The following is a 57,671-nucleotide window of genomic DNA, read 5'->3' as shown; positions in this document are numbered from 1 at the left end:
TAAGTCCGTCGTGAACAAGCGCCGCCGCAACGTCGTCCTGAGTTGAAAGCGGATTGCTGCCCGTTATATACATCCGGGCGCCGCCTGCCGCCAGAACCTTGCACAGATAAGCGGTCTTGGCTTCAAGATGGATCGACAGCGCGATTTTCAGTCCCTCAAAAGGCTTGGTCTGCAAAAATTCCTCCTCAACGCTTCTGAGCAGCGACATATTCTGCTTGACCCACTGTATTTTACGCTGTCCGCTTTCCCATAAATTTTCATTTCTTATCTCGCTCATAAAATTACCATGCATAAGGCATGGACTTCCTCCGTTTCCTCAGGATCCGTCCTTATAAGACTTACAGAACGCCGCAGGTAAATACCGCCAGACATACGCTTTGTATTCACAATGCGCGCGCAAAGCCTGTAAAGACCGATCCTCAATATTTTAGGTATTATTTTTCAGCTTCAAGCGCCTTTAACAGCTCCGCAAGCGCTTTTCCCCTGTGCGATACGGAATTTTTAAACTCCGCGTCAGCCTGAGCGAAGCTTTTTTCACCGTACATAAAAATCGGATCGTAGCCGAAGCCGTTTTCTCCCAAAGGACTGTAGCCTATTCTGCCCTCGCACCGTCCCTCGACTGATATTTCCCTTCCGTCCGGTCTGATAAAGTGTATCGCACAGATAAAGCTTGCTCCCCTTTTTTCTTCGCTTACGCCCTTAAGTTTTTCAAGTATAAGCCCGCACCTTTCCCCGTCAGACGAAAGACCGCCGTATCTTGCGGAGTAAACGCCGGGCTCGCCTCCCAGAGCGTCTACGGACAGACCGCTGTCGTCGGCAAGAACCGCGCATTTTTTCAGCTTATAGATAGCTCTTGCCTTTATAGCTGCATTTTCCGCAAAGGTTTCTCCGGTTTCCTCAGCCTCTGTATTTATTCCCGCTTCACTCTGAGAAACCGCCTCATATCCGAGAGGCTCAAGCAGCTCTTTGTATTCGCGTATTTTTCCTTTGTTATTGCTGGCAATGATAAGCTTCATTCTTCAAGTCCTTTCAGCAGACCTGAACGGCGGCATACGGCTTACCCGATGTTGTCCGTCAGATCTGATATGTAATCAATAGTGAAGAAAAGTCACCCTTGACTTTCTCATTTTTTCCCGGTATTTCATAGCCTTATTGCCGTTAATAGTTCCTATGCAGTTTTCATTGTAAATAACCCTTAGATCCAGATTCTCTATCGCGCTTACCGCGGTTGCTCCCACCGAAACTCCTCCGTCTACGCCTACAAGCTCGATCTCCTTGACGTTCCTTGCCCTCATCAGATCGGCAAGAGCGTCGTTTGAAAACGCGTCGGGCTTGCTCTTTTCAAAAATATTGCCGCTTCCCACTATTTTAAGCTTTTCGGCAAGCTTAGCTTCATGGGTGCCCTCCTTGGGCATTGAGCCTACGATCGAGCCCAGACCTTTTCCAATACTTTTGATATAAAAAACCTCTTCAGCCTTATATTCTGAGATACGCTTGTTGATCTCGTCAAAAAGCGTATCGTCTCTGTACGAGTACTTTTCCTTGCTGCGTCCGCGCCCGACATAGATTTCCTGCATATCAACCACAAACAATACCTTATCCATCATAATTACCCCCTGAATCCATTTTGCTGCAATTGCAGTAAACTAATTAAAGCCGGCGGATCCCCAAAACGGCTGAGCCGTATCCGCCGCTTAATTTTTAGATAACTGTGCTATTCAAACAGCGCGCTGACAAAATCCTTTGCCGAAAACGGCTGAATATCGTCAATCTTTTCGCCGACGGTAACAAGCTTTACAGGCACCTTCAAATCGTCGGCAATGCTTATTATTATTCCGCCCTTAGCGGTTCCGTCAAGCTTTGTCAGAATGATTCCCGTTATATCGGCAGCCTCGTTGAACTGCTTGGCTTGATTAACCGCGTTCTGACCGGTAGTCGCGTCCAGCGCGAGCAAAACCTCAAGCGCGCACCCCTCAGCCTGCTGATGGACTATCCTTGATATTTTGCGGAGCTCATCCATAAGATTTTTCTTATTGTGAAGCCGCCCCGCCGTATCGCAGATAACAACATCGGTATTTCTTGCCTTTGCCGCCGTCAGAGCGTCAAATACCACCGCCGCCGGGTCAGAGCCCTCGTTATGCTTGATTATATCCACTCCGGCGCGCTCGGTCCAGACCTCTAGCTGATCGATCGCCGCCGCTCTGAAAGTATCCGCCGCCGCGACCAGAACCTTTTTACCCTCGTTTTTAAGCTGATAGGCAAGCTTTCCTATCGTGGTGGTCTTTCCCACTCCGTTTACTCCTATAACAAGAATAACCGAAGGCGCCGTTGACATATCAAGAGGCGTATCCTCGCCCAGCATTTCGGCGATAACCTCTTTAAGCATATCCATTATCAAAGCAGGATCCTTTACGCCCTGACTTTTCACGCGTTCCCTGAGCTCACCGCATATCTTCATCGAGGTCGTCACGCCTATATCGCACATGATAAGCGTTTCCTCAAGCTCCTCAAACAAATCCTCGTCGATTTTGGTGAACGAATTAAGCAGACCCTCGATCCTGCTCATCATTGAGTCCTTTGTCTTTTTCAGTCCCGCTTTAAGCTTTTCAAAAAAACCCATAACATCTCTCCTGACTACTGAAGCTTCATTTTTTCGGTATCCGCCATGCTCATTTTCAGCAGCTTGGATATTCCGTCCTCCTGCATCGTAACTCCGTAAAGAACATCCGCCTCTTCCATCGTGCCCCGCCGGTGCGTAATGGCAATAAACTGAGTGGTATCGGTAAACCTGTGAAGATACTGCGCATATTTCGTTACGTTTACATCGTCCAGAGCCGCCTCGATTTCATCAAGCAGGCAGAACGGCGACGGACTTATTTTGAGAATAGAAAAATAAATGCATATCGCAACAAAGGCCTGCTCTCCGCCGGAAAGCAGCGAAAGATTCTTGATAAGCTTTCCGGGAGGCTCTACCCTGATGTCTATTCCGCATTCAAGAACATTTTCCGAATCGGTAAGAGAAAGCTCCGCCGAGCCGCCGCCGAACAGCTCTGTAAAAATCACCTTGAAGTTACGGTTTATCTTTTCAAACGTTTCGGAAAACATCGACTTCATATTTTCCGTCAGACTGTCAATAAGCTCCTCCAGCTCCAGCTTGGAGGTATTGACGTCGTCAAGCTGCCGCTTCATAAACTCATAGCGCTGGGAAACCTCGGCGTATTCCTCTATGGCTCCCAGATTAACGCTGCCGAGATTTTTTATTTTATTTCTCAGCTCCGAAAGCCTTTTATTGGCTTCAAAGACGTCCTCCAGCCTTTCCGACTGCTCCTCAGCCTCGGTTCTGGTAAGCTCGTATTCGTCCCACAGCTGGGAAACGAGCTTGTCGAAATCAGCAGTGCATGACGCTTTCCTCTCGGAAACCCTGTTGACCTCGTTCGACAGAGTTTCCTTTTCTTCCATTTTTATCTTCTGCTCGCTTCTGAGCTTGTTTGCTTTCAGATCATACTCATTATGCTCCCTCTGCGCCTTTTCTATACTGAGGCTTATCTCCGCTATCACGTCGCCGGAACCGTCTATCGCCGCTTTTACCGCTTCTATCTCGGAGCGCTTTCCGGCTATCGAACGCTTAAACCCGAGTATCTTCTCCTGAAGTCTGCCGCCGTCGCCGCTGTTAGTTTCAAGGCTTGTCTTAAGTCTTTCAATGGACAGTCTGCACGCCTCCTGATCCTTGCCGAGCTCAACGTCTTTCATTTTAAGCTCCGAAAGCTGTGAAACAAGCTGTTCCCTTTCAGCTTTGAGGCTGTCTATCCTGCTCTGCGACAACGCAAGCTTCCGCTCTCCGTCAAATATCCGCTTGTCGGTATCGGAAAACTGAGCGTTAGCCTCGTCTATTTCCTTCTGAGATACCGCAAGCCTGCCGCGAAGCGCCTCTATATTGCCTGCCGCGTTTTCAAGCCTTTCCTCATACTGCGCCGAATACTCCAGCACTCTTTTTATTTCCATATCAAGGCGAAGCTCATCCTTTGAGATAGCTTCAAGCCGCTCCTTAACGCCGTCTATATCGGCGTTAAGCTTTGCGGTTTCCTGGGAAAGCCTTTCCCTTTCCAGCTTAAGTCTGTCGTTTTCCGACTGAGCCTTTTCACGCTGTTTTTCCAGAGCGCTTATTTCATTTTTACGGGTAAGTATTCCGGTATTTTTAGAAACGCTTCCTCCCGTAAAGGAACCGCCGGAGTTTATGATCTGTCCGTCCAGCGTGACTATACGGAATTTATAGCCGTGCTTCTTCGCGATAACCGCGGCAAGGTCTATATTCTCCGCTACGCATACTCTGCCGAGAAGACTGTTGATAACTCCCGCGTACCGCTGATCAAACTCCGCCAGATCGCAGGCAAGCGCCACAAAGCCCTCCTCGTTTTCGGGAGGCGGCGCAAGCCGCTGTCCCTTTACCGAAGTCAGCGGCAGAAAGGTTGCCCTTCCGGCTCTTGATTCCTTTAACAGCCTTATTCCTCTCTTTGCGGCGTCCTCATTTTCAACTACTATATTCTGTAGCGCTCCTCCCAGAGCAGTTTCCAGCGCTACGGAATATTCCGGCTTTACGCTGATAAGCTGGGCTACCGAGCCGCAGACTCCTGAAATTCGCCCCTGCTTTGACGCCTGAAGGATATGCTTCACGCTGTAGGCAAAGCCCTCCATCGAATTTTCAAGATCGCGCAGCAGTCCAAGCTTTTGTACTATTTCTCTCAGCGCGATGTCGTTTTGCGAGAATTTTTCCTCCGCCGCTCTCAGCTTTTCCGTTTTGCTTTCCAACAGCTTTGAAAAGCCGGACAGCTTATTTTCATTCTCACCTTTCAGTTCCGCCGTCTTGTTCCTTGATTTCCTTAAATTTTCAAGCTCCGAAGCGGTAAATTTCGCCTTGCTCTCCGCCTCCGACATTTCTGCGGCGGCGGCGTTTATGCTTTCCTGCGTTTCAGACAGATTATTCTTTGCGTTTTCCAGTTTAAAGCTCAGCTCTGATTTTTTCAGATACAGCAGATTAAGCTCGCTGTTTGAGTCTGAAAGCTCCCTGTCAAACTCCTCGGAGCGTGATTGCAGACCCGAAAGCTTTTCCTCGGCGCTGCTGATTTCATTTTCAAGCCTTTCTTTCCGTACTGCCGTTTCTTTCAGATCGTTTTCACGCTTTTCAAGCTCGGCGGTAAGAAAATATTCGGAGCTTCTTGACTGCTCTATCTGCTCCTCCGCCTGCCTTACCGACTCGTTCAGATGCTCTATATCGTTTTCAAGCACCGCGATTTTCGCGCCTGCCTGTGAATTTTCAAGCTCCGTCTGATGTATCCTGTCCCTCAGCTCATCGACCTCGGCTGACTTTCCGGCGCTCATTGCAAACGCGTCCTCTATGCTGTCTTCAAGCTGTTCAAGCTCCCGGGCAACGGCATTATACTGAACGTTCAGAGCTTCCAGCTTCTGATCGTAGCCCTTTGCAGAACCGGACAGCTCCTCCAGCCTGTGCACCCAGACCGAAATTTCCAGTCTGCGCTTTTCATCGTCCAGCAAGCGGAACCTTTTTGCCTTTTCGCATTGCCTTTCAAGCGGACCTATCCTGTCCTCCAGCTCATTCATTATATCGTTAAGACGGGATATATTATCCTCCGCGGCGGAAAGCTTACGCTCCGCCTCTTCCTTTTTATACCTGAATTTTGAAATACCCGCGGCCTCTTCAAAAATCTCACGCCGCTCGGTAGACTTGCTGCTGACGATATCCGCAATTTTTCCCTGTCCTATTATAGAATATCCGTCTCTGCCAAGACCGGTATCCATAAAAAGCTCTACTATATCCCTGAGCCTTGAGGGAGCGCCGTTTATCATATACTCGCTGTCGCCGTTTCTGTACAGTTTTCTGGACACCGAAACAATATCGGTATCAGCCTCCAGCGCCCTGTCCTCATTGTCAATAGTAAGGGTGACCTGAGCAAATCCGGCTTTCGGACGTGATTTCGAGCCGTTGAATATAACGTCCTCCATTCTTCCTCCGCGAAGGGTCTTGGAGGACTGCTCTCCCATTACCCATCTCATCGCGTCGCCGATGTTGGATTTTCCCGAACCGTTAGGCCCTACGACAGCGGAAATGCCCTTATTAAATTCAAGCTTTACCTTATCGGGAAAGGACTTAAAGCCGTGCAGTACAAGCGATTTAAGATACATAACTAACCCCTAAGCTCACATTCATATTTTGACAGCTTTTCATCTGCCACAAATCTCACAGAATTTCCGAAATATTCAGAATTACATTTTTTATGCCCCACAGCCTTACTTATGCTTAGCGGATTTACCGCGATCACATAAGGCTTGAATCTTGATTTTACGCACTCCCACACAGTTTTGTTTAAATTGCTTTTTAAAATCTCTGTTTCAATTTTTCTGCGGAAGATCTCACTTTCACACAATTCCTTAAAAGCGGGATGATAAAATCCTCCAACCTTGCTGCCTTTAATATTATCAGATGAATGAAGTCCGCAGCGAATAACCCTGATATTGTTAGCGTCAAACTCTTCAAGCATTCTTGCGCAAAGCTCTATCATTCTCTCAAATGAAATCGGTTTATAGAGCCCCTCGTCATACAATTCAGCAAGCTTAGTGCCTTTCAGTATTACAGTCGGATAAATCCTCACAGTAGACGGGGCAATTTTTATAACCCTGTACATAGTTTTCAGATCGTCAGCATATTTACTGCGATATAGACCCGTCATTATTTGCAGACCCAATTCAAAACCGCGCTTTTTTATAAGTTCAGAGGCTCTGTATACATCTTCTGCAGTATGTCCCCGTTCGTTCGCCTTAAGAACATGGTTGCGCATTGACTGCGCGCCAAGCTCTATTGCCGTAACCCCGTAATGCCGCAGAATATCAAGTATTTCCCCGTCTATATAATCGGGACGGGTCGATATCCGTATCCCTTTGAATTTTCCGGCGCCTACAAATTCATGCGCGGCTTCGAGCAGTTCGAGCATATACTCACGCTCTATCGCCGTAAAGCTTCCTCCGAAAAATGCGATTTCCGAGTTGTTTAAATCGCTGACCTCATTCAACGCCTGAGAGCATATTCTGATAACGTCTTCCGCCCGGGGTATATCCTGTTCTCCTGAAATAGTCCTCTGATTGCAGAACGCGCACATATGCGGACATCCCACATGAGGAATAAATATCGAAATGTTGCTGTGCGGCATTACAGGTCTATCCCCATAAGCGACAGCGCTTCCTTTGCCGCAGCCTGCTCCGCGTTCTTTTTTGACCGGCCCGTTCCTTCTCCTATTACGTTGTGATTGAGCAGCACCTGGACGGTAAACTGCTTGTCATGGTCGGGACCGGATTCGGATTTAAGATAATACTCTATTTTCTCTTCCGGATTTTTCTGGATTATTTCCTGAAGACTTGTTTTATAGTCGTGGAAAGACGACGCCCCCTTCGGCGTAATATCCTCAGGTATAAAAGACAGTATATACGGAGCGGCGGCGTCCATTCCGCCGTCAAGATATATAGCGGCGATTACCGCCTCAAACGCGTCGGAAATAATAGAGGGACGTTCTCTTCCTCCCGTCATCTCTTCTCCCTTGCCGAGAAAAATATGACTTCCCAGATCGATTTTCTTGGCAAACTCAAACAGCGAGTTTTCACAAACCAGCGAGGCTCTCAGCTTTGTCAGCTCTCCCTCGGGGATATGAGTAAAATGCTTGAATATATAATCGGACACAACTATCGACAGCACCGAATCGCCCAGAAACTCCAGTCTTTCGTTGCTGTTTCTCGATTTTTTGTTTTCATTTGCAAAGGACGAATGTGAAAGCGCCTCGTAAAGCAGTTTTTCATTTTTAAATTTATAGCCTATTTTTTCCTGAAGCTTTTCAAGGCTTTCCTGTTCATTCATAAACATAAAAACGTCCTCCCTGATTTTTATGTACAATCACTGACGCTGGCTGTTTTTCATACTTTCAACAGCCGCCGCGATCTCGTCTATTACCTTAGTTTCGGTAAACTGCTTGGCCTGTCTTATAGCATTGTAAAACGCCTTTGCGTTTGAAGAGCCGTGAGCCTTTATAACCGGCTTGGCTGTGCCGAGCAGCGGGGCTCCGCCGTACTCGGAATAATCGACCTTTTTCTTGAATTCCCTGACGTTGCCCATAACCATCAGAGCCGCCAGCTTGGATTTGAAATCCTTCGTCAGCAATGTCTTCAGCTCGCCGGAAAAGAATTTAGCCATTCCCTCATACAGCTTCAGCAGCAGATTTCCGCTGAAACCGTCGGTCACAACCACGTCGCAGTCGCCCATCGGTATCTGCCTTGCCTCTATGTTTCCGGTAAAATTTACGGGAGCCGCCTTCAGCTGCTTATAGGCTTCAAGCTCAAGCTCCCTGCCCTTTGATTCCTCCGAGCCGATATTTGCAAGCCCTACCTTGGGCGAATCAACTCCGAGTATCTTGTTCATATATGCCGAGCCCATTATTCCGAACTGCACCAGCATTTCGGGACGGCAGTCCGCGTTAGCTCCGCTGTCAAGCAGCATTGCCGGAGCGCCCGCCGTAGGAAGTATGGTGGCAAGGGCGGGACGCTTTATTCCCTTTAATCTCTTTACTATAAAAGTTGCTCCTACAACTAAAGCTCCTGTTGAGCCTGCGGAAACAAAAGCGTCGCCCTCTCCGTCGGCAAGAAGCTGCATTCCGACTGCCATGGAGCAGTCCTTTTTGCCTTTTATGACGCTTGTAGGCTCCTCGCATACGTCTATGACCGTATCGGCGTGCTTTATCATCAGCCGGGAAATATCCAGATTATTTTCCTCGGCGCACGCTTTTATTTTGTTTTCATCGCCTACAAGAGTAACGTCTATGTCAAAATCCCTCTGAGCGTCAACCGCGCCCTTTATTACCTCAAGCGGCGCGTTGTCGCCGCCGAAAGCGTCTATTACTATATTCATAAAAATCTTACCTTTCAGACATAACCATAACCTTTGACTGTACTGCTGCCGATCACTTTGATCCGCGCATTTTTATTATAATACATATTTAATAAAAAAGCAACAAAAAACACGGTAAAAATATGATATTACATAAATTTTGAAAACCTATGCCGCCGCTTTCCGACTGAAACACAACCGTCATCTCAAAAAACTTTTTGCCGTAGTGCCGGTCATCTGGACAATTCACACTAGTTTTACTGCTTTACGGAATAAAGATCATAATATAGCGATAACTCTATCCAGAGCCTCCAGACCCCTTTCGGCAAGCTTTTCATACCTAAGCCTTTTGTCCCTTATCCTTTCCTCAGGCTGGGGCAGAATACCCATATTGCAGCCCATAGGCTGGAAGCTTTCTACTGTCGGATCGCTGATATATTTTGACAAAGCCCCGAGCATTGTGGTTTCAGGCAGCGATACATAGTCCTTACCGCTTAGCCGTCTTGCCATATTCAGGCCCGCTAAAATACCGCTCGCCGCGGATTCGATATAGCCCTCCACTCCGGTGATCTGGCCTGCAAAAAACAGATTTTCACGCTCTCTCATATTAAACTGCTCGTTCAGAAGCTTCGGGGAATTTATAAAGGTATTGCGGTGCATAACGCCGTACCGCATAAACTCAGCGTTTTCCAGACCGGGTATCATAGAAAAAACTCTTTTCTGCTCTCCGAATTTGAGATTTGTCTGAAAACCTACCAGATTATAAAGCGTGCCCTGTGAATTTTCAGCTCTGAGCTGAACTACCGCGTAAGGTCTTTTGCCTGTTCTTGGATCGGTAAGTCCTACCGGCTTCATGGGACCGAAACGCATTGTATCCTCGCCCCGCTTCGCAAGCGCCTCTATCGGCATACAGCCCTCGTAAACCTTGAAGCCGTCTTTACCTGAACCCTCCCTGTCAAACGAGTGAAGCGGCGCGGATTCAGCGTTTGTAAGCTCACGGTAAAAGCGCAGATATTCGTCCTTATCCATGGGACAGTTGATATAATCAGCGTCTCCGCGGTCATATCTTGCGGCAAAAAAGATCTTATCCCTGTCAAGGCTGTCAAAGGTAACTATAGGCGCCGCGGCGTCGTGAAAATAAAGACAATCTCCGCAAAGCTTCCTTATGCTTTCAGCCAAAGCGTCCGAGGTGAGCGGGCCAGTCGCGATAATAACGTCGCCCTCGGGAATTTCCGCAGCCTCTTTTCCGATAACCTTTATCAGCGGATTTGAACGGATCATTGCGGTTACCGAGTCCGAAAACCTCTCCCTGTCCACCGCCAGAGCGCCGCCCGCCGAAACCCTTGTTTTTTCAGCGCATTCCATTATAAGCGAACCAAGTCTGCGCATTTCCTCCTTTAACATTCCTGCCGCCGAGCCTGTACGCTCGGCTTTAAGAGAATTTGAACAGACTAACTCTGCAAAGCCGGCATATTTATGGGCGGGAGTATATTTTTCAGGCTTCATTTCGTAAAGCTCCGTTTCAATCCCCGCCTTTGCAAGCTGCCACGCCGCCTCGCAGCCGGCAAGTCCCGCGCCTATAACCTTAACCGCCATTGCTCAGCTCCCTTTCATAGCCGCAGCCCTCTTTATGGCATATCAGCTTTCCGTTTTTCCCGCCCTTCTGGAACAAAGTGGAGCCGCACTTAGGACATTTTTCCTCGGTAGGCATATCCCACGTCATAAAAGAACAATTGGGATTGTCCTCGCAGCCGTAATATTTCTTGCCTTTTTTCGACTTTTTAAGCAGTACCTTTTTTCCGCAGAAAGGACATAAGCCACCGGTTTCCTGCACGATCTTCCTGGTATTGGTGCACTCCGGAAAGCCTGAGCAAGCCATGAACTTCCCGTATCTGCCTATTTTTATCACCATAGGCTTTCCGCAGACCTCGCAGACCTGATCGGTTTCCTCGTCCGGAACCTTTATGCGCTTTCCGTCCATTGCAGTTTCGGCTTCCTTAAGCTCTCCGTCAAAATCCCCGTAAAACTCCTCAAGAGTTTTTACCCAGCTTTTTCTGCCGTTTTCAACTTCGTCAAGACTGGTTTCCATATTCGCGGTAAACTTAACGTCAACTATCTTTCCGAAATGCTCCTTCATCAGCTCGTTGGTAACCTCTCCCAGAGCCGTGGGCTTGAGCTGCTTTCCGTCGCGCTCAACATAATTTCTCGCAAGTATCGTCGTGATTGTGGGAACATATGTCGACGGACGTCCTATGCCGGTCTCCTCAAAGGCCTTGATCAAAGTAGCTTCGGTATATCTCGGAGGCGGCTGGGTGAAATGCTGATTGCCCTCCAGCGACTTTACTTTAAGAACGTCTCCCTTTTTTATCGGAGGCAAAACGTTTTTCTTTTCACCCTCGTCGTCCTTCGATTCCTCGTAAAGCGCTGTAAATCCGTCAAATTTGACAGAATAGCCGGTTGCCTTGAAGCCGCAGCCGTTCGCGTCTATATCAACCGAAACCGTATCCATCAGACAATTGGACATCTGGCTCGCGATAAATCTCTCCCATATCAGCTTATAAAGCTTATACTGGTCGCTCGTCACTCCGCTTTCCTTTATCATATCGGGCGTAAGCTCGGGATGTGAAGGACGTATCGCTTCATGAGCGTCCTGAGCGTTGCTTTTCGACTTGTATTTTTTCGGGGTATCGGGTATATACTTTTCCCCGTATTTTTCTTTTATAAATTCATACGCCGCAGCTCTCGCCTCATCGGAGATCCTCAGGCTGTCGGTACGCATATAGGTGATCAGACCCGTCGCGCCCATACCCTTTATTTCCACACCCTCGTAAAGCTCCTGAGCGGTTTTCATTGTCCTTCTCGCCTGAAAGGAAAGCCTTCTTGACGCCTCCTGCTGAAGCGTTGAAGTAGTAAACGGCGCCGCGGGAGATTTCCTGTGCACGCTTTTCTTCACGTTCGTAACGTTAAACTGAGCGTTTTCAAGCCGTGCAAGTATTTCATCGGTCTGCTCCTTGGTATTCAGCTCAGGCTTTTTCCCGTCAACCGACGCGAGCTTTGCCGCAAACGCCTTTCTGCTCGACTCCGCAAGAAGCTTCGCGTCTATCGACCAGTATTCCTGAGAAACGAAGGAGCGTATCTCCTCCTCCCTGTCGCAGATCATTCTTACGGCTACCGACTGAACCCTGCCTGCCGAAAGACCGCGTCTTACCTTGCGCCACAGAAAGGGAGATATTTTGTATCCGACGATCCTGTCAAGGATACGCCTTGCCTGCTGAGCGTTGACAAGATTCAGGTCTATTGATCTCGGATGGCTCATTCCCGCCTTTATTCCCGTTTCAGTAAGCTCGTTAAAGGTGACTCTGTTTTTATCGCTGAGATCAAGCCCGAGTATCTGCGCAAGATGCCATGAAATAGCTTCTCCCTCACGGTCAGGGTCTCCCGCAAGATAAACGCTGTCGCTTTTCTTTGCAAGCTTTTTTATATCCTTTATAACGCCTTCCTTATCCTTGATATTAACATACTGCGGTTCAAAATCATGCTCTATATCAACGCCCAGCTTCGACTTGGGAAGATCGCGTATATGCCCCTTGGAAGCAACGACCTCGTAATCACCGCTTAAATATCTCTTTATTGTTTTGATTTTGGTAGGCGACTCTACGATTATAAGATTTGACAAACCAATTTCTCCATTCTTTCACGGCTTTAAAAGCCGCCGATTTTCAAAAACCCGCCCGTTCAGACTTAAATCTTTTCCTAACGGATCTTTAAGCCGATGTTTGACGCTTTACGCGGAAAGCCTGCTTTGCATGACCGTACCGCATTTCTGTCCGATATTATTCCGGCAGCTTCAGCAGCCTGCCATTACCCATAAACCCGCGGTCGGGAGCGGCTGCGGAATTAATGTCAGGCAATACCGAACATTTTCCCGGGCAGGGAGCTGACGTATCCGTCAAGCTCAAGAACAGTCAGCTCCGACAGTACCTCCGATATGTCAGCGCCAAGCCGCTCGGCAACATTGTCGGCAAGCATAGGACCGCTTTCTATCGTCCGGCAGATATCCGCCTGAAACGAGGTAAGAGCCGAATAATCTCGTTTTACCTCGTGTCTTTCTGTTTTTTCGTCATCAGCTTTTCTGCCTGCGGCAGAGCGTTTTTTCGCCGGCTTAGGCTTAAGCTCTGAATCTCCGGAATTTTTAAATACGGCGGAATCCTCGGTACTGCTGTATTTTCCTCCGATCACGTCGAAAGAAAAGTCCTCTATCCTCGAAGCCGAAACATAGTATACAAAATCCTCTCCGCCGAATATAGGCTTACATCCCTTTCTCAGCAGATCACGCTGTCCGAAATACCTCCCGTCGGCTATATCATGCGGAGGCACCGCAAAAATCTGCTTTCCCTGTGAAACAGCGTGCCGCACGTTATCAAGCCCTCTGCTGTTTTCGGAACATTCTATAAAAACAAGCGCGTCCGAAATCCCCACAAGTATGCGGTTACGCTTTGTAAAGCTGACCGGGGGACTGTTCATATACGAGCAGGTCTCGCTTATTATCGCTCCTTTTTCACAGATACGCGCTTTAAGCTCTCCGCTTCCTTTAGGATAGTCGGCGTCGATATCTCTGCCGCACACTCCGCAGACATACGCCTCTGATTCCAGAGCGGCTTGAGCGGCAAGCTGATCGATCCCCTCGGCAAGACCTGTGATCACCGAACAGCCGCAGGCGCACAGTTCGCCGCATATCGTTCTTACAGCCGCCTTTGAATACTCGGAAGGAGTTCTCGAGCCTGCAATCGTCGCGGCCGGCTTATTGTTCAAAAAGTCAGGATTTCCTTTGCAAAACAGCACAGCCGGAGGATCTGCGATTTTTTTCAGATGTCCGGGATAACCCTCACTTTCATAACAATAAACAGTTATATTGTCCTTGCTGCATTTTTCGATTATTTCCTCAGCCTTTTCAGGCGCAAAGCTCTTTATCCTTCGGATCTCCCCGTCTGAAAGCCGTCCGCACTCGTTTGCTCTGAGCGCGTACGCAAATTCCTCTGCCGTTTCATATTTATCTCCCAGCCTCCAAAGCCTGGGACTTGCCGCTCCGAATACAACGGTAAGCCAGAGCCAGTAAGCGCGCTTATCCATAAAACTCACCCGTCTGTATGAAAAGTTTTTCCCTGCAAAAAACGTAGCCGTATCCTCAAATAAACACCGCCGACAGAAAAAGCGCCGTTTTTAAGGCAGTTATTCCCTTCCCCTTCCGGTCATTTCCCAGAGAATTATTCCCGCCGCCATAGCCGCGTTAAGAGAATTTGCGTTTCCGCGCATTCTTATGGTGATCCTCTCGCGGCACAGCCTGACGTGTTCCTTTGGTATCCCGCTGCCCTCGTTTCCGATAATTACCGCGCAGCCGCCGGAATAATCCGCGCTTTCCACCGGAACCGCGCCGCTGTCTACAACCGCCGCCATAGTCTTTATACCTAGCCTGTCAAGCATAGCGCAAAGTCCTGCAAAATCCTCGTGCAGATAAATGTTCAGCCTGAACAGGCTTCCCATCGTCGCTCTGACCGCCTTTGGGTTATACGGATCGCAGCAGCCGTTTGAAAGAACGACCCCGTCCGCCCCGACAGCGTCCGCCGTCCGCAGAACAGTTCCCAGATTTCCAGGATCCTGTACGTTGTCCAGAACAAGATATCTTCCGTTAGATTTTATGCTGCTCTCATTGAATATATTATCCGACATTTTCGCGATTATAAATATTCCCTGCGAAGCCTTGGTGTCGCATATCCTTCCGGCAAGCGCTTCGTCAAGAAGGTAAAACCTATCGCCGTCCTCAAACAGCTTCGGGTCAATATAATCCGCATATTTTTCAACAGCGGACGGAGCAGCGAAAGCGGCATATATATCCAGCTTTCCTTTTTTGTATTCGGCTATAGCGTCGGCGCACAGCCTTGCGCCCTCTACAACGTACATACCTTCGCTCTGCCTTGCTTTTTTACTCGAAAGAAGCCTGAGATAAAGCTTTATCTTGGGATTATCCCTGCTCGCTATAAGCAAATTCTTCACGCTCCGTTTCCTTTACATTTACAGATCGGCTATTTATCAAGCGGCGGCGCAAGTTGCGGTCATATACAACAAAACACGCAAGTCTTTAAAACGTGCGTGTTAAAATCGTATTAAAGAGCAGCCTTAGCCTTCTCAACGATTGCTGTAAAGCCGGCAGGATCGTTGATTGCGATCTCGGAAAGCATCTTTCTGTTAAGAGTAATGCCCGCCTTGTTTACTCCGTTCATAAATGTGGAGTAGTTCATACCGTTAAGCTTTGCGGCAGCGGAGATTCTTGTGATCCAGAGCTTTCTGAAATCTCTCTTCTTCTGCTTTCTTCCGATGTAAGCGTACTGACCGGATTTCATTACGGCCTGCTTAGCCATCTTAAAATGCTTGCTCTTCGCGCCGAAATAGCCCTTTGCAAGCTTCAGAGTTTTATTTCTTCTCTTACGAGTCATCATTGCTCCCTTTATACGAGCCATAGTTATTACCTCCTGAAATTTAGATTAATGTCTTATCCCTACAACCCGTATTATTTGTAAGGTACGAGCGCCTTGATGTTCTTGATGTTTGAATCGTCTGCATATGCGGCGCCGCGGAGAATCCTCTTGCGCTTATGAGCCTTCTGCGTAAGTCTATGTCTTTTGTTTGTGTGCTGGAACTTAACCTTTCCGCTGCCTGTTACAGAAAAACGCTTTTTAGCGCCTGAATGTGTTTTGATCTTTGGCATAAAAATTTATCCTCCTTAAATATTTTACTTGCTGTTTTTGGGAGAAACGAACATAACCAAGCTGCGTCCCTCCATTTTAGACGGCTTGTCAACAACGCCAACCTCTGCAACGGCATCCTTGAATTTAGTAAGCAGCTCTTCGCCGAACTGAGGATGAGCAACGGTTCTTTTTCTGAAACGAACCGACACCTTCAGCTTGTCGCCGCCCTTTAAAAACTTGACTGCCTGATTGACCTTTGTATTGAAGTCATGAGTATCGATGGTAGAGGACATTCTTACTTCCTTTATATCAATAACCTTCTGATTCTTCTTTGCTTCCTTTTCACGCTTCGACTTCTCAAAGCAGAATTTTCCGTAGTCCATAATACGGCATACGGGCGGCGTGGCCTGAGGAGCGATCTTTACAAGGTCCAGATCCTTCTTGAAAGCGATTTCAAGAGCTTCCTTTGCAGATAATATGCCCAGCTGGGCACCGTCAACGTCGATCACGCGAAGCTCTTTGTCGCGGATCTCTTCGTTGATCTGATGTTCTTTGTTGTTGCTAATGACACAGCACCTCCAAAATAAAATAAAACATAAAAACGGGCACAGAAATAATCCGTACCCGCATAACTGTTACGTAAACGCAAAAATCATGTTGACCTCTTCACTTAAAAGACGCTTGAGGTGAGAACGGATCAGGTTCTGCTTTGTTTCCAATATAGTATACACTACTTTTTCAGCTTTGTCAAGTGTTTTTTTCAGATTTTTTATTTTTGCTCCCTTACCCGTTATTTTACATCTGAGGCGGATTGGGATCAAGCGCAAGCTTTTCTATCTGACTGTAATCAGCTCCGCTGACAGAACCGCCGCAGTAATCCTTGAAGCCGTATTTCTTCATAAACACTCTTGAATGATAGCTCTGCTTCAGCTCGTTGTAAAGCGTGACCATCTCCCTGCCTTTATCGTAAACAGCCTCTACAAAGGTAAAAGCGTTCTGCATTTTCTTTATAGCCCCGTCAGTGACGGCCTTCATTCTGTTCATAGACGCCGTAAATTCCTGAATAACGGTCTGGACCGCCCTCATATTGTCACGGCATTTCGTAGTCTTGTCCATATATATTCCCAGGCTGTAAATAATCCAGTGCATTACTCTTTTGTTAGCCGGAGAAATAACCTTCGCCCTTGTCAGCTTCTGAAGCTTCGACTGCTCGTCCATTATGTGATGGCTGAGTATTTCGCGGTTTGAAAAATTAGCGTTCAGCTTAACAATAGTATCCTGGAGAATAGGCTGGAGCTCTTTCAGCATCTTCTCCATTTCAAGACTTTCCTTCATGCTTCTTGAAACGCTTTCTATTATCATTCCGAACAGCAGACGCTTTTCGTCGCCCTGAGCGTCGTGGGCGGCGTTGATAATCTCTTCGGTAACGTTTCCCTCAAGGATATCGTCAACCATATATTTATTGTAGTACTCTACATAAAGCGTATAGTACTGCATAAAACGCTCTGTAATATCGTCGTCCTGTATATACTGCGCTACAAGGGTGCTGTCGACATCAATTCCGCCCTCCTCATACAAAAGGAGCATTTCGGAAAGATCCTCCCAGCCTCTGGCGGTAACGAAGCTCACTATCTCTCCCGATACCGCGCTGCCGACATGATAAAAATCCTCCTCGCGGCTTTCAAGATAACAAACTATGGCGGTATGGATATGCTGCTTATAGGCGTAATCCTTCCAGATCTTAAAGTCAGGCTCAACCTCTACTCTTTTAAGACGGTCGAGGGTAACAACGTCGAAATCGTTTACAGACTTATTATATTCCGGGGGGTTTCCCGCCGTGCATACAACCCAGCCGGCAGGTATCTGGTGCTTGCCGAAGGTTTTGTATTGCAAAAACTGAAGCATAGCGGGGGCAAGCGATTCAGCTACGCAGTTGATCTCGTCAAGGAACAGTATACCTTCCTTTATACCCGTTGCCTCTATGGTATCATAAAGCGAAGCAATAATCTCGCTCATTGTATATTCGGAAATCTGAAAATCAACTCCGGTATAATTTCTATGTACGATCTGAGGAAGTCCCAGCGCGGATTCACGGGTATGATGAGTCATTGAATAGGCTACAAGGCTTATTCCGGTTTCCTGAGCTATCTGCTCCATAATAGCGGTTTTTCCTATACCCGGCGCACCCATAAGAAGCACGGGGCGCTGCCTTTCGACCGGAATTCTGTATTCACCGAATTCGTCTTTCATAAGATAAGCAGTGATCGCGTTCTGTATCTGCTGCTTGGCTTCTTTTATATTCATATATTCTCCTCCGTTATAATTTTTTAACAGGCGCGGCGAAGTCACGGAAAGCTCTGCGCTGAAAAATACTTACCGCATGATTACCGAACAAAAACGCTCGGCATCATACCGCAAGTTTTATTATACACTATTTACAAAAGCGTTGTCAACATATTATGAATTTTTCAGCATTTTCAACAAATAAAAGGCTTTATATATGTCATTTTCGTAAAAATCAAAAAACTGTATACCATTTTTTAAAACTCACTGCGCAGACGCTAGGCTCTGCTGAAACGATCCGCGTCAGCTTCCCGTCGGCTCCTGATGCAGTTATTTATCTCCTGCATTTCGTTGTCCAGCTCCTGAATCGCCACCGCGCAGATCTTCAGACGATACCGAAGATCCTCGTCCACCTCGCTGTCCGCCTTGTATTTCAGCTTATGCTCAAGACTGGCCCAGAAATCCATCGCTATCGTTCTTATCTGTATCTCGACCGGAACAGGAACTCCCCCGTCCGAAAGAAACACGGGAATTTCCACCAGCAGGTGCAGACTCTGGTATCCCGACGCCTTGGGCTTCTTTATGTAGTCCCGCCTTCTAAGCAGCGTTACGTCGTTCTGCTTAAGCAAAAGCTCTTCTACTCTGTAAATATCGTCTATATAATTACATATCACTCTTATTCCGGCAATATCGGTTATGCTGTTCCTCATATTCGGGATCGTAAGAGAGATCCCTTTTTCTTTTGCCTTGGCAGCTATGCTTTTAAAGGACTTCAGCCGCGACTCGATATGATGAATCGGATTATAGGAAAACTTAGTCTGAAACTCCTCGTCAAGAATTTCAAGTTTTGTGCGTATTTCCTTTATACCGGCCTTGTAAGTCTGCATCTGATTCATATAGCAGCGTATATCTATCCCAAAGGAAGAATCCGCATACGCCTCAAACTCCTGTGCGCTGTAATCTACATTATCCATTTTAATTATCCTTATTAATTATCATCAGTATTATATAACCTGTCTTTACAATATATATGCATATTCTGCCGCGGGCAGGGCAATCGCACGCAGAAACGCTCGGCTTATTTCAATTAATTTTCAGCGCGTCATAAATAAAGCGCCGCAGAATACCGAACGTTTGAGCTTGTAAAGACAGCTTTCTCAGCTTGTTCCGAATAAGTGCCGCCTTGGACTAAAACAGCGGCGCTATCAGCCTAAGCAGAGAATCCAGAAGCGTCGAAAAAAATCCTTTCGAGCAGATATCCTCCGACACCTCCTCGCTGCGGGCAATAGTATCCAGCGAATCCTCCTTAAGCTGCATTACGGCAGACGATTTATAAAAGAACGCCGCGCACTCAAAATGCAGGTAAAGGCTGCGGAAATCCATATTTATAGTTCCCACAACTCCAGCGGTATCGTCGCACACGCAGCTTTTGGCGTGAATAAATCCCGGCGTATACTCATAAATCCTCACTCCGGCTTTAAGAAGAGGTCTGTAATAGGATCTGGTAAGCCTGTGCACCATTTTCTTATCGGCTATCTTAGGCGTAACGATCCTGACGTCAACGCCCCGTTTCGCCGCAAGGCGCATTGCCGTTTTCATTTCGTTGTCGGGAATAAGATAGGGAGTAAAAATATAAACGTAATCCTCCGCCTGATTGAGCATCTCAATATATACGTTTTCCCCGACGTTTTCATCGTCAAGAGGAGTATCGCTGAAGGGCTGAACAAAGCCGTCGTCCTTAAACCGCTCCTTGCGCCACCTGAACGGCTTGTAATCGTCAAAGCATATATCCTCGTGCCGGAAGCTTGTCCACATTTCAAGGAACATGAGCGTAAAGCTCCACACGGCCTCGCCCTTGAGCATTATTCCAGTATCCTTCCAATGCCCGTGAGGATGGATACGGTTGATATATTCGTCTGCCAGATTTATTCCTCCTGTAAATCCGGTATGTCCGTCAATCACAAGTATCTTTCTATGATCCCGGTTGTTCATTACAGCGGAAATAAACGGTACCAGCGGGTTGAACGCCATGCACTTTATGCCCAGCGATTCCATCTGCTCTGCAAAATCCTTGGGCAGAAGAAAGAGCGAGCCGAAATCATCGTACATAAGCCGGACATCAACTCCCTGCGCCGCCTTTCTTTTCAGAATATCCAGAGTCTTTCCCCACATCAGCCCGTCGTCAATTATAAAGTACTCAAGGAAAATAAAATGCTCCGCCCTTTCAAGCTCGGCAAGCATATCCTCAAACATCTCCTCGCCTATGGGGTAATACTTGGTTTTAGTGCCTGAATACACGGGAAACCCGCTGAATTTCTGAAGATAGCCGCTTATTTCTCCTATCCTCAGATTATCCCTTTTAATACCGTTCATTATCTTCTCGTCCTGAACATACTGAGAAAGATATTCGTTATGGGTCTTGTCCAGCTTTTTCCGCATTTTCTTAGACGGCTTTTTATTTCCGAAGCACAGATACAGCAGTCCTCCGAAAAGAGGAAGAATAGTTATAAGCACAATCCAGGATATTTTGTAATCCGAATTTTCGTCCTTCCCTATGATCCTTACAGCTATTATCAGGCTCAGCAGCGAGAAAAACGCCCCTGTCCAATGCGAGTACGCCGTAAGCTTCATAAAAAACAGCACAAACCATCCGGCCTGAATCAAAATCAGCAGCGCCGTTATAAAAACCCTGTTAAAGAACGCTTTTATATATCTCATCTTATCATTCCATCCCGCATACGAGTAAATATGAGCAATTCCGCGCATAAGCCCCATGGCAGCGCCTATAGATTATTATATCATAAAATTCCTCAAAAACAACCCCGAATACAATTTTTTAGACAATACATTGCATTCGCCGTACAAGGGATACTCAAACAGATTTTACGTCAAAGCCGTCTTTTAAAAAAGAAAGCGGAATGTGCAGTTACATTCCGCCAAAAAACGATCAGAACTTTCCGCCTCCGCCGCCGTGGCTCGCTCCGGAGGAACTCGTGTGAGTGCTGCTTCCGCCGGAGCCGGAGCTTCCCGAGGACTGCCTCACTGTTCTGTCCACATTTTTGTACAGAAAAACGTCTCTGCTTGACGTCAGCTTCATGCTTCCCTGACGTATATAATCCTTCGCCTGATTATTCGGCTTGACTGACTTAAGCTGTCCTTTAAGGCTGAGGGTAACGATAAGCGCGGCAACGATACCTATTCCGGCTGAAATAAGAACGATCTTGATTTTGTCACCCGCGGTTTTATACTTATTATTTGTATCATATGGTCTTCCGTCCTGAGCCTGCTTCATAAAATCGTCGGAAAGCTCGGCAAAGGTGCAGAAAGCCTCATAATAATTTCCGTCGCTCAGGTCAGGAAGCATTTCTCCGCCGATAAACTGAATACCGTAGTCGGTGAAAATATCTATGCCTTCCCCTGTGGTAGATATCCACCAGTCGCGGTCCTCCATGCTCAGCAAAAACAGAACGCCGTCGCGTCCGCTTCCGATTCCATAGTCGTTGTAGTCAAAATAATCGTCGGCATAAGCCATAGGAGTTTTTCCGTCTATAGTATCCGCGGTGACTATTACAACGTCGCAGTCGTATCTGTCGGCAAGCTCGCTGAGCTTATCCTCAAGCTCCTGTTCCTGTGAATCGGTAAGAAGCGAGGCATTATCGACAACCTTATCGCTGTTTTCGGCGGAAACCGAAAAAGCGCAGACCGCGCACGCTGAAAGCGCCATAATTACAGCAGCAATTTTTCTCATCTGTTCTCCCCCTTACATAAACAAAAGACCAAGTATTGAAGCCACAATGGACACGCCCGCAAAAACGCCGAGAAACCAGCGTGCGAACGCGCCTTTGTCAAGAGGAAGATTGCCGACCATCTTGCCAGTCTGACCGTTCATAGCGAATATGTAGCTGTTTTCTTTCCATGAAGTAGTCAGTACCCACACCGGATAAAGAGCGTACTTTACCGTATTTCCCGAAAGACGCACGCTGGAATTCTGCGTTATGACCGTACTGTAGCCCTTTACGGTATTCCTGAAAGCGTCCTCGGTGCTTTTTCTTATTCTCTGGTTTGCACGGTCCTTGCTCTGCTCCGCAGTAACGTCGTACTTATCCGCCAGATAGCCCGCAAGATAAGCTGTCTGAAAATCCGCCGCGTCATTGAAATTGAAAGGCTCTATCGACTCCATAAGCGTATCGTCCATTTTTGACGAGCCGTCTACAGGAACTCTTTCAAAGCCGATATTTCCGGCGCGCGACACAAGATAATGACTGGTTTCCTTGTAATTATATCTGCTGTCGCTCCAACGGCGCACTTTAGTCGCGTTATAAGTAACGTCGGCGTCCGCTTCGGCGTCGAACAGCCAGAACGGCACATAAACGCCTTTTATCTCGTCGATATGATTTTCGTCCTTGAACACCTTAGGAAGCAGCTTTTTTCCGCGGAAATGCTTGCTGAGCGCCTCCTTCGCCGCCTTTTTGTCAAGCTTGAAGGGAATAACGTAATCAGGGCGCAGATCCCCGGAAAACTGACATTTCATAACGACCGGATTACCGCAGAAAGGACAGCTTGAAGCGGCGGTATTCTCGTCTGCTACTATTTCTCCTCCGCAGGATTCACATATGTAAACGAGCATTCCCTCCTGCTCGCCTTCCTGCCACTGACCCCCTATATCATCGTCCCATTCCATGCTTTCGGGCTTGTCGGCTTTAAGCTCATCGTCGTAGGCTTTCAGCGTGTCCATATCAAATTCCGTATCGCAGTAGGGACATTTCATCTTCTGAACCGACGCGTTGAATTCTATAGCGCCTCCGCAGCAAGGACATTTATATTCCAGCAATGTGGACAATAGTATCACCTCGTATAATTTTTATTTTTTGATTTTAAGATTATTTAATGTCATTATCGTCAAAAGGATCTCCGCATTCAGGACAGAATTTCGGCGGATTCTTCGGATCCTCAGGCTTCCAGCCACACTTGTCGCACTGGTAAAGCGGTTCTCCGGCAGGCTTGGGCTTACCGCATTCAGGACAGAATTTTCCCTTATTCACCGCGCCGCAGGAGCAGGTCCATCCCTCGTCCGGCTTATTCTTGCCGCACTCCATACAGAATTTACCCTTATTTACCGTACCGCAGGAGCAGGTCCACGTGCCGGCGGCAGGCTTTGGCTCAGGCTTAGGCTTTCCGCAGCCGCTGCAGAACTTTCCGCTGTTTCCGCTTTGTCCGCACTCGCAGGTCCATCCTCCGTCTGCGGCAGTCTGCTGAGGAGAAGGCTGCGCGGCAGTCTGCTGAGGAGAAGGCTGCGCGGCCGCCTGCTGCTGTTGCTGCTGACCCATAGCATACAGATTCTGGGTGTTCATTCCTCCTGCCTGCTGAGCCATTCCCATGCCCATAAAGCCCATCATAGCTCCGTTGGGATTGGAAGCGGCAGACTTCATCGCCTCTGACTGAGCGCCTACCAGCGTAGCGGCTGCCATAGTAGGATCGCGCATAACGGCAACCCTCTGCGCTTCCTTGATCATCTGCTCGTCTTCCTTGGGTATGCTTATGGAATTAAACGAGATATTTACTATTTCCAGACCGCGGATCTCAGCCCAGTCGTGAGTAAGCTCGCTTTTGAGCGCGTCGCGTATTTCAATGTTCTTTGAAGGAATCTGATTAGGTCTTACCTCCAGCTCAGAGATCCTTGCAAACGCGGGAGCAAGATAGGTAAGCAGCTCGGATTTAAGCGTTTCAGCTATCTCCGCCTTTTCATATTCGCTCTGAACGTTTCCGCATACATTTGTATAGAACAGCAGAGGATCAGCGATCTTATATGTATAGATTCCGTTGCAGCGCACCGAAATATCGACGTCCAGACCTATTTTGCTGTCTACGACCCTGAACGGAATAGGGGTAGGAGTGCCGAATTTATTATCTATAATTTCCTTTGTGTTGAAGTAGTAAACACGCTGGTCCTTTCCTGTGTCGCCGCCGTAGGTAAAACGCTTTCCGATAGTCTTGAACGTATTTTTAATTCCCTGTCCAAGTCCGCCGGTAAAAATACTCGGCTCGGTTGAGGTATCATAGGTATATTCGCCAGGCTCCGCGCATACCTCGACAACCTTTCCCTGCTCCACGATTATCATGCACTGACCGTCCGCCACGGCAATTCCGCTTCCGTTGGAAATGATGTTGTCGTTGCCTTTGGTATTTGACGAACGCCCTGTCAGCATTTTCTGACCCTTTGTTACCAACACGTCCTTGCTGATGGCTTCGCAGTAGAAAAACTCCTTCCACTGATCTGCCAGAGCTCCTCCGGCCGCGCCTGTGATCGCTTTAATAAGACCCATTTTAAAATTTCTCCCTTCGTCGTTATAATTTTTATCATGGCTTACTGATCCTGAATCGTATCAGCGCCCTTAAAAGCCCATACGCATATGTATACATATAAAAGCTTTTATTTTCACTGATCATCCGGAATTCTTTTCTGAATACGGATTTTTGCCCGCAGAATAAGGATTCTTGTTTTCCCGCTTTTCCTCAGGCTCGCTTCCCGTTCCGGCGGCCCAGCTGATAATAAAGGTCATAGCGGCTATCGCCAGCAGCCATATTCCCATGCTCAGCCAGAATATCCACATCGGCAGTCCGAGCCAGAAGTGCAGTACAAGAAGTATTGCCGACGGAATAAGCCAGTGCAGATTTAATATAATATTAACAAAAAAGCACAAAAGCTTTCCTCCCGAAGATCCTGTCCGTCTCAAAAAATCACCCCTGAATCTTACATAGCTCAAAACCCATACCGCACAATGCTTACAGCGGTATTCCGAATAATTATATCATATCACAACCGCATAAAAAAATCAATGAAACTTTGAATGTTTTTTAACTGATCCCGAAAAATAATGAATTATGCATAATTTTGTTCATAAGTTTTTGTGACAAACACCAACGCTGCTTTTCCGGCAAACAGCTTCCCTTTTACATAAAAACAGCCTCAAAGCCTGTACGCTTTGAAGCTGTTCGGCATAAGCCGCATTTATTCATAACAATTTTAAGCTTCCGAGCCTATGTCCGGCAGCCGACGGAAAAGCTGCTGAAAACATATATCCAAAGCCGGAGAACCTGATATCAGACGTTCGCCTTTTTATGAAGCGACCTGAATTCGGCAGGAGACAGCATTTCATGACGTTTGAATACCGCGCAGAAATAGCTGCAATCATTGTATCCGACCAGCGTCGCGATTTCGTTGATATTTTTCTGGTCTTCAAGCAGCAGAAGCTTTGCCTGCTGTATCCTCTTTCTGGCAAGATACTCGAAAGGCCGCATATTCAGGCATTCCTTGAAAAGCCTGCAGAGATACTGAGGCGAAAGATCAATAAGATCCGACAGCTCCATAAGAGTAAGGTCCCTGCGGTAGTTTTTATCAATATAATCAATAACAGGCTGGAGCTGATTAAGCTTAGCTCCGTCCTTGGTTCCGTTCTGAAGATTAACGACTCTGTTAAGCTCAATGAAAAACTGATACAGATGAGCGGAGCACTGATGACCGCTGTAATAGTAATTAGTTTTCATAAGGTAGAGTATTTTCTTGAAAATAGCGTCCACAGCGTTTACATCGTGAATATGAAAAACCTTGGCTCTGTCCAGCTTTATATAATCCAACACCGCCTTTACCTCTCTGCCCTCGAAGGTAAGCCAGTGTGTTTCCCATATATCCTCTGTAGGATAATACTCATGGGATATATGCGGAGGAAGATAAAAAGCGTCTCCCGCGGCTATAGGATATTCCTGACCGTCCAGCTTCAGAACGCCGCCGCCGCGTATGCAGTAAACTATCTGATGATTCGGATAGCCCTCTTCACGGATAAAATGAAACTCCTTATCTCTCGCGCCAACTCCAAGCACATACATCGGCAGATTTACTTCGTCGCCCAATACGGGATAATAATAATCGGTCATAATATCACTCTTTTCTTTCCTTAAAAACAGGATTTTTATGATTTCATATTCTACTATTATATAATATCACGGCATACCTGCCTTGTCAAGCGATTATAAAATATTTAAAAAAACAGTTGTACAAAGTGTAAAAATATGATACAATATAATAAAACTGAAAAATCAACGGAAATGTCGTATGACGCGAATACCCGGCAGAAACAAATTCAACGGTTATCACACGCTAAGCAACATTAAACAAACAAGGTGAAAAATATGCTGAAAAAAATTTCATGTACCGCCGCCGCTTTTTTTGTATTCCTTTGTATGCAGTTCATTTGCTTTGCGGACGACGGATTTGAAGATGCGGAAACCAACGTTCCGCCGCAGATACTTTTTCTCGGCGACTCCATCGCCTCGGGCTACGGACTTGAGGGCTACGATTCCGGCCGTGAAAACTGCCGTTCCTATGCAAATATCCTTGCAGATAAATATTCCCGGGAGCTTCCTTCGGAATGCGGCTTTTCAATGTCCAATCTGGCTGTAGACGGGCAGACCTCCGGCGAGCTTGCAAAAGATATGCTGAGCGGAAAATACGACGACGACGTAAAAGAAGCCGACTGCGTAGTAATATCCATAGGCGGAAACGATATGCTGGGCATTATGCTCGAAACACTGGCTTCGGCAAGAGCCGGAAACGATTCCTCGCAAAGCATTGATCTTAAAGCGCTCGTTCAGGGCTTCAGCGATATGTCGAAGCGGATAGACCGCAGCCTTGAAAGCTTTGATACCAACCTCGGCGAAACTGCGGCGTATATAAAAAGCATCAGCTCAGCGGAGGTCATCGTTCAGACGCTTTACGACCCCTTTGAAAGCTTTGACCTTATTCCGGCTGTAAAGGAGCTTGCCGCGGAAAAAATCAGCAGACTTAACGAAATAATCGTTTCTCATTCCTCAGATAATGACGGCGGATATACCGTGTGCGACGTAGCCGGCGCTTTTTCCGGCAAAGCAAAGGAGCTGACCAGAATATCGCAGCTTGATATTCATCCCAACGCAAGCGGACATGAAACTATCGCCGACTGTCTGGATCAATCGGTGAGAAGCCACAAGTACTGCTATAAAAGGGCTGTCGAAGCTTCGGCTCAGACCGGCTCTGAAAAAGCTTCCGCCGCTGCCGGAGCAGTTATTGTAACAGCTGCGGTCTTTCTTGCTCTGGCTATCCGTATGGTAATCGTAAGAAAACGGCGGCGGTAATACGCTGAAATATGCCGCTGTTACAGCAAGCTATTCACTACGCCGTCCGACAGCCTGTCACAGCAGCGTCTGAACGGTCTGATATTCTTTATGAAACGGAGGAAAAACACCATGTCAGAAATCTGCACATGGCAAATCATATGAACGCTTATCTTATAGACTTTGAAAACGTGAAATCAAAAGGACTCAACGGAATAGAACACTTATGCGAAAACGACAGGGTCATTATATTCTACAGCGAAAACTCCGATACTATCAGCTTTGATATGCACATGAAGGTTATGGCGACTCCCGCCAGCGTAGAATATCTGAAGGTCAGGGTCGGCGGAAAAAACGCGCTTGACTTTCAGCTCTGCTCCATGATGGGCTTTATAGCCGCCAAGGAAATATACAGATATATTTTTATCGTCAGCAACGACAAGGGCTTTGACAAGCTCCATGATTTCTGGAACGTATGCAATGTGAACAACACCTCCTGCACCGTATTCAGAAGCCCTACGATAAAATCCGCCATGCTGAGCAAGGGACTGCTCCGTCCTAATTCAGACGAACGTGAGAAAAACGCTCTTGCAGCCGAGTCTGATAACGAATACACGGAAAATCTGTCAGAAGATCCGTCCGCCGAGACCGCAGAAGCAAACGCGCCTGAAACCGGTTATGAAACAGCAGTTCAGCCGCAGGAGGAAGCTCAGTCCGACGAAAACGAAGATGCCGAAGCTTCTGAGAATACGGACAATGAGGATAATCGCTCCGAGCCGGAAATGATTATTACCAAAATTCCGGCAAACGAGCAGGAGCAGAACATTGATTCGGTTTCACACCAGATAAGAAACGCCCTTCTCGGAACCTTCGACTATGAAATAAGCGATATCGAGGAAATAGAGGAATGTATCAGAAATTCCGTATCCAAGGAGGATTTTCACAATTCTCTGGCTAAGGTATTCAAGCAGCAGGCAACCGAGCTTTACAAGATATTGCGTCCCAGGTATCTCAAGCTTAAATCAATGCTGAGGAAAGATGAAGGCAATGCTCAAAGACTTTCGGAGGATACCGGCGAAGATATTGACGAGGCGGTATTCTCAAACGACGGAGCTGCCGTTTCAGACAACAGCCAGGCAGATGACGGAGCCGGCAAAGACCGCGCTCTTATGGACGAAATAAGCCGTCTGCTGAAAAACTGCTGCTCTCAGGAGGAGATCGAAACGGTATATAGGCTGATGAATGAAACCGATACAAGACAAAGACTATATCTTTCAATCGTGAAGAAATACAAAAAGGACAGAGGCTGTGAAATATACAAGTATATAAAGCCGGAATATTTGAATCTGGCTAAGCTTAAAGCGGAGGTTACGGTATGAAGCTGATCATAGCGTCTGATATTCACGGTTCGGCATATTACTGCCGGAAGCTGCTTGACGCTTTTGAAAAGCACAAGGGCGACAGGCTGCTCCTGCTGGGAGATATACTTTATCACGGACCCAGAAACGAGCTTCCGCAGGGCTATGACCCCAAGTCGGTAGCTTCAATGCTCAATGCCGCGAAGGACAGACTTTTATGCGTAAGAGGGAACTGCGACTGCGAGGTTGATCAGATGATGCTTGAATTTCCGGTTCTTGCGGAATACGCGTGGCTTTGCGCAGACGGGGTCACGATATTTGCCTCCCACGGTCATAAATTCAGCCCTGACAATCCGCCGCCGCTGAAAAAAGGAGACGTTCTGGCGAACGGTCATACTCATATTCCCGTTATCAAGGACATGGAAAGCTATACTTATGTAAACTGCGGCTCGGTCGCTCTGCCGAAGGAAAATTCGCCGCATAGCTATATTATAATGGAAAACGGGATATTTACCCTGCACGAGCTTGAATAAACCGCCTGAAGCAGTCCGAAAGACGGTATATACGCCCGCAGAGCAGATTTTAAATCAGACCTTATAAAGCTGAACCGCCGCACCGATTAAAATATCGATGCGGCGGTTTTTTATACACGGTCAGACCCGCATACTGCCGTTACTGCGGCTCACAGGATTTTTTTATTCCGCTTCTGCGTTTTTTCAGCTCAGACGCCGCCATTACCCCGCATATAAGCAGCCCTGCCGCGGAGACCGCCATACCCTCATGCAGCATGGGCGCGGTGTAAACTATCCTTATGCTGTGACTGCCCTTGGATATGGGGAACCCTATAAACGCTGTATTTACCTTTTCGTAATCCTGCTTTTTTCCGTCAACGTATATTTCAAAGCCGTCGTCATAAGGAACAGTAAGCTCAAAATATCCGTCCGAGGAACACTCTATGCTGCCCTCCATTACATCGCCCTTGGTTTTTTCCTTATCAAATATCAGCTCGTCATAGTAAGGTTCGGGATAATCCAAAGTATACGCCGTTATCTCGCTTATCGTATAATCTCCCGCGCCGAATTTAAACTCAAGCTCTGTAAGGCTTTCGTTGCCGCCGCTTGTAAGTACATATTCAAACACGGTATTTTTATTGTAATATTTCCACTCCGGATCGGTAAGCGTATTCTTTATTCCGTTTACAGAGACGCTGATGTCTTTTCTTTTTCCTGTTTTATTGTCCGCCCTCATTTCAATGACAAGTATTTTATCCTTGGGAACGGACTGGGGAAGCTTTACCGCTGCTGTAAAATCCGATGAGCTTTTGATCCTCCAGCCGTCCTGCAATTCGCCTATGTTTTCGTTCTCCGTCAGCTTTATCTCTCCGTACTGCTCAACGGAAGACTCATACGCCTCTCCGTCGTCTGCCGAGTCCGCAACTATACAGTTTACCAGCGCCTCCATTCTCTGAACGTAATTCAGGCTCAGATATTCGGTCTCGCTTATTACCCTGTCTGTGCTCCTGCCTACCGGAAGGACGGCGTCGTTTTTATAAAGCCTGTAAACGCCTGAGCTTTTCTCAAGCTCATATCCGGCTTCATCGCATTCCCCGTCTGTGATAAGATATTTGTTTCCCATAAAAATGTTAAACAGAATATTTGAGGATCTTGTGGTAAGCGCAGAATTTCTGTATTCATTTTCATTTCGCATTTCATTGAAATAAAAGCTGTTGTAGCCCTTGTGGTGGATCGAGGAATATAGATAGGGACTGTAATAATCCGTATTATAGATCATATTTACGGTATCCGAACGCTTTATTCCGCAGGAGCTTCTGACAAGCTTTTCATCGCCGGCTATTATATCCGCGAGATATTCGATCCGCTCAGAATTTTCGTATTCAAGCGTTTTAAGCGGAATAAGCTTATCGGCCAGATTAAAAGAAAGCATGGAAACAAAGGGAACCGCCGTAACAGCTATCCACAGAAAAGCTTTTTTCCCCGATCGGCTGAAACAGCAAAGACAAAATGAAAGCGCCAGCATATCCGTAGCCATGAATTCCCATGTGCTTTTCCAGCCGTCATAAAACACCGCTCCAACGGCGTAAACGATCAGAAAAACGCCGAATATGACCTTGTAAGACTTTTTTCTTCCGATAATCTCCTCATAGCACTGTCCGAGCAGAATTATTCCCAGCGGAATAAAAGGTATCAGAACCTTGGGATCAAAGTACATCGTTCCGTTTAAAATATAAACTATCAGCGGAAAGAACGACACCGCCGCGATAACGGCTCCCAGAAAACGCCTTGCCTTATCCCTGCTGAATAACGCCGCGGCAACCGAAAGAACGGCAAAGCAGGAAAGACCCATGGAATAGGTGGACATTCCTATATAATTAAGCTTGAACTGAGGTAAAAATTTAATCCAGTCGGTTTTCACATTGGCAGAATCACGTCCTGACAGAAGCGCCGCCGCGGTAGGCAGCAGCAGAACACCGGCAAGCATAACTGGTATCAGCAGCTTGCCCGTATAGGCAACGCCCGCCTTCAGCAGCTCCTTCGGCTTTATTTTATCGTTTAAGGATATATATCTGTAGGCGCCGTAAACCAACAGAACTGCCAGAGCGGAAACGCTGAAAAACCAGCTTGAAAGAATTATCATAAGCGTCCAGAATATAAGCCCGGACTTTTTTCCTTTTTCAAAATAGCTGTCGGCGGAGCCGAGAGCGAGGATAAGAAACGGCATATAGCTGACAAACATGATATGCCTGTGTCCGTGATATATAAGCGGAGCAGCGCAGAGAAAGGCCAGCGACATGAGAAAGGCTGTAGAATCCCTGAATTTGGCGCGCATAAACCTGTAGAAAAGCAATATGCTTATCTCCATTCCGATAATGCTTACCGCCTGAATGTATACCGGCATTTTCACAAACGGCAGAAGATAGGAAATAAGTATTATCGGCGAGTAAAGACCGTAATATGAAAAATTGTATATATTCTCTCCGGCTCCCAAATTTGCCGCGAAGCTCGGGAAAATATCGCCAGTTTCATAAAAAAGCTTTCGGAAATAATCAGGAATCGCGTAATGCTGACCGCCCCAGTCTGTATTTGAGCCGTAGGCATATTCAAAACGCATGATAAGCAGCACAACGGCTGCATAAACAACTGTCAGCGCCGTTATATGTATTATGTTAATACGTCCGAATTTTTTGACGTCGTTCACACTGATGATCCTCCATTTTATAACAATTGCAGGCGAAATTGCAGCCGCACAATGATTTCAACGGATACGCAGATTTTCAGAAAAATTGCAGGTATACCGTAACGTATCCGAAAAAATCCGGCGCGGTATGACTTAAAATACCGCAAAGCCTACGAACGGTACGCCGTCAGGATTCAACCGTAAGCACCGGCGGCTGATATTCCTCCCAGATCTCATATTCGTTCATATGACTAAGCTTTTTAATCGTTTCACTCTGGGATTTATACAGCTTTTCCAGTTCCTCCTTATAGGTAAGCTGCTGCGCGGTAATAGGCGTAAGCGTACTTTCCGCGTCTTTAAGCTTTGACCTTTTGAAATATTTCCCGAAGCAATATAGCCTTGAATCAATTTCATCGTCGTTATATACCTGCGTAACAAAGCTGTGAAGCATCTGGTGATGAATATGACCGTATTCTCCGTTTTTGTTGTGGGTCACAATAAGCTCCCAATCCTTATATTTCATCACTCTTTCGATATCCGACACGATACCGCCGCGCACCCTGGACCAGTCGTCGCGCTTTCCTCTTACTTTATCCGGATATTCAAGTATTATACCCTCGTTTCCGGATTCTTTCATCACCCTATAAAACTCTTCGGAGCGTACCCTGTCCTTACCGTCGGTAATACAGAGTACCATATATCCGCCCTCCATAAGATGTCCTCCGCCCCAAAGCAGCTCGTCGTCGGGATGAGCTACTATCATAAGCTTTGAAGCGTTGTTCACATCCGCGGCTTTGATTTTTTCATCTGTCAGCGGCTTGACGTCATAGGCGTTATGCATTACCGTCAGCACATAGATACACCGTACCGCTAAAAGCGTCAGTAGCGCAGCCAAAGCATATATGAAAATATGCTTTGACGTTGTTCTTTTTTCTGTTGTCATATCTTTCTTCCTTCCAAGATCAGTTTTTTATCTTTCAAAACAACAGGCGGTATTCTGCACCGCCCTGAGATTTTATTTGTTTACATATTCTATAAATCTTGAAAAATATTCTCTTCCCTTTTCGTTCCTTTTAAACACTCCTGCGTGCTCTAAAACCTTCGAGAAAACGATCCCTATCTCTTTCTGAATAATTTCATTTACGTTTTCCCGGGTTATATCGTACGAAGCGGAAAACGCCTCAGCCCAGTCCGCGTGCTTCATAAGCGTTTCATCGCTTCTCAGATCTTCTCCGCTGACGAGCGCTTTTGCAAGTCTGTCCATTTCGTCTTTTAGCCTCGCGGGAAGAACCGCAAGTCCCATCACCTCAATAAGCCCGATGTTTTCCTTCTTTATGTGGTGCAGCTCGGCGTGAGGGTGGTATACTCCGAGAGGATGCTCCTCTGTGGTGATATTATTTCTCAGAACCAGATCAAGCTCAAAGCTTCCGTTTCTCATTCTTGCTATAGGAGTTATGGTATTATGAGGCTCCCCGTCCGCCTGAGCGAAAACGAACGCTTCTTCATCAGTATAGCCTCTCCAGCAGGAAAGTATTTTTCCGGCAAGCTCCGCAAGCTCGTTCCTGTCAAGCGACGATATCCTTATGACCGACATAGGCCATTTTACTATGCCCGCCTTTACGCCTTCAAAGCCCTTGAACACAAGCTCCTTTTCAACCGGAGCCTTAGCCATTGCAAAGGTATAGTTTCCGCCCTGAAAATGCTCATGAGCGAGAATAGAGCCTCCCACTATAGGAAGATCAGCGTTTGAGCCGATAAAATAATGCGGGAACTGCTCAACAAAATCGAACAGCTTTGAAAACGCCGCCTTGTCTATAACCATAGGCGTATGCTTTTTGTTGAACAGAATACAATGCTCGTTATAGTATACATACGGCGAATACTGAAGTCCCCAGTCCTCGCCGTTTATCTTCAGCGAAATCACCCTGTGATTCTGCCTTGCTGGGGAATCCACCCTTCCGGCGTAGCCTTCGTTTTCATAGCAAAGCAGACACTTGGGATATCCTGATTGCCTGGCGTTCCTTGCCGCCGCTATTGCCTTGGGATCCTTCTCCGGCTTTGAGAGATTTATGGTTATATCCAGATCGCCGTACTCTGTAGGCGCGACCCAGCGCATATCCTTTTTGATCCTGTAGCGTCTTATGTAATCGCTGTCCTGTGAAAGCTTATAGAAATAATCCGTCGCAGCCTCCGGCGACTGATGATTGTAAAGTCCCCTGAACAGCTGATTGATCTCCGACGGTCTGGGGGTAAGCAGACCCATAAGCTTCGTGTCAAACAGATCCCTGTAAACTATACTGTCCCCGCACAGACCCTTTTCGCAGGCGTAATCGGTAAGCTCCCTTAAAACTTCCTCCAGAACCACCCCCGAATATTCCTGAGCAGGCTCCTTGTATTCGTCAAGACCAAGCGCCTCCAGAATACGGTTGATGGCAAAAATCCTGTCCTCTTTGCCGATAAGTCCCGTTTCAAGACCATATGCCGCAAGCTTTTTTATACTGTCATAAATCATACGCAACGCTCCCTCTGAAGAAGAATTGTATTTATCAAAATATTGCCGCACACAAACAAAGCCGATCAAAGCTATGTCACTGCGCGGTGCCTTCTTTACAGTATCCATTATACTCCCGCCTATTATGTTTGTCAACAACACTAATCTTATGTATTTCTTAAATATACTCTTTTATTTCTTAATATTTTCAGTATGCAAACAGCTGTCTTACTGCGCAGTTGTAAAATAAATATGAACGCGGTTGACAAAACCTGATTCGTGTAATATAATAATGATAATATAAATATATTAAATGCAATGATGGGAAAAAAAGCATACTATTCAGTTTCAGAGAGCTGCCGTAAGGTGCAAGGCAGTACGGATTTTATGTAATAACTCGTCCCTGAGCAGGTGCGGCGAAAACGGCTGAAAGCTTTCGGTCAAGTAGCTTCACACGGTAGGCTTCCGTTACAAAGCGGCACATTGTCAGATGTGGCTGAGGTAGCATAGCGCAAGTTATGCACGAATTAGAGTGGTAACACGGGTGATAACGCTCGTCTCTTCAATATAAGAGACGGGCTTTTTTAGTACAGAGAAAGGAGAAGCTGTCCATGAAAAGCAATTACGGAAAATGGCTGTCTGACCGACTATGCATAAGGACAGCCCCAATTTCAAGAAGCTATAAAACTACAGCCGAAGCCGCCGTCAACGAAAAGGCACGGCAGTTTTAAAAATCGGCTCATCACTATCAATAAGCATATTATCAGGAGGAACTTACTATGAAAAACGTTGAAAAATATCAGAGAGGCTACTTTATGCCTCCTGTTGAATCTTTAAAATGGACCAGAAAGGAATACATCGACCACGCCCCCATGTGGTGCTCGGTCGATCTTAGGGACGGCAATCAGGCGCTCATTATCCCTATGAGCTTAGATGAAAAGCTCGAGTTTTTCAATCATCTGGTCAAAATCGGCTTTAAGGAAATAGAAATAGGCTTCCCCGCCGCTTCCGAAACAGAATATGAATTCTGCCGCACTCTTATTGAAAAAAACATGATCCCCGACGACGTTACCATTCAGGTTCTGACCCAGTCGAGAGAGCACATTATAAAAAAGACCTTTGAGGCTATAGACGGCGCAAAGCACGCGGTCGTACATCTTTACAATTCCACCTCAGTTGCGCAGAGAGAACAGGTTTTCCGCAAATCAAAGGAGGAGATCGTCAAAATTGCCGCTGACGGAGCAAGGCTCTGCAATGAGTACAGGGAGAAAGCAAAGGGAAATATCATTTTTGAATACTCTCCCGAAAGCTTTACAGGAACAGAGCCGGAATTTGCTCTTGAAATATGCAACGCCGTTCTTGATATCTGGCAGCCTTCGGCGGACAAAAAGGTCATCATCAACCTGCCGGTAACGGTAGAAATGTCGCTGCCTCACATTTATGCCTCGCAGGTTGAATATATGTGCGATAATCTGAAATACCGCGAAAACGTGATTGTTTCTCTTCATCCTCACAACGACCGCGGCTGTGCGGTAGCCGATTCCGAGCTCGGACTGCTGGCTGGAGCCGACAGGATCGAGGGAACCTGCTTCGGAAACGGCGAAAGGACCGGAAACGTTGATATCGTTACTCTCGCAATGAATATGTTTTCTCACGGCGTTGATCCCAAGCTTGACTTTTCAGATATGCCGGCGTTGGTGGAGCTTTACGAGCGCGTTACAAGAATGAAGGTTTACGAAAGAAGCCCCTATGCCGGCAGACTGGTATTCGCGGCGTTTTCCGGCTCTCATCAGGACGCTATCGCCAAGGGCATGAAATGGCGCGATGAAAAGGATCCTGATCACTGGACGGTGCCTTATCTTCCTATCGACCCGAAGGACGTCGGCAGAGAATACGACGGCGACGTTATCAGAATAAATTCACAGTCAGGAAAGGGCGGAATAGGCTACCTTCTCGAGCAGAAGTACGGCTACAACCTCCCTAAAAAGATGAGGGAGAATTTCGGATACGCGATAAAGAACGTTTCCGACCACAAGCACAAGGAGCTTATGCCGGAAGAAATTTATGAGATATTCAAGAACAATTATCTTAACGTAAGCTCTCCGGTAAGCGTAAGCGAATCCCATTTTGTGCAGGAAACCGACGGAACTATAACCGCCAGCGTTACAGCGGCGATCCCCGGAAAAGGAACAGCGGTTTACTCCGCTTCAGGAAACGGCAGACTTGACGCGGTCGCAAACGCGTTAAAAAACGCTATTCCCCTTGATTTTACTATTGAAAGCTACGAGGAGCACGCGATCGACAGACATTCTTCTGCCGAAGCGGTATCATACGTCGGCATTTCGGCAAACGGCAAAACAGTGTGGGGCGCGGGAAGAAACACTGATATAATAGTTTCCTCGATAAACGCTCTGCTTTCGGCTATCAACCACATTTTAAAGGATTAAGCCTCTTCCAAACGTGTTGAAAACACAGCAGGCGGTCTGAAAATTCTGACTTTGCAGAAGCTTCGGACCGCCTGTTTTTACTCAGCGAATTAAAAAATTTCCGCTTACAGTATTGCTTGAACAGCGCGAACCGTTATAAATAAAAGCGCGGATTCTCTTAAACAGAAGAATCTGCGCTTTTATTTTTTCATTCATAACACAAATATCAATACTTATTCACTTACGGTCATAGCGTCGGCAAGCTGCGCCAAAGCCGCTCTGGAAGCTTCGTTAAGAGCCGAACGAATCGTAACCGCAGGCTCGGCGATCGTTACGTTCTTATAGCCCTCTGCATAGGACCTCGTAACTCTGCCGGCAGTCGGTCCCCACGAGCCGTTTTCCACAATGCCTATCTTCCTGTTCTGATAAAGCTTCGATTTAAGGTGAAGCAGAAAATCCTCCATAACCGGAAATACGCCGCCGTCGTAGGAAGCCGCCATAAGCACCATTCGGTCATACCTGAAAGCGTCCTCAACCGCTTCTGACATATCCGTTCTTGAAAGATCGGTCAGAACTGTCTTTTCAGCCCCACGCTCCTTCAGCATCCGCGCAAGCTCTTCAGCCGCGGCGGCGGTATGGCCGTGAATGGAAGCATATGCTATCAGCACGCCCTTATCCTCAGGCTCATAGCTTGACCATACGTTGTATTTATCTATATAATATCCCAGATTTTCCTTAAGCACAGGACCATGCAGCGGAAGTATCATCTTTATATCAAGCGCTGCCGCCTTTTTCAGCAAAGCCTGAACCTGCGCGCCGTATTTTCCTACTATATTGAAATAATACCTTCTTGCTTCGCACGCCCAGTCCTCGTCCGCGTCCAAAGCTCCGAATTTTCCGAAGCCGTCCGCCGAGAACAGCAGCTTTTCGCTTTGCTCGTAGGTAACCATTACCTCAGGCCAATGAACCATAGGAGCCATTATAAACTGCAGCGTATGACTGCCGAGAGAAAGCGTATCCCCCTCCTTAACGGTAACGCAGCGTTCGTCAAGTCCGTCGATCGTAAAGAACTGCTTCATAATAGCAAAGGTCTTTGCGTTTCCGACAAGCCTCATTTCAGGATACTTCTCAGCAAGCCGCTGGATATTTCCCGAATGATCCGGCTCCATATGCTGAACTACAAGATAATCAAGCTTTCTTCCGTCAAGCGCCTTTTCAAGCTTGTCCAGCCACACGTCGGTAACTCTGTTGTCAGCGGTATCCATGACCGCGGTTTTTTCGTCTAAAATAACGTATGAATTATATGATACGCCGTTGGGCACCTTGTACTGGCTTTCAAACAAATCAATAGCTCTGTCGTCCGCTCCGATATAAATCACACTGTCAGAAATTTTAACATCTCCCATTTTTATTTCCTCCAAACTAAACCATTCATGCGTATTAATTCTATCACAGACAAATATATTTGTCAATATCCTCTTTTCACCCGTCCGGCGGGCTTGCTTTATTTGCGCGCTTTCGAGACAAAATCGTGACTTCACAAAATTCGCTCAAAAGCATTTACTTATCCAGAACGAATCTCCATGGCTTGTCGATATCCTCCTGAGCCGCATAATTTATGCCTACGCGCTTCTCAGTATGGAAGGTATGCTTTTCCCCGTCGTCCTCTACCCATATGAGCGGATTATCAACAAACGACTGCAAATTAAGCTCGCCGGTAACGCCGAGACGCTTCGTAAGCTTAGCCGGTCCGTCAAAGCCCTCTCCTGCACGGAAAAGCACTCCCTGAGGATTTTCCTTACCACCGGTGATCACATTCATAAGCCAGTGCATTCCGTAGCAGAGGTAAACATACACCGTTCCGCTTTCGCGGTAAAGCGCTTCGGTTCGCCTGGTCCTGCCCTTGTGCGCATGACAGGCGGTATCGTTCTCTCCGCAGTAGGCTTCGGTTTCGGTTATTCTTACGCGGATCTCCTCTCCGTTTATTCTGGAAACCAGAATCTTGCCTGCCAGCTCGGGAGCTACCTCCAAAGCGTCGCGGTCAAAAAAATTAAAATCAAGCTTTTTCATAATGTAACCGCCCCGTTATTTTTTATCCCTCAGCTTTTCCGCCAGAGCCTCGTCAGGCTTGACATACAAAGTCCGGTTATTTGTAAATATAACCATTCCCGGCTTTGCGCCGTTAGGCTTTTTCACATATTTTATCAGCGTATAATCTACCGGTACCTGCGAGGAGCCGCGTCCCTTGGAATGATACGCGGCAATAACCGCCGCTTCCTCGATCGTCCTGTCCGGCGGCGTTTCTCCCCGGCATGAAATAACGGTATGCGAGCCTGTAATCCCCTGAGTATGCAGCCAGATATCCAGCTTCTCGCTGTCCTTGCAGGTAAGCATATCGTTCTGCTTGTTGTTTCTTCCGACCCTTATCTCATACCCGTCGGAGGATACAAACCTTATAGGCGGCAGGCTTTTCGGAGGCTTTCCTTTCAGCTTTGAGGATTTTATATAGCCCTGCTCCGCAAGCTCAAGCCTCAGCTGAATTATATCGCTTTCGCTCTGCGCCCGCGTCAGGGAATCAAAAACCGAATCTATATAATCCAGCTCCTCCTCCCCCTGCCTGATAAGCTCAATCAGCTTTTTTTCGGCCGTATCCGCTTTGCGGTATTCCTTATAATACTTCTGCGCGTTCTGCGAAGGCGTCAGCCTTCTGTCAAGGGGGATCCTGACCGAAGGACACTCCGGCTCATAATAATCCTCCACCTCTGCCATGGTCTGACCTTTTTCCAGACGGTAAAGATTAGCCATTATAAGGTCGCCGTATTTTTTCAGCTTATCCCGGCCGGCGCACTCCTTCAGCTCCTCCCGCTGGTTAGCGGTTCTTCTCGCTATCCTGTCCGATACGTTCACAAGCAGCTTAAACAGATCCTGTGACCGCTGCTTCATTCTGGCGGCTCTGTCCCTTTCGGAATAGAAATAATCAAGCGTTTCGCTGGGCGAATCCAGCTGCTTCGTAACCATAAGACCGCCGTACTGATTAACAGAGGTAAAGCAGAAATCCTTGAACATTCCGTCCTTGGTTTTTACAACGGTATATTTGTTCACGCCGCTGCGTATTTCGTCAGCCGTCTTTCTGAGGTAGAACGCAAGCCTGTCAAAATCGTCGCGGCTCATAGCCTGAACCGTCAATTCCTTTCCTCTGCCGGCAAAAAACTCCGCTTCTCTGGCGAATACCGGCGATATGCCCTCTATCGCTTTCATCAGCGCTTTAGGCAGAGCGAGGTTTGTGTAAGTGCGTATCATATCGCATATGTCCTCAGCAGAATCGTCGAGCAGGGAAAGTCTTTTCTCTCTCGGCGGCAGCGTATAGGTCATTCCCGGCAGCACCATTCTTACCGCGGACATATCCTTTCCGACACGCTTAATGCTGTCCGCTATCCTTCCTTCGGAATCAATAAGAATAAGATTTGAATGTCTGCCCATTATTTCAACGGCAAGAGTAAAACGGCAGATATCCCCCATTTCGTTTGCCGAATCAAAATCAAAATAAAGTATACGCTCAAAGCCGTCCTGTCTTATATCCACAAGCCTTCCCGAGGATAAATGCTTGCGCATAAACATACAGAACATCGGCGGTACCTTTGGATTTTCAATTTCCGCTTTTGTAACGTGGACTCTTGCTGTTCCTGCTCCCGTATTGAACAGCAGCCTGTACGAGCCGTCCCTGGTCCTTAAAGCGATAACCAGTTCCTCTCTTGAAGGCTGGTATATCTTGTCCACACGCCCGTCGATCAGAGGCTGAAGCTCATTCCTTACAAGTCTTAAAAATACTCCGTCAAGAGCCATAATCGCTACTCCTTAAATCTGATATGATAAAATATCCCTGTTGCTTACGGCAACCCTGAATTCAACCTCGCGAAACCTTTCGGACAGCGCCTTCAGCATATATTCGCAGAAAATATTCTCCGTATGGAAATGCCCTCCGTCTATCACGCAGATACCGGCATTATGGGCATCGATAAATACGTCGTGCTTTACGTCCCCCGTAATTAAGCAGTCCGCTTTTTTGGACATCGCATCACTTAAAAAGCTTCCTCCGCCGCCTGAGCAGACCGCTATCCGCGACAGCATACCGTCCCTCAAAGCGTTATATCTTACGACTGTATTTCCCAGCGCGTCCCTGACCCTTGCCGCCATAGCCTTGCAGGAAACCGGCTGACAGCCGCACACATATCCGACAGGCGCTCCGTTTTCCACTGCAAGGGGTTCTTCGGGCACAAGCTCCAGCTTTTCGCACAGGATATCGTTCATCTTAGCCGAATCGAAATTCGTATGCGCCGAAATCGCCGAGATACCCGCTCTGCAAAGCCTGACCGCCGTATCACGCTCGTCAAGAGCTTTCAGCCCCCTGAAAATCACAGGATGGTGAGTAATAATTAAATCAGCCTTTGTCTGCTCAGCCTCGGCAATAATCTCATTTGTAACGTCAAGAGCGATAAGCGCACGCTTTACTCCGCCGCCGCTGTTAAAAGTCACGTTAAGACCGCTGTTGTCATAGTCCGTCTGCAAAGAGTACGGAGCAAGCATATCTATGTAATTATAAATATCATTAATTGTAATCATCATTCTCATTCCTATCATTTGCTGACGCGATTTTTTTCAGCATTTTTGCCGTCCAAATATATTCCTCTCCGGCAGAACGCTTCTCACGGGAATTTATCATTCCTCTGCCCGCCGTTTCCAGCCTTTCAGCCTGACGCAGCAGATACTTTCTTCCGTCCTCCGTATCCGCGGCGACCCGTCCGGCGTAAAGATACTCTGTATCGCATTTATAATCCGGCTTTACTCCTGTATAAACCGCCTGCATTACCGAATAGACGAATCTGCCCTCCTCGCAGGGAATTTCACTGACGACTTCAAAGCCGTTGTCATACAGCCATTTTCTCAGATGATCCCATTTTGTCATCGGCTGGAGCACAAGATTTACTCTGTCCGCTTTGATCCATTCCGCCCTGTCGATTATATCAGCTATAAGCTCTCCGCCCATTCCGGCTATTACAATGTCCGTTACGCCGTCCGGACATATTTTATCCAGTCCGTCTGACAAAACCAACTGTATCTTATCGTCAAGTCCAAACCTTTTTACAGTATCCTCAGCGGCCTTAAGCGGTTTTTCGTTTATATCGCAGGCAATGCAGCTATCACATATCCCCGACGTGATCAGATATGCCGCCAGATGACCGTGGTCGGTACCTACGTCCACGGCTTTTTTTCCTTTGCAAAGACGCGCGCAGGCAAGCAGTCTTTGATCGTTCATAAAAAATCTCTCCCAAATATAACCTAGCGCCTATGTCCCCGTTTTCTAAAGAAGACGTTTCCATATCAGACTTTCAGCAGAGGACGTAATCCCCTACTGAAACCCTGAGGAGCCAGAAGCTCTTCGCTGTCAAAATACAGCGTTTGGCGCAGGTTGCTTCGCCGCAGCCGATGAAAAGCCGAGCTTACATCGGGCTTGCTCCGAATTAAAATACGGTATCGCCTAATAAAATACGCTGTACAAAGTCGGCAGACAATGAACAGCGTATTGAGTCAGCATAAGCGTCTCAGCCGGCAATATGCGCGTTAAGCTTCTCTATCATATTGTTGACGTCAACGCCGTGAACCATGCAGGCCTGTTCAAGCGACTCCCCTCTGGATGAAGGGCAGTACAGACAATGCATTCCCATTTCGGTAAAATACTTGGACGTCGTTTCGTCATGATCCAAAATATCGCCGATAATCGTATCCTTTGTAACCTTAAATTCCATTTTCAACGCTCCTTTCATTTAAACCGACATTTATATTATAACCAATTTTTCATAGCAATGCAATAGTATTTTGTAAATTTACTCAGCTAAGCTTCCTAACAAAGCAAAAAGAGCCGCCACAAAGGCAGCTCAAAGAGTCTTTAAATAAGGAGCCTGCCGCTTTTATATGACAAGCTATCAGCACAGCGTCCAATGCTTAAAGCCAGAATTTGCAAACCAAACTCGCTTTTTAAATGCTGAACGCTTACTGCGGTTATAAAAAGATTTCTTCTGAGAAATTATTCCTCTCTCATTTTTGCGAAGCACTCGCTGCAATAAACAGGTCTATCCTCGTTCGGCTTAAAGGGAATTACAGCTTCTCCGCCGCAGGCAGCACAGGTAGCTGTGTACATCTGTCTTTCGGATCTCGAAGCGCTCTTTCTTGCGTCACGGCAAGCCTTGCATCTCTGCGGCTCGTTCTCAAAGCCCTTGCTTGCGTAAAACTCCTGCTCGCCTGCTGTGAAAACAAACTCGTTTCCGCATTCCTTGCATACTAATGTCTTGTCTTCGTACATGATTTTATACCTCGCTAAAATAAAAATGTGCCCTGGTCGGACTTACACCGACACCTTTGTTAAAACAACGCTCTGTAATTAAGCTACCCGGCCGTACAATACAGAATAATTCTTTTTTGCAGCTATCTCAAAACCGCCTTAAGTTTTCGCCTAACCCTCTGCATTGCGTTGTCTACTGCTTTTACGGACACGCTCAATTTTAATGCTATTTGATTATAAGCCAAACCTGATAAGTATAATTGAAATACACGCCACTCAAGCTCCGAAAGAGCCGAATAAATTTTCTCAAAAATTTCATTCATGCGTTCCTTCTCAAGGACAATATTCTCCGGAATGTCGGAAGGATCGTGAGACGGCTCGTCATCCTCTCCGGCAGCTTCCTCCAAGATCGCCCTGTCCTTTTTTAACGCCGAAATCATTCTGTTTTTTACACACGTCATAGCGTAGGTGCCGAACCTGACCTCCTTATCAGCCTCAAAGCTCTGGATAGCGCTCATCAGCCCCATAAGACCTTCCTGAATCAGATCATCGTCGTAAACACCGCCGGAAAAGGATCTTGCCTTTGCCTCAACAGCGCAGATATACCTTGAAATAAGAGAAAGCACTGCCTGCCCGTCATTTTTCTTAGCCATAGCGGCAAGCTGTTCATCGGAACATTCAGCATAACCGCCCTTTTCAAGCAGACTGTTATCTACCAAAATATATCCCACCATTCACACTATATGATGTAATAATATCATATCACGATTAAACGTTAAAGTCAAGCAATTTTCAAATTAAAATTAACTTTTCCACAGATTTGTAATATCGTCTGCATTTCAGGCAAATTTAATAGTAAATTTGCCCAAGGTCTTTAAAAATACAGGGAGAAGCCTATAACTCCTCCCTGTTAATAATACCCGCAGTACGGTTCTTTTATACCTGAGCATATTTCGCTCTGCCCTGAGAGAAAATATCTCCACCAAAGCAGTCGTCGGCAACGATAAGAGGAAACTTCTCAACATACAGCCGTTTTACCGACTCACAGCCAAGATCCTCAAAAGCAATTACCTCGCAGCTTTTAATACAGTTGCAGGCCAAAGCGCCGGCTCCGCCTACAGCACATAAATAAACCGCCTTGTTGCGTACTATCGCGTCTCTTACCTCTTTACAACGCTCGCCTTTTCCGATCATTCCGCCCAGACCTAAATCAAGCAGCCTTGGCGCGAATCTGTCCATTCTGCCTGAAGTCGTAGGACCGCAGGAGCCTATAGGCTTACCCTCCGGAGCGGGAGTAGGTCCGGCATAATATATCACAGCGTTCTCAAGCTCAAAGGGCAGCTTTTCTCCATCGTCCAGCATTTTCATAAAACGCTTGTGAGCGGCGTCTCTCGAAGTATAGACCGTGCCGGTAAGCAGTATCTTGTCGCCGCAGCGAAACTCCTCCGCGCGCCGCTTAAGCTCCTCCGCCCGCACTTCAATTATTTCACAGTCGTTATTCATCATCGGAAACCAGATCAAGACCCTCGTCAATAAGCTCTCTGGCAGTATTTACAGAACCGATGCTTGCCCCGTACAGATCGTTGAGAGCAGTAACAAGCTTCTGAACGGTATCGTTAAGAGAGCTGAACTCCGTCTTAACGGAATTTCTGAGACCGGAGGATTTTTCACGGATAATTCCCGCCTCGTTAGTAGCGTCTGCTATCATTTTTTCCGCCTTTGCCTTGGCCTCGTTGGTAACAGAATCCGCTTCTGCTCTTGCGGCGGCAGTCATCGCGTCCGCGCTCTGCTTGGCGGTTTTAATAGTATTGTTAGCCTCATTCTGCGCGTCGGTAACAAGCTTTTCAGCCTGAGCGTTAGCGTCGTCAAGGATCTGCGTCTGAAGCTGTGCGGCTTCGTCCTCCATCTGCTTAGCCGCCTTTTTAGCCTCTGTAACTACCTTATTGGCAGTATTCTGAGCCTCAATAAATACGCTTCCCAGATCAAATGCAGGCGCGGCCGCGCTTCCGGCGTTGGCCTCCGCATTTTCAAGCTTTTCCTTAAGATCCTCGATTTCATTTTTCTGCTTCTCGATTTCAGAATCCTTTTCGGTGATCTGCTGCTCATAATCCGCGATCTGAACCTTCATTGTATCTGTTGAAGCCATCAGCTCGGCAATTTTATTCTTTGCTTCCTCAACCTTCTTTTCAAGCTCCTTCTTGCCCTCAAAATCACCCTGAGCTCCGCCTCCTGTTTTTTCAAGACGCTCAATAGTTTCCTGCTGATCGGTTACCTGAGCCTCAAGGTTATAGATCTTAGAGTTCAAATCATCTACATAAGCAAGAACGTCCGATTTATCAAAACCACCCATACGGACTGTTCTCAAATATCCATTACTTGCCATAATTCATTACCTCCAAAGATAATTAAAGTTTAATATAATTATACTATACTTTAAATTTATTTTCAACCGCTTTCCAATTATTTTTTCAAGTTTATAATGTTTGACCAAATGACAGATGTTTTTTTGGGTATTTTGTCAAAACTCAAATCTGTAAAAGTATTAAACTATCATATTTTTATTATAGCAAAAACGCAGCTGGATTTCAAGTGGCTTTTCACAAAGCCTGAAAATTTTCTCAGTAGTTTTATGTACACCCTCAAGCATTTTTAAATTACCGCGCCGATAGTCCTTATATCCTCTTGAACAGCAGACACCTAACGAATCGCGGCAAACAATGGTTTTATACTGCTTCCTGATCTTCGACAGGCAAATTGCCAATCAATAATTTCTCCGGCTGTTCTTCTGCTGTCTGCTGGATATATGTCTTTAATAGAGCTTTCAAAATACGAAAAAGGACGGATACAACGATCCGCCCCATAACATTTTTATACGATTATTATTCCGGCAGTCTTTTCTCTTATAAATAATTCGGAAATTCAAAACCAAGCATAATATTTTTAAGAAAGGCGCGGAACAAATTATTTATTTTTAAATATATTGAAGATGTCGTCATAGTAATTCGGGTTGTCTGCGGCCTTCACTCCCGCCTTATGCATAGCCTCTGCGTCAGCCTTGGCGTCGTCCGAAGCGGCGCTGAAATTTGCTGAAAAAGCGGCTTTCTTCGCGTTACTGTCAGCCGTCGGCTTTACTCCGTCAAAATCAGCGGCGATAACCGTTACATAAACCTCGTCGTTAGCGTCCGGATCGTATCCGTTTCCGAAAATGATCTCAGCGTCCTGATCAACAGCCTCAGTGATCGCGTTGGTAAGCTCGTCGATCTCGTCAACTACAATATCCTCCGACATGGTTATATTAACAAGCAGTCTCTTGGCGCCTGTAATAGAGGTTTCAAGCAGATCGCTTGAAATAACCTGAGAAACAACGTCCTGAACCTTGTCCTTGCCCTGACCGTGACCAATAGCCATATGAGCAAATCCGGCGTTTTTGATAATCGTAGTAATATCCGCAAAGTCTACGTTAATTTCGTCATGTCTTGTAATAATTTCGGCAATAGAAATTACATCAGTTTTCAGAACCTCATCGGCAAGAGCATAGGACTGACGCATTGTCAGCTTCTGACCGCCTGAAAGCAGATTCTGGTTAGGAATTACAATAAGAGCGTCAACGTGCTCAAGCATTGCCGCGATTCCCTTTTCCGCCTTTTCCATTTTCTTCGGACCTTCAAAATTAAAGGGCTTGGTTACAACGGCAACAGTAAGCTTATCCATTTCCTGAGCGATCTCGGCAACTACGGGAGCGGCTCCGGTTCCGGTTCCGCCGCCCATTCCGGCAGTGATGAAAACCATGTCCGCATCCTTGATCACCTCAGCGATCTCATCTCTGCTCTCCTGAGCCGAAGCCTCGCCGATTTCAGGCTTTGCGCCGGCGCCCAGACCGTGAGTAAGCTTGGAGCCTATCTGGATCTTCTCGGTCGCCTTAGAGCCCTTGAGAGCCTGAATGTCTGTATTGATCGCAATATAATCAACGTTTCCGGCAATGCCTGCACAGGCTATGCAGTTGAGAGCGTTTCCGCCGCCGCCGCCGACGCCTATTACCTTAATTCTGGCACCCTCTACAGGTGCTTCAACATACTCGTATGACATAATTGACATCCTCCTAATTGCATTTTATAGCATAAAATCCATTATTTTTACTTGAATTCGCGGCGCAATACCGCATAAACCCCCATAGACATAAATATATTACTATATTATCACAAAACACGGCAAATGTAAAGCACTTAATTAAACGTATTCTGAATATTTTATTAAAAATGTATAAAACGGAAAATCCAGCGACTCATATACTCAATAAGCTTCCGCCTGATAGGTATAACCGTTATCCCATGCATCGCCGGAATATCCGTCCTGATATTCATTTCCGTTGTAATCTCCGTAATCATCGCCGCCGGTTCCGTCGCTCCATGCCTGGGAGTAATCTGTTCCGCTGTCATTGCTCTGAGCCGGATCGTCCGCGTTTATCTGTGTATCAGCGTCGGCGGCGTCCTGAGAAGACTCCGCTTCGTCAGAACCGCTGTCGGAAGCGGAGTCCGAATCGCTTTTAGGTATCGCGGAAATTCCGCTGTTTACTCCGTTATACCGCAGGGTCCCCTCATAATTATCAGAAAGGCTCTTGTCTATCACAGCCTTGATATAGGTAAGCTTGTAATCAATGTCAACCGAGCTTCCCAGACGTATATCTATTCTGCCGTCATAGGTCATTTTTATATCGGTACGGTCGGTAAGGTCAATCTCGTTTATGTTTTCAAAATCCAACGCTTCTATCTCGCCGACAAGCTGATCCAGTATCTTCGTTTTAAACGCGTCCTCAGATTCCAGCGCGCTGCCGGGCTCAAGGCTTTTAAGCTCAAAGCCTTTTATCTGCATAAGGCTTGTGTCAAGCGGCACGTCCGCCTCCAGTATCCTGCCTGATTCTGACAGAATATAATATTTGCCGTCTTTCTCTATCTGCGCCGCTTTTACGGCCTCCGTGACCTTTATTTCAAGCTCCGACGGATACTTTCTGCTGACCTGCACGTCGTCAATATAGACAAGAGTATTCTTAAGTCTGGTTTCAACTGCCTTCGTATCGGTTCTGATAAGATTTACTCCGCTGTTCACTCCGCCTACCGCCAGTATCTGCTCCTTTGTATAGAGCTTTACGCCCTGAATATTGACCGCCTTTACGTTAAAGAATACTGTCATGCAAAGAATAAGCACTATCACCGCGGCAAAAATAACGGCCAGCGCATAGTAGCTGTTAAGATTGCTCCTGCGCCTTCTCCTGTTTACCTTTACGCGCTGTCCGTTTATCAGCTTGTATTCGCCGTCGTCCTGCCGGCTTTTAACAACGTCCTTCATTTTAAAAATCCCGTCCGTCGGGACGGCTCTCCTTTCGGTTTGTTTTTCAGCTGTTCTCCCGCCGCACCGAAGCGCCCGCAAGACTAAGCTGCTTTTCTATCTCCTCATACCCTCTGTCTATCAGCTTTACGTTTGTAAGAACAGTCTGACCCTCCGCAGCCAGCGCCGCCACTGCTAAAGCGGCTCCTCCTCTCAGGTCGGTCGCCCGCACGCTTGCGCCGTAAAGCCGTTTCACTCCCTCAACAACTGCGACCTTGCCCTCTGCCTTGATATCGGCTCCCATTCTCACAAGCTCGTCAACGTGACGGTATCGGTTTTCAAATATATTTTCAACTATGACGCTCGTTCCCTGCGCTTTGGTAAGAGCCGCCATTATTATTGCCTGAGCGTCTGTAGGAAAGCCCGGATAAGGCATGGTTCTTATGGTTTTAACGGCTCTCAGCGGCTTTTTGCCGCAAAGATATATCCTGTCGTCATAAGGATAGACCGTACAGCCCATCTGATCAAACACCGGAATGACCGAATCTATATCCTGGCTTCTGGCATTTTTCAGGCTTATTTCTCCGTTTGTCACCGCCGCTGCCGCGAGCATTGTACAGGCGGCTATTCTGTCCGGCATAACGCTGTATTCGCAGCCGTGCAGACTCTTGACCCCGGTAATATATACGGTACTGGAGCCATGACCGCTTATCCTTGCTCCGCAGGCGTTGAGGAAATTCGCAAGATCGGATATTTCCGGTTCTCTTGCGGCATTATAAATAACCGTATCCCCTTTTGCAAGACAGGCGGCAAGCATTATGTTTTCGGTAGCGCCGACCGACGGGAAGGAAAGCGAGATCTTCGCGCCTCTGAGCCCTCTGGCGCATGAACAGCTTAAAACTCCGTGCTCCTCCTTTATGGAAACGCCCATCTGCTTCAGCGCTGAAATATGCATATCTATAGGTCTGGGTCCCAGCTCGCAGCCTCCCGGAAAAGAAAGAGAACATTCGCCCGTTCTTCCCAGCACTGCTCCGAGAAACACGATGCTCGATCTCATCTCTCTCATAAGCTCGTCGGGAACACTGCTGCCTGTAAGCTCATACGACTTTACAGTTACCGTATTGCCCTGACTTCTGCACCGGCAGCCAAGACACGTAAGTATCCTGCACGCCGCGAAAACGTCGGAAAGTCTGGGGCAGTTATGTAAAACGATCTCTCCTTTTACAAGCACGCACCCTGCCAGCAGCGGAAGCGCGCTGTTTTTGGCGCCCTGAACCTCTATCTCTCCGCTTATCCGTTTCTCTCCCTCAATCACCAGCCTTTGCATAAAGCTTTCTCTCCTTTTCAAAGAAATTCACCGCCAGTGCGTTAAATCATCTGACTTTACATATATTATGCAGAATTTCTTATACTGGTGAGAAAGGGAATAAGGCGTCATAAAGACAATACTCGGCGCTCTTAATCGAGAGTAAACACGGAAGCGTTTGAAACGAATACAAACGCCGGAATACAAGGGCAGTAAAGGGATCTTCCGATCTTTTTCTTCATTCCCGAGGTTTTCAGGACAAGGCTTGTGACAGCCTCATCCAGCTGCTGATCGTTCATTGACGCAACATTTATAAGCACCTCTACCGTTACAGGCTCATTTGAAAAAGGAGGTATTATATATCCACCGTTTTTCTCCGGTGCGGCGTAAACAAACCTTGACTTATATTCGCTTTTCGCCGATACGATCTCATATCCCGGTATTTTCAGCTCAAAAGGAGTCATGTTGCTTATATTCAGAGATATTTTGCATATCCTGTAGCTGTCGCTCAGCTCCGACGAAAGTCCCTCCTCGCTGTACACCGCTTTGTTTTTCAGCATATCCTCCTTTAACTCGGTAAGTCCCATCGTCTGAAAAATATTTCTTTTTTCACAGCCGCTTTCAGCGGTATTGTTAGTTACAAAGGGCGGAAAGAAAAACAAAATAACTACCACTGCCATAACGCAGCCTGTTATGATCTTTGCCAGCCTCCGCTTGGCGACATAGCGCTTTCCTACCTTGACGCCGGTACTTGTAGCCTTCCGCGTGGGGTCGGGCTTGGGTATAAAATCATCGGGATCGTTCTCCTTTTCCTTCTTTTCCGGAATATCCTGAACTTTTCCGGCGCGGGCAAAGGTAGGAGCGACTATTCTGTCAAAATCCTCAAACGACCCTGTGTTTTTCGGCTTCTTTGTTATAAAGCCGTCCTGCAGATTGTCTATCTTAGACTGATCCGGAAGCTTTATACTGTCCATCGTGTTTTTAGAACTGTTCATTTATTCTTCTTCCCCTTGTTCCTTTTGTTTTATTTATCCCTGCCGCTTTCTATCAGCGGCTTAAGCGTATTATATATCCTCTCAGAAGTATCGCTTATGAACAGAGCGGCGGCGTTTTGCGACAGCCTTTCGAGCTTTTCGGGATTTTCCGTAAGCTGAGCCACCTTATCTATAATGGTGGTTTCGGTAAGCTCCTTTTCCTCATAGACAAAGCCTGCTCCGGCTTTCTGAAGCACCATTCCGTTATAATACTGGTGATTTTCGGCAACCGTAGGCGAAGGAATAAGTATAGCTCCCCTGCCGACCGATTCAAGCTCTGTCAGCGTGCTGGCACCGCAGCGTGTGATAACCAGATCTGAAGCCGCCATACACAAAGGCATATCTATATAATCCCTGACGATAAGTCTGGGGTTATCCCTGACCTTTACTCCGTCCGCTTCAAGCTTATCAATATAGTCGGAATACCCGCTATAGGTTCCGTAGGAATGAATATGGTTTATCCTTGCTCCGCTGTCCTGGTACCATTTAAGAAGCCTTGCTATATTCTCGTTGAGCACCCTTGAACCAAGACTTCCTCCCGCTGAAAGTATTACGATCTCATTGTCGGCAAAGCCAAGTCTGCGCCTTGCTTCGGACTTTGAAATATGCTTAAAGGCCTTTCTTACCGGCAGACCCGTTACCGCCGACTTTTTCCTGACCGACGGATCCAGGTTCTTGGTATCCTCCACCGTAAGCATTATTCTATCCACATTTTTGGACAGAAGCTTTGTCGTCACTCCGGCGAACGCATTCGCCTCATGGATAGCGGTTTTTATGCCCATCTGAGCGGCTTTTCTGACAACCGGGCCGGAAACATACCCTCCTGTACCGATAACCAGATCGGGCTTGAAATCGCTGATGATCTGCTTTGCCCTGCTTCCGGTACGGCTGAGATACCATACAGCCTTTATATTGCGCTTGATATTCTGAAAATTCAGCTTTCTCTGAAAGCCCTCCACCTTTATCGGCTCAAAGCTGTAGCCCGCCTCGGGAACCAGCTTAGCCTCAAGCTTTTCGGGATTTCCCGCAAAGCAAAATTCCGCGTCGGGATAATGCTCCTTTATTATTTCCGCAATAGCCAGAGCAGGATTTACATGACCGGCAGTTCCTCCGCCTGCAAGCAGCACTTTCAGCATAAAAAACAGACCTCTCTCATTATAGTATTTACGGCTCTCCGACGCTATTTAGGCGTCCGCGCCTGACGTGAAATGTTAAGCAGTATCCCCATTTCCGCAAGCTGTATCAGAAGCGCGGTTCCTCCGTAGCTGAAAAACGGAAGCGATATTCCCGTATTCGGAAAGGCGTTGCTTGCAACCGCTATGTTGAGCAGCGCCTGCGAACCTATCTGAATGGTGATACCCGCCGCCAGCAGCATTCCGAAACGATCCTTTGCTCTTGAACCTATATAAAAACCGCGGATAATAAACATCAGAAACAGAATAATTACCACCATAGCGCCGATAAAGCCAAGCTCCTCGCATACGACAGAAAAAACAAAGTCGTTCTGCGATTCGGGAAGGTAAAGATATTTCTGCCTTGACTCACCGAAGCCAAGACCGAACAGACCGCCGGAGCCTATCGCCAGAATCGACTGATAGGTCTGGAGAGTAGTATCGCTTGTATCGGAGGTCGGATCCTGCCAGCTTTTGAATCGGTCAAGAATATAGTTGAAATCTCCCGTGGCGAATATCTTATACAGTACGAGCAGTATGCCCGCCGCGCCCACGCAGGCGATAAATATCCAGAAGGTCTTTCGAGGCATTCCGCTGACAAACATCATGGTAACTCCGATTATTCCCACCAGCAGAACCGCGGACATATGCCTCTGAAGCACCAGAACCGCGGCAACCATTCCCAGTATGATCGTAAAGGGGAGAACACAGTACCTCCAGTCCTTGAACTTAGGGAAATTTACAGACATGATGTAGGCGAAAATAATAATAAAGCCCACCTTCAGCAGCTCGGACGGCTGAAGCTGAAGCGGACCTATATAGATCCATCTTCGGGCGTCCGCCGTTTCCACTCCGAAAAACGCCGTATAAAGAGTAAGAAGCCATGTGGCTGAAAATATTATATACGCAACCTTTGTATTCTGAAAAAAATGATAATCCAGAAACGATACGGCAAACATAGCCGCCAGTCCCAGAACTCCCGCAAATATCTGTTTTTTTACATAATGGTAGCCGTCGTTATGCTCGGAAAGTCCCCAGGCATAGCTGGCTGAAAACATCATTATTATGCCGAAAACAAGAAGCACCAGAACAAGTATAAAAAACGGCTTATCTATTTCGCTTCTGATAAATCTGAAGTTTATTTTCTTTCTTGCCTGAGCAACCGGCTGTCCGGCAGACCTTACGCCGCCTCCGTCCCTTGCTGTGCTTTTGTCAGACATGAAAACAACCTCCCTTTTGTTCTACAATTTCGTGCTGTAAACAGAAAACGCCGCCGCTCCGGCTCCTCCGACAAGAGTAACAAGCGAGAAAAAGGCAATGACCTTATAATCGCTCCAGCCCTTTGCCTTGAAATGAGCGTGCAGACTGTTTCCTTTGAAAATAAATTTTTTGTTCCTTTTATATACAAAATACTGTATTGCCGAGCATACGGCGTCGGCGGCAAAACCGATACCTGCAAGGATAAACAGAAAATGCAGTCCTGAAATTATTATCACGGACGCCGCCGCTCCGCCCAGAAAAAGCGAGCCGGACTCTCCTATATACACCTTAGCCGGTGAAAGTCCCCAGATCAGTACCGCCGCGCAGGCTCCCGCAATGCAGTAAGCATACAGCTGACCCTGAACATTTGAGGTAATATTGCAGCATACCGCAATAATCAGTGAAAATATAAGACAGGTTGAGGCGCAGAGCCCGTCGCAGCCGCTTGACGTATCGCCTGAAAAGCAATCGTGAAGCTTAACGCAGTTTACCGCGCCCGTCATCATCAGTCCCATAAGAGGATAATAAAGATAGCCGAATTCCATATACCCGAGCCGGAACGGAAGCAGAACCTCCGTCGTATTATCGCCCTGAAAATACAGCACCAGCAGAAATGCGGCGCTGAGCATAAGCTGAGCCGCGATCTTATGTCTGAGCTTAAAGCCCAGAACAGCTTTGCGGCAGTCCTTTGCATAATCCTCAGCCGCTCCCAGAGTCATAAGCAGCAGACAATATATGTATGCCGCCGCAAGACGCTTCCCTTCTCCTCCGCCTGTCTGACCTGATGAAAGCGCGCTTATTCCAAGAAAAATCCCCATGCCCGAAACCGCGGCGATTATTATTCCTCCGAATTTAGGCTCGGAGCCGTCCTTTTTGAATCTGTCCCCGATATAAAGCTCCAGCCTGCCGGTCTTAAGCCTTCTGAACCACGGTATCAGTATTTTTCCCAGCATAAAGCCGGCAAATATTTCAGCCGCCAGAATTATCAGCAGCCTATTCCAGAGCATTTACGACCTCTTCAAGCCTCATTCCGCGGCTGCCCTTCAGCAGAACGGTATCCCCCTCTTTTAAAACTGATCTGAGATATTCGGCGATCTTCTGCCTGTCGTCAAAGTGCAGGCATTTTTCCTCCGGGAAGCCTGACTGAACCGCTCCTTCGATGTAATAACAGGAATCACCGCCGAAGCACAGAAGCATATCGGCCTTTGAAGCAGCGGCATATTTGCCGACAGTTTTATGATACTGTTTTGAATTTTTCCCAAGCTCCAGCATATCCGCAAGAACGGCGTATCTTTTTCCGTTCGTCTTTATCTGTGACAAAACCGAAAGGCTTGCCTTCATCGAATCGGGAGCGGCGTTATAGCAATCGAGAATAAAGCTTACTCCGTTTTTAACGGTCAGATTCTGTCTCATGCCCTCGGGTCTGAAATCCGCGATCCCCTTTACGATCTCCTCCGGTCCGATGCCAAGCTCCAGTCCGACGCAGAAAGCCGCAAGCGCGTTTTTAACGTTATGCTCTCCAAGACAGTGTATAACGGCGCCGATACTTCCGCCGAAGTAATTAACTGTAAACGATACAGAAGAGCCGCCGGTTTCTATATCCGAAGCGTAAACCTCGCAGTCCTTCTTTTTGACCGAGTAATATATTACCCTTCTTTCTCCGTGTATTTCCGCCGCGGCAAGGAGCTTGTCGTCTTTACAAAGAATAAGAGGGGCGTCATAGTCCGCTCCGTCGAGTATTTCAAGCTTAGCTTTAAGAATATTCTCCTGGCTTCCCAGGTTTTCAATATGAGAAACGCCTATATTGGTTATCACCGCGCAGGTCGGGCAGGCGCACATTGAAAGGCGTGAAATCTCTCCTGCATGGCTCATTCCCATTTCGATAACCGCCGCCTCACAGCCTTTGTCAAGCCCGAAAAGCGTCTGCGGCAGTCCGATCTCATTGTTCAGATTCCCCTGAGTTTTAAGCGTTTTGTACCTTCTTGAAACAACGCAGGCGATCATATCTTTTGTGGTGGTCTTGCCTACGCTTCCAGTAACTCCTATCAGAGGTATATCGAATTTTCCGCGGTAAAAGCTTGCCAGATCAAGCAAAGCCTTGGCGGCGGAGTCAACAATAATGCACTTTGCTCCCTCCACCGGTCTTTCGGTTATTACCGCCGCCGCTCCCAGCTCCATAGCCTTCGCGGCAAAATCATGACCGTCGAAGCGTTCGCCCTTAAGAGCTATAAAAACAGAATTCTCCGTTATTTTTCTTGTGTCGGTTGAGATTGCGCTGACCATAGCGTCAGCAGGAAAGCCGAAGCTTCCGTCGACAGCCTGTATAATTTCAGCCAAGCTCATTTTCTCCATAACTGTTTGCTCCTTCAGTACAGGACATTTTCCGTACGGTATTAAGCGTCCGTCGTGTCCCCTTATCTTTTTGTGCTGTCAGTCTAACTGTGCAAGCGCTTCGGCAACTACTTCCCGTTCGTCAAAATGTATTTTGACCCCTCCGGCAAGTATCTGATAATCCTCATGACCTTTTCCCGCAAGCACTATAATATCGTTCTTTTCGGCATTTTTTACAGCCCAGTAAATCGCCTCGCGCCTGTCGCATATCTTTATGTACGGAGTGCTTTTTCCCTCAAGACCTTTCAGCACGTCGTTTATTATTTCCTCGGGATCCTCGTTTCTCGGATTATCCGAAGTAACGATAAGAAAATCCGCGTTGTCGGCAGCCGCGGCAGCCATAAGCGGACGCTTGGTCGCGTCACGGTTTCCTCCGCAGCCGAACAGGCACTTGACCTTTCCGTCCGCGCTTTCCTTAATAGCAGAAAGCACGTTGGCAAGAGCGTCAGGAGTGTGGGCGTAGTCGCATATAACCGTAAAATCCCTGCTTGTCGGAACGACCTCCGCTCTTCCTCTTACGCCCTGCATTTTATTGAGCGCCTTTATGACCTTTTGGGTATCAAAGCCGAGAGTTTCACAGCAGGCTATAACCGCCAGCGAGTTTGAAACGTTAAAAAGACCCGGCATTTTAAAATCTACATTATGCTTTGTTTTTCCGTCGCAGAACACATATTTTACTCCGCTGGCGGAAAGCAGTATATCCTCGGCATAAAAATCCGCCTTTGAAGCGGCGGAAAAAGTTTTGTAGGGACAGGTTATTTCCCTCGCGTATCTTTTTCCGTAATCGTCGTCGATATTTATAATTGCCTTATCTGAAATACCGAAAAGAATTTTCTTTGCCTGGTAATAATTCTCCATAGTTCCGTGAACGTCAAGATGATCCTGCGTAAGATTGGTGAATACCCCCGCGGCAAAACGGCAGGGTCCGAGTCTTTTCTGCTCCAGTCCCTGTGACGACGCCTCCATTATAACGTACTCGCAGCCCCTATCGGCCATTTTATCAAACAGCTCGAACAAATCATAAGGCTCGGGAGTAGTTCTTGTAGTAGGATATACCTCGTCGCCGATCTCGTTCTGGCAGGTTCCGATAAGACCTGTCTTACAGCCCAGCGACGACAATATCTTTTTCATAACGGTAGTTATTGTGGTCTTGCCGTTCGTTCCCGTAACCCCTACGAGCTTCAGCTTTCTTTCGGGGTGACCGAACCATGCCGAACAAAGCATGGGATAAGCCGCTCTTGTATCCTCAACGATTATCTGTCTGTCAATACCCAGATCTCTCTCTGTAACTACAACGGCGGCTCCTCTTTCTAACATTTGCTCAGCCGCGCTGTGACCGTCAAACGTCGCGCCCTTTATGCAGACGAACATTCCTCCGCTTTTCATTTCAGTTCTGCTGTCAGAGGTAAGACAGGTTATTTCCATATCGGGAAGCTCAGTTTCCGCTACCCCGTTTATAAGATTGTAAAGCTTCATTATTATGACCATGCTCCGGACAGGGAGCATACCTCCTTTCGATGTACTGAGCGGCTTTGCGGCTGCAAAGAAGCGGCGGTTTTAAAGGCACAAAACCCGTTTGGATAATTCATTCGGCATAAAGATTCTTAATTATTCCGTATCATATCACGGATCGCAAAACAGGAGCATTTGTCACTATTCCGCGCCCGGCTTGCTGTAAATACAGCGTTTATGGAAGTTACTGCGAGCCTACCGTACTTTGCTCAAATGTCACCTTGATCGCGGTTCCCATAGGAACATTTGCTCCTACGGCATAATCCTGATCGTCCGTCGCCAGCGCGCCGTCCTCATAAGCCGCGCTTCCCTGCGGAGAAAGATTAAGCCCGTAAGCTTCAAGCGTGTTTTTCGCCTGCTCCTTTGTAAGTCCCTGAAGATTAGGTACAACTACCGTATCCTCGGTATAGTCCTCTTCTGTATACAGTACGACAGAGCTTCCTCTTTCTACGGAAACCGCAGTAGGAACCTGCTTTACAACGCTGGCTCCGTCGCCCTGAACCTTGACCTCAAGTCCGAGATCCTCAAGAGTTTTTACAGCGCTTTCCACAGTTGAAAATTCTACGTTGGGAACAGAAACCTGAAGCTTTTCAAGCTCTTCCTCCGTATATTCAGGGAAAAATCCCATATACGGCAGGACCTCCGAAAGCACCTCGACGCATATAGGCGCCGCGACCTGAGAACCGTAATACTTTTCCCCAGTCGGATCGTCTACCATGACGAGCATTATTATCTCAGGATCGTCAGCGGGAG

The 57,671-nt window shown here is 47.0% G+C and carries 50 protein-coding genes and 1 other annotated feature (2 of these 51 running past the window's edge); of the genes, 4 read left to right on the top strand and 46 right to left on the bottom strand.

What is annotated here, in order from left to right; all coding sequences use genetic code 11:
• The 23 genes from EIH25_RS11705 to EIH25_RS11595 all read right to left on the bottom strand — a co-directional run.
• On the bottom strand, positions 1 to 277 hold the 5' end (the start) of the coding sequence (locus EIH25_RS11705; RefSeq protein WP_124101348.1) for an adenosylhomocysteinase. It extends 968 nt beyond the left edge of the window; only the first 277 of its 1,245 coding nucleotides appear in the window; it begins with the start codon at positions 275 to 277; its stop codon lies beyond the left edge, outside the window.
• Between the two features lie 157 nt (positions 278 to 434).
• Positions 435 to 1,016, bottom strand: a complete 582-nt coding sequence (gene rdgB / locus EIH25_RS11700; protein WP_124101212.1) for an RdgB/HAM1 family non-canonical purine NTP pyrophosphatase — start codon at positions 1,014 to 1,016, stop codon at positions 435 to 437.
• Positions 1,017 to 1,091: 75 nt separating this feature from the next.
• Positions 1,092 to 1,604, bottom strand: a complete 513-nt coding sequence (locus EIH25_RS11695) for an isochorismatase family protein (RefSeq protein WP_164489233.1) — start codon at positions 1,602 to 1,604, stop codon at positions 1,092 to 1,094.
• A 110-nt stretch (positions 1,605 to 1,714) separates the two neighbouring features.
• Positions 1,715 to 2,620 carry a signal recognition particle-docking protein FtsY gene (gene ftsY, locus EIH25_RS11690; RefSeq protein ID WP_124101210.1) on the bottom strand — a complete coding sequence of 302 codons (906 nt, stop codon included), beginning with the start codon at positions 2,618 to 2,620 and terminating at the stop codon, positions 1,715 to 1,717.
• Positions 2,621 to 2,634: 14 nt separating this feature from the next.
• Complete coding sequence (smc, locus tag EIH25_RS11685) at positions 2,635 to 6,198, bottom strand: chromosome segregation protein SMC (RefSeq protein WP_124101209.1); 3,564 nt, start codon at positions 6,196 to 6,198, stop codon at positions 2,635 to 2,637.
• Between the two features lie 2 nt (positions 6,199 to 6,200).
• Positions 6,201 to 7,220, bottom strand: a complete 1,020-nt coding sequence (locus tag EIH25_RS11680) for a radical SAM protein (protein ID WP_124101208.1) — start codon at positions 7,218 to 7,220, stop codon at positions 6,201 to 6,203.
• A complete protein-coding gene (gene rnc, locus EIH25_RS11675) occupies positions 7,220 to 7,918 on the bottom strand; it encodes a ribonuclease III (protein ID WP_124101347.1) in 699 nt (232 codons plus the stop codon). The genes EIH25_RS11680 and rnc overlap by 1 nt, the downstream gene beginning before the upstream one ends.
• Before the next feature lie 36 nt (positions 7,919 to 7,954).
• Positions 7,955 to 8,962 carry a phosphate acyltransferase PlsX gene (gene plsX / locus EIH25_RS11670; protein WP_124101207.1) on the bottom strand — a complete coding sequence of 336 codons (1,008 nt, stop codon included), beginning with the start codon at positions 8,960 to 8,962 and terminating at the stop codon, positions 7,955 to 7,957.
• Between the two features lie 258 nt (positions 8,963 to 9,220).
• Complete coding sequence (gene trmFO, locus EIH25_RS11665) at positions 9,221 to 10,537, bottom strand: methylenetetrahydrofolate--tRNA-(uracil(54)-C(5))-methyltransferase (FADH(2)-oxidizing) TrmFO (RefSeq protein WP_124101206.1); 1,317 nt, start codon at positions 10,535 to 10,537, stop codon at positions 9,221 to 9,223.
• Positions 10,527 to 12,617 carry a type I DNA topoisomerase gene (topA, locus tag EIH25_RS11660; RefSeq protein ID WP_124101205.1) on the bottom strand — a complete coding sequence of 697 codons (2,091 nt, stop codon included), beginning with the start codon at positions 12,615 to 12,617 and terminating at the stop codon, positions 10,527 to 10,529. The genes trmFO and topA overlap by 11 nt, the downstream gene beginning before the upstream one ends.
• A gap of 227 nt (positions 12,618 to 12,844) precedes the next feature.
• On the bottom strand, positions 12,845 to 14,071 hold the full coding sequence (locus tag EIH25_RS11655; protein WP_124101204.1) for a DNA-processing protein DprA: 1,227 nt from the start codon (positions 14,069 to 14,071) through the stop codon (positions 12,845 to 12,847).
• Between the two features lie 99 nt (positions 14,072 to 14,170).
• Positions 14,171 to 14,992 (bottom strand): RNA methyltransferase, encoded by an 822-nt coding sequence (locus EIH25_RS11650; RefSeq protein WP_124101203.1) that lies wholly within the window; start codon positions 14,990 to 14,992, stop codon positions 14,171 to 14,173.
• Between the two features lie 110 nt (positions 14,993 to 15,102).
• On the bottom strand, positions 15,103 to 15,456 hold the full coding sequence (gene rplT, locus EIH25_RS11645; protein WP_124101202.1) for a 50S ribosomal protein L20: 354 nt from the start codon (positions 15,454 to 15,456) through the stop codon (positions 15,103 to 15,105).
• A 50-nt stretch (positions 15,457 to 15,506) separates the two neighbouring features.
• Positions 15,507 to 15,704 (bottom strand): 50S ribosomal protein L35, encoded by a 198-nt coding sequence (gene rpmI, locus EIH25_RS11640; RefSeq protein WP_124101201.1) that lies wholly within the window; start codon positions 15,702 to 15,704, stop codon positions 15,507 to 15,509.
• Between the two features lie 24 nt (positions 15,705 to 15,728).
• Entirely contained in the window at positions 15,729 to 16,193 is a 465-nt protein-coding gene (infC, locus tag EIH25_RS11635) for a translation initiation factor IF-3 (protein WP_347561948.1), read from the bottom strand.
• A gap of 286 nt (positions 16,194 to 16,479) precedes the next feature.
• Positions 16,480 to 17,988, bottom strand: a complete 1,509-nt coding sequence (locus tag EIH25_RS11630; RefSeq protein ID WP_124101199.1) for an AAA family ATPase — start codon at positions 17,986 to 17,988, stop codon at positions 16,480 to 16,482.
• A gap of 257 nt (positions 17,989 to 18,245) precedes the next feature.
• Entirely contained in the window at positions 18,246 to 18,941 is a 696-nt protein-coding gene (locus EIH25_RS11625; RefSeq protein WP_124101198.1) for a GTP pyrophosphokinase family protein, read from the bottom strand.
• A gap of 214 nt (positions 18,942 to 19,155) precedes the next feature.
• A complete protein-coding gene (gene cls, locus EIH25_RS11620; protein ID WP_124101197.1) occupies positions 19,156 to 20,685 on the bottom strand; it encodes a cardiolipin synthase in 1,530 nt (509 codons plus the stop codon).
• Positions 20,686 to 20,914: 229 nt separating this feature from the next.
• Positions 20,915 to 21,715: a TPM domain-containing protein gene (locus EIH25_RS11615; protein WP_124101196.1), complete on the bottom strand. Its 801-nt coding sequence runs from the start codon at positions 21,713 to 21,715 to the stop codon at positions 20,915 to 20,917.
• A 12-nt stretch (positions 21,716 to 21,727) separates the two neighbouring features.
• The gene (locus tag EIH25_RS11610; protein WP_124101195.1) at positions 21,728 to 22,807 is read right to left on the bottom strand and encodes a hypothetical protein; all 1,080 of its coding nucleotides are present in this window, start codon (positions 22,805 to 22,807) and stop codon (positions 21,728 to 21,730) included.
• Positions 22,808 to 22,847: 40 nt separating this feature from the next.
• Positions 22,848 to 24,290, bottom strand: a complete 1,443-nt coding sequence (locus tag EIH25_RS11605) for an SPFH domain-containing protein (protein ID WP_124101194.1) — start codon at positions 24,288 to 24,290, stop codon at positions 22,848 to 22,850.
• Between the two features lie 120 nt (positions 24,291 to 24,410).
• Positions 24,411 to 24,701 (bottom strand): hypothetical protein, encoded by a 291-nt coding sequence (locus EIH25_RS11600; protein ID WP_124101193.1) that lies wholly within the window; start codon positions 24,699 to 24,701, stop codon positions 24,411 to 24,413.
• 367 nt (positions 24,702 to 25,068) lie between these two features.
• Positions 25,069 to 25,899 (bottom strand): AraC family transcriptional regulator, encoded by an 831-nt coding sequence (locus EIH25_RS11595; RefSeq protein ID WP_124101192.1) that lies wholly within the window; start codon positions 25,897 to 25,899, stop codon positions 25,069 to 25,071.
• 255 nt (positions 25,900 to 26,154) lie between these two features.
• On the opposite strand from EIH25_RS11595, the gene EIH25_RS11590 reads away from it, so the two are divergent.
• From EIH25_RS11590 to yfcE, 3 genes are read left to right on the top strand one after another with little or no spacing between them, the layout of a single operon-like run.
• Positions 26,155 to 27,135: a GDSL-type esterase/lipase family protein gene (locus EIH25_RS11590; RefSeq protein WP_124101191.1), complete on the top strand. Its 981-nt coding sequence runs from the start codon at positions 26,155 to 26,157 to the stop codon at positions 27,133 to 27,135.
• An 11-nt stretch (positions 27,136 to 27,146) separates the two neighbouring features.
• On the top strand, positions 27,147 to 28,493 hold the full coding sequence (locus EIH25_RS11585) for a PIN domain-containing protein (protein WP_124101190.1): 1,347 nt from the start codon (positions 27,147 to 27,149) through the stop codon (positions 28,491 to 28,493).
• Entirely contained in the window at positions 28,490 to 29,005 is a 516-nt protein-coding gene (gene yfcE / locus EIH25_RS11580) for a phosphodiesterase (RefSeq protein WP_124101189.1), read from the top strand. Before EIH25_RS11585 ends, yfcE begins: the two co-directional genes overlap by 4 nt.
• A 139-nt stretch (positions 29,006 to 29,144) precedes the next feature.
• Here the strand turns inward: yfcE and EIH25_RS11575 are convergent, their stop codons facing one another.
• The 3 genes from EIH25_RS11575 to galT form a co-directional block, all read right to left on the bottom strand.
• Complete coding sequence (locus EIH25_RS11575; protein ID WP_124101188.1) at positions 29,145 to 31,688, bottom strand: YfhO family protein; 2,544 nt, start codon at positions 31,686 to 31,688, stop codon at positions 29,145 to 29,147.
• Between the two features lie 166 nt (positions 31,689 to 31,854).
• Entirely contained in the window at positions 31,855 to 32,610 is a 756-nt protein-coding gene (locus EIH25_RS11570) for a PIG-L family deacetylase (RefSeq protein WP_124101187.1), read from the bottom strand.
• 72 nt (positions 32,611 to 32,682) lie between these two features.
• Positions 32,683 to 34,179: a UDP-glucose--hexose-1-phosphate uridylyltransferase gene (gene galT, locus EIH25_RS11565; RefSeq protein WP_124101186.1), complete on the bottom strand. Its 1,497-nt coding sequence runs from the start codon at positions 34,177 to 34,179 to the stop codon at positions 32,683 to 32,685.
• 288 nt (positions 34,180 to 34,467) lie between these two features.
• Positions 34,468 to 34,723: a binding site (T-box leader), on the top strand.
• A gap of 214 nt (positions 34,724 to 34,937) precedes the next feature.
• Here galT and EIH25_RS11560 point away from each other — a divergent pair.
• A complete protein-coding gene (locus EIH25_RS11560; RefSeq protein ID WP_124101185.1) occupies positions 34,938 to 36,605 on the top strand; it encodes a 2-isopropylmalate synthase in 1,668 nt (555 codons plus the stop codon).
• Between the two features lie 212 nt (positions 36,606 to 36,817).
• Here the strand turns inward: EIH25_RS11560 and EIH25_RS11555 are convergent, their stop codons facing one another.
• The 20 genes from EIH25_RS11555 to EIH25_RS11460 all read right to left on the bottom strand — a co-directional run.
• Complete coding sequence (locus EIH25_RS11555; protein WP_124101184.1) at positions 36,818 to 37,990, bottom strand: FprA family A-type flavoprotein; 1,173 nt, start codon at positions 37,988 to 37,990, stop codon at positions 36,818 to 36,820.
• A gap of 154 nt (positions 37,991 to 38,144) precedes the next feature.
• Positions 38,145 to 38,654: a DNA-3-methyladenine glycosylase gene (locus EIH25_RS11550; RefSeq protein ID WP_124101183.1), complete on the bottom strand. Its 510-nt coding sequence runs from the start codon at positions 38,652 to 38,654 to the stop codon at positions 38,145 to 38,147.
• 15 nt (positions 38,655 to 38,669) lie between these two features.
• Positions 38,670 to 40,427: an NFACT RNA binding domain-containing protein gene (locus tag EIH25_RS11545; RefSeq protein ID WP_124101182.1), complete on the bottom strand. Its 1,758-nt coding sequence runs from the start codon at positions 40,425 to 40,427 to the stop codon at positions 38,670 to 38,672.
• 12 nt (positions 40,428 to 40,439) lie between these two features.
• Positions 40,440 to 41,204 (bottom strand): Nif3-like dinuclear metal center hexameric protein, encoded by a 765-nt coding sequence (locus EIH25_RS11540; protein WP_124101181.1) that lies wholly within the window; start codon positions 41,202 to 41,204, stop codon positions 40,440 to 40,442.
• Positions 41,191 to 41,898, bottom strand: a complete 708-nt coding sequence (locus EIH25_RS11535) for a class I SAM-dependent methyltransferase (protein WP_124101180.1) — start codon at positions 41,896 to 41,898, stop codon at positions 41,191 to 41,193. Before EIH25_RS11535 ends, EIH25_RS11540 begins: the two co-directional genes overlap by 14 nt.
• A 286-nt stretch (positions 41,899 to 42,184) precedes the next feature.
• A complete protein-coding gene (locus EIH25_RS11530) occupies positions 42,185 to 42,388 on the bottom strand; it encodes a DUF1858 domain-containing protein (protein ID WP_124101179.1) in 204 nt (67 codons plus the stop codon).
• A 278-nt stretch (positions 42,389 to 42,666) separates the two neighbouring features.
• A complete protein-coding gene (locus EIH25_RS11525; protein ID WP_124101178.1) occupies positions 42,667 to 42,942 on the bottom strand; it encodes a zinc-ribbon domain containing protein in 276 nt (91 codons plus the stop codon).
• Between the two features lie 122 nt (positions 42,943 to 43,064).
• The gene (locus tag EIH25_RS11520) at positions 43,065 to 43,640 is read right to left on the bottom strand and encodes a sigma-70 family RNA polymerase sigma factor (protein WP_164489232.1); all 576 of its coding nucleotides are present in this window, start codon (positions 43,638 to 43,640) and stop codon (positions 43,065 to 43,067) included.
• Between the two features lie 217 nt (positions 43,641 to 43,857).
• The gene (locus tag EIH25_RS11515; protein WP_124101346.1) at positions 43,858 to 44,424 is read right to left on the bottom strand and encodes a FumA C-terminus/TtdB family hydratase beta subunit; all 567 of its coding nucleotides are present in this window, start codon (positions 44,422 to 44,424) and stop codon (positions 43,858 to 43,860) included.
• Positions 44,417 to 45,304 carry a hypothetical protein gene (locus EIH25_RS11510; RefSeq protein ID WP_124101176.1) on the bottom strand — a complete coding sequence of 296 codons (888 nt, stop codon included), beginning with the start codon at positions 45,302 to 45,304 and terminating at the stop codon, positions 44,417 to 44,419. The genes EIH25_RS11515 and EIH25_RS11510 overlap by 8 nt, the downstream gene beginning before the upstream one ends.
• A gap of 578 nt (positions 45,305 to 45,882) precedes the next feature.
• Positions 45,883 to 47,007: a cell division protein FtsZ gene (ftsZ, locus tag EIH25_RS11505; RefSeq protein ID WP_124101175.1), complete on the bottom strand. Its 1,125-nt coding sequence runs from the start codon at positions 47,005 to 47,007 to the stop codon at positions 45,883 to 45,885.
• Positions 47,008 to 47,211: 204 nt separating this feature from the next.
• On the bottom strand, positions 47,212 to 48,264 hold the full coding sequence (locus EIH25_RS11500; RefSeq protein WP_124101174.1) for an FtsQ-type POTRA domain-containing protein: 1,053 nt from the start codon (positions 48,262 to 48,264) through the stop codon (positions 47,212 to 47,214).
• 46 nt (positions 48,265 to 48,310) lie between these two features.
• On the bottom strand, positions 48,311 to 49,591 hold the full coding sequence (gene murA / locus EIH25_RS11495; RefSeq protein ID WP_347561946.1) for a UDP-N-acetylglucosamine 1-carboxyvinyltransferase: 1,281 nt from the start codon (positions 49,589 to 49,591) through the stop codon (positions 48,311 to 48,313).
• Between the two features lie 110 nt (positions 49,592 to 49,701).
• Positions 49,702 to 50,544, bottom strand: a complete 843-nt coding sequence (locus EIH25_RS11490; protein ID WP_124101173.1) for a hypothetical protein — start codon at positions 50,542 to 50,544, stop codon at positions 49,702 to 49,704.
• Positions 50,545 to 50,573: 29 nt separating this feature from the next.
• Positions 50,574 to 51,719, bottom strand: coding sequence for an undecaprenyldiphospho-muramoylpentapeptide beta-N-acetylglucosaminyltransferase (gene murG, locus EIH25_RS11485; RefSeq protein WP_124101172.1), 1,146 nt, complete (start codon positions 51,717 to 51,719; stop codon positions 50,574 to 50,576).
• Positions 51,720 to 51,763: 44 nt separating this feature from the next.
• Complete coding sequence (locus EIH25_RS11480) at positions 51,764 to 52,975, bottom strand: FtsW/RodA/SpoVE family cell cycle protein (RefSeq protein ID WP_124101171.1); 1,212 nt, start codon at positions 52,973 to 52,975, stop codon at positions 51,764 to 51,766.
• Between the two features lie 21 nt (positions 52,976 to 52,996).
• The gene (locus EIH25_RS11475; protein ID WP_124101170.1) at positions 52,997 to 54,022 is read right to left on the bottom strand and encodes a hypothetical protein; all 1,026 of its coding nucleotides are present in this window, start codon (positions 54,020 to 54,022) and stop codon (positions 52,997 to 52,999) included.
• Positions 54,009 to 55,367 (bottom strand): UDP-N-acetylmuramoyl-tripeptide--D-alanyl-D-alanine ligase, encoded by a 1,359-nt coding sequence (murF, locus tag EIH25_RS11470; protein WP_124101169.1) that lies wholly within the window; start codon positions 55,365 to 55,367, stop codon positions 54,009 to 54,011. Before murF ends, EIH25_RS11475 begins: the two co-directional genes overlap by 14 nt.
• A gap of 78 nt (positions 55,368 to 55,445) precedes the next feature.
• Positions 55,446 to 56,882, bottom strand: a complete 1,437-nt coding sequence (locus EIH25_RS11465; protein WP_124101168.1) for a UDP-N-acetylmuramoyl-L-alanyl-D-glutamate--2,6-diaminopimelate ligase — start codon at positions 56,880 to 56,882, stop codon at positions 55,446 to 55,448.
• Positions 56,883 to 57,102: 220 nt separating this feature from the next.
• Positions 57,103 to 57,671: the final stretch of a penicillin-binding transpeptidase domain-containing protein gene (locus EIH25_RS11460; protein ID WP_124101167.1), read on the bottom strand. The gene runs 1,768 nt beyond the window's last position; only the last 569 of its 2,337 coding nucleotides appear in the window; its start codon lies off the right edge, out of view; the stop codon is at positions 57,103 to 57,105.

Source organism: Ruminococcus sp. Marseille-P6503 (assembly GCF_900604945.1).
Taxonomy (GTDB): Bacteria; Bacillota; Clostridia; order Oscillospirales; family Ruminococcaceae; genus FB2012.
This window is presented reverse-complemented; position numbering and strand designations above follow the sequence as displayed.

Excerpts from the sequence above, each read along its gene's own strand:
- rdgB (WP_124101212.1), bottom strand. The coding sequence starts at position 1,016 with ATGAAGCTTATCATTGCCAGCAATAACAAAGGAAAAATACGCGAATAC.
- EIH25_RS11695 (WP_164489233.1), bottom strand. The coding sequence starts at position 1,604 with ATGGATAAGGTATTGTTTGTGGTTGATATGCAGGAAATCTATGTCGGG.
- ftsY (WP_124101210.1), bottom strand. The coding sequence starts at position 2,620 with ATGGGTTTTTTTGAAAAGCTTAAAGCGGGACTGAAAAAGACAAAGGAC.
- smc (WP_124101209.1), bottom strand. The coding sequence starts at position 6,198 with ATGTATCTTAAATCGCTTGTACTGCACGGCTTTAAGTCCTTTCCCGAT.
- EIH25_RS11680 (WP_124101208.1), bottom strand. The coding sequence starts at position 7,220 with ATGCCGCACAGCAACATTTCGATATTTATTCCTCATGTGGGATGTCCG.
- rnc (WP_124101347.1), bottom strand. The coding sequence starts at position 7,918 with ATGAATGAACAGGAAAGCCTTGAAAAGCTTCAGGAAAAAATAGGCTAT.
- plsX (WP_124101207.1), bottom strand. The coding sequence starts at position 8,962 with ATGAATATAGTAATAGACGCTTTCGGCGGCGACAACGCGCCGCTTGAG.
- trmFO (WP_124101206.1), bottom strand. The coding sequence starts at position 10,537 with ATGGCGGTTAAGGTTATAGGCGCGGGACTTGCCGGCTGCGAGGCGGCG.
- EIH25_RS11655 (WP_124101204.1), bottom strand. The coding sequence starts at position 14,071 with ATGGATAAGCGCGCTTACTGGCTCTGGCTTACCGTTGTATTCGGAGCG.
- rplT (WP_124101202.1), bottom strand. The coding sequence starts at position 15,456 with ATGGCTCGTATAAAGGGAGCAATGATGACTCGTAAGAGAAGAAATAAA.
- rpmI (WP_124101201.1), bottom strand. The coding sequence starts at position 15,704 with ATGCCAAAGATCAAAACACATTCAGGCGCTAAAAAGCGTTTTTCTGTA.
- EIH25_RS11630 (WP_124101199.1), bottom strand. The coding sequence starts at position 17,988 with ATGAATATAAAAGAAGCCAAGCAGCAGATACAGAACGCGATCACTGCT.
- EIH25_RS11625 (WP_124101198.1), bottom strand. The coding sequence starts at position 18,941 with ATGGATAATGTAGATTACAGCGCACAGGAGTTTGAGGCGTATGCGGAT.
- cls (WP_124101197.1), bottom strand. The coding sequence starts at position 20,685 with ATGAGATATATAAAAGCGTTCTTTAACAGGGTTTTTATAACGGCGCTG.
- EIH25_RS11615 (WP_124101196.1), bottom strand. The coding sequence starts at position 21,715 with ATGAGAAAAATTGCTGCTGTAATTATGGCGCTTTCAGCGTGCGCGGTC.
- EIH25_RS11605 (WP_124101194.1), bottom strand. The coding sequence starts at position 24,290 with ATGGGTCTTATTAAAGCGATCACAGGCGCGGCCGGAGGAGCTCTGGCA.
- EIH25_RS11595 (WP_124101192.1), bottom strand. The coding sequence starts at position 25,899 with ATGACCGATTATTATTATCCCGTATTGGGCGACGAAGTAAATCTGCCG.
- EIH25_RS11590 (WP_124101191.1), top strand. The coding sequence starts at position 26,155 with ATGCTGAAAAAAATTTCATGTACCGCCGCCGCTTTTTTTGTATTCCTT.
- EIH25_RS11585 (WP_124101190.1), top strand. The coding sequence starts at position 27,147 with ATGCCGCTGTTACAGCAAGCTATTCACTACGCCGTCCGACAGCCTGTC.
- yfcE (WP_124101189.1), top strand. The coding sequence starts at position 28,490 with ATGAAGCTGATCATAGCGTCTGATATTCACGGTTCGGCATATTACTGC.
- EIH25_RS11570 (WP_124101187.1), bottom strand. The coding sequence starts at position 32,610 with ATGACAACAGAAAAAAGAACAACGTCAAAGCATATTTTCATATATGCT.
- galT (WP_124101186.1), bottom strand. The coding sequence starts at position 34,179 with ATGATTTATGACAGTATAAAAAAGCTTGCGGCATATGGTCTTGAAACG.
- EIH25_RS11560 (WP_124101185.1), top strand. The coding sequence starts at position 34,938 with ATGAAAAACGTTGAAAAATATCAGAGAGGCTACTTTATGCCTCCTGTT.
- EIH25_RS11555 (WP_124101184.1), bottom strand. The coding sequence starts at position 37,990 with ATGGGAGATGTTAAAATTTCTGACAGTGTGATTTATATCGGAGCGGAC.
- EIH25_RS11550 (WP_124101183.1), bottom strand. The coding sequence starts at position 38,654 with ATGAAAAAGCTTGATTTTAATTTTTTTGACCGCGACGCTTTGGAGGTA.
- EIH25_RS11545 (WP_124101182.1), bottom strand. The coding sequence starts at position 40,427 with ATGGCTCTTGACGGAGTATTTTTAAGACTTGTAAGGAATGAGCTTCAG.
- EIH25_RS11540 (WP_124101181.1), bottom strand. The coding sequence starts at position 41,204 with ATGATTACAATTAATGATATTTATAATTACATAGATATGCTTGCTCCG.
- EIH25_RS11535 (WP_124101180.1), bottom strand. The coding sequence starts at position 41,898 with ATGAACGATCAAAGACTGCTTGCCTGCGCGCGTCTTTGCAAAGGAAAA.
- EIH25_RS11530 (WP_124101179.1), bottom strand. The coding sequence starts at position 42,388 with ATGGAATTTAAGGTTACAAAGGATACGATTATCGGCGATATTTTGGAT.
- EIH25_RS11525 (WP_124101178.1), bottom strand. The coding sequence starts at position 42,942 with ATGTACGAAGACAAGACATTAGTATGCAAGGAATGCGGAAACGAGTTT.
- EIH25_RS11515 (WP_124101346.1), bottom strand. The coding sequence starts at position 44,424 with ATGAATAACGACTGTGAAATAATTGAAGTGCGGGCGGAGGAGCTTAAG.
- EIH25_RS11510 (WP_124101176.1), bottom strand. The coding sequence starts at position 45,304 with ATGGCAAGTAATGGATATTTGAGAACAGTCCGTATGGGTGGTTTTGAT.
- ftsZ (WP_124101175.1), bottom strand. The coding sequence starts at position 47,007 with ATGTCATACGAGTATGTTGAAGCACCTGTAGAGGGTGCCAGAATTAAG.
- EIH25_RS11500 (WP_124101174.1), bottom strand. The coding sequence starts at position 48,264 with ATGAAGGACGTTGTTAAAAGCCGGCAGGACGACGGCGAATACAAGCTG.
- EIH25_RS11490 (WP_124101173.1), bottom strand. The coding sequence starts at position 50,544 with ATGAACAGTTCTAAAAACACGATGGACAGTATAAAGCTTCCGGATCAG.
- murG (WP_124101172.1), bottom strand. The coding sequence starts at position 51,719 with ATGCTGAAAGTGCTGCTTGCAGGCGGAGGAACTGCCGGTCATGTAAAT.
- EIH25_RS11480 (WP_124101171.1), bottom strand. The coding sequence starts at position 52,975 with ATGTCTGACAAAAGCACAGCAAGGGACGGAGGCGGCGTAAGGTCTGCC.
- EIH25_RS11475 (WP_124101170.1), bottom strand. The coding sequence starts at position 54,022 with ATGCTCTGGAATAGGCTGCTGATAATTCTGGCGGCTGAAATATTTGCC.
- murF (WP_124101169.1), bottom strand. The coding sequence starts at position 55,367 with ATGGAGAAAATGAGCTTGGCTGAAATTATACAGGCTGTCGACGGAAGC.
- EIH25_RS11465 (WP_124101168.1), bottom strand. The coding sequence starts at position 56,882 with ATGAAGCTTTACAATCTTATAAACGGGGTAGCGGAAACTGAGCTTCCC.